The 56585-nt window shown below is 72.7% G+C and carries 50 protein-coding genes, 2 tRNA genes and 1 other RNA gene (1 of these 53 running past the window's edge); 28 read left to right on the top strand and 25 right to left on the bottom strand.

From position 1 onward, the window contains the following. Nucleotides 1-819 carry the 3' portion of an ATPase BagB gene (gene bagB, locus ACZ4W5_RS06755; RefSeq protein WP_402488264.1) on the top strand. Its footprint begins 309 nt before the window's first position, so 819 of the gene's 1128 nt are visible here — the last part of the coding sequence; its start codon lies off the left edge, out of view; the stop codon is at nt 817-819. 170 nt (nt 820-989) lie between these two features. On the opposite strand, the gene ACZ4W5_RS06750 is transcribed toward bagB, so the two are convergent. Then, nucleotides 990-1313 (bottom strand): WhiB family transcriptional regulator, encoded by a 324-nt coding sequence (locus ACZ4W5_RS06750; protein WP_033333275.1) that lies wholly within the window; start codon nt 1311-1313, stop codon nt 990-992. Between the two features lie 504 nt (nt 1314-1817). Here ACZ4W5_RS06750 and ACZ4W5_RS06745 point away from each other — a divergent pair. After that, on the top strand, nt 1818-4076 hold the full coding sequence (locus tag ACZ4W5_RS06745) for a transglycosylase domain-containing protein (protein ID WP_360227050.1): 2259 nt from the start codon (nt 1818-1820) through the stop codon (nt 4074-4076). A 150-nt stretch (nt 4077-4226) separates the two neighbouring features. On the opposite strand, the gene ACZ4W5_RS06740 is transcribed toward ACZ4W5_RS06745, so the two are convergent. Beyond that, nucleotides 4227-4679, bottom strand: coding sequence for a GatB/YqeY domain-containing protein (locus ACZ4W5_RS06740; RefSeq protein WP_360227053.1), 453 nt, complete (start codon nt 4677-4679; stop codon nt 4227-4229). 141 nt (nt 4680-4820) lie between these two features. On the opposite strand from ACZ4W5_RS06740, the gene ACZ4W5_RS06735 reads away from it, so the two are divergent. The 4 genes from ACZ4W5_RS06735 to ACZ4W5_RS06720 all read left to right on the top strand — a co-directional run bounded on the left by ACZ4W5_RS06735 (nt 4821) and on the right by ACZ4W5_RS06720 (nt 8513). Then, nucleotides 4821-5564, top strand: a complete 744-nt coding sequence (locus ACZ4W5_RS06735) for a CGNR zinc finger domain-containing protein (protein WP_465653375.1) — start codon at nt 4821-4823, stop codon at nt 5562-5564. Nucleotides 5565-5588: 24 nt separating this feature from the next. Beyond that, the gene (locus ACZ4W5_RS06730; protein WP_465653373.1) at nt 5589-6533 is read left to right on the top strand and encodes a metallophosphoesterase; all 945 of its coding nucleotides are present in this window, start codon (nt 5589-5591) and stop codon (nt 6531-6533) included. A gap of 99 nt (nt 6534-6632) precedes the next feature. Continuing rightward, a tRNA-Pro gene (locus tag ACZ4W5_RS06725) sits at nt 6633-6706 on the top strand. A gap of 400 nt (nt 6707-7106) precedes the next feature. Continuing rightward, a complete protein-coding gene (locus tag ACZ4W5_RS06720) occupies nt 7107-8513 on the top strand; it encodes a YDG/SRA domain-containing protein (protein WP_465653371.1) in 1407 nt (468 codons plus the stop codon). Between the two features lie 55 nt (nt 8514-8568). Here ACZ4W5_RS06720 and ACZ4W5_RS06715 read toward each other — a convergent pair whose 3' ends face one another. Next, a complete protein-coding gene (locus ACZ4W5_RS06715) occupies nt 8569-11457 on the bottom strand; it encodes a helix-turn-helix transcriptional regulator (protein WP_465653369.1) in 2889 nt (962 codons plus the stop codon). Nucleotides 11458-11634: 177 nt separating this feature from the next. Between ACZ4W5_RS06715 and ACZ4W5_RS06710 the strand changes: the two genes are divergently transcribed. From ACZ4W5_RS06710 to ACZ4W5_RS06695, 4 genes are all read left to right on the top strand, one after another. Beyond that, nucleotides 11635-12024, top strand: a complete 390-nt coding sequence (locus ACZ4W5_RS06710) for a nuclear transport factor 2 family protein (RefSeq protein ID WP_465653367.1) — start codon at nt 11635-11637, stop codon at nt 12022-12024. A gap of 267 nt (nt 12025-12291) precedes the next feature. Then, complete coding sequence (locus ACZ4W5_RS06705; protein ID WP_465653365.1) at nt 12292-13746, top strand: MFS transporter; 1455 nt, start codon at nt 12292-12294, stop codon at nt 13744-13746. Nucleotides 13747-13841: 95 nt separating this feature from the next. After that, nucleotides 13842-15692: a S9 family peptidase gene (locus tag ACZ4W5_RS06700; protein WP_465653364.1), complete on the top strand. Its 1851-nt coding sequence runs from the start codon at nt 13842-13844 to the stop codon at nt 15690-15692. Beyond that, nucleotides 15689-16435 (top strand): hypothetical protein, encoded by a 747-nt coding sequence (locus tag ACZ4W5_RS06695; protein ID WP_465653362.1) that lies wholly within the window; start codon nt 15689-15691, stop codon nt 16433-16435. Before ACZ4W5_RS06700 ends, ACZ4W5_RS06695 begins: the two co-directional genes overlap by 4 nt. Before the next feature lie 9 nt (nt 16436-16444). Here ACZ4W5_RS06695 and ACZ4W5_RS06690 read toward each other — a convergent pair whose 3' ends face one another. The 10 genes from ACZ4W5_RS06690 to ffs form a co-directional block, all read right to left on the bottom strand. Further along, a complete protein-coding gene (locus ACZ4W5_RS06690) occupies nt 16445-17248 on the bottom strand; it encodes an SURF1 family protein (RefSeq protein WP_465653360.1) in 804 nt (267 codons plus the stop codon). 176 nt (nt 17249-17424) lie between these two features. Continuing rightward, complete coding sequence (locus tag ACZ4W5_RS06685; protein WP_465653358.1) at nt 17425-18594, bottom strand: hypothetical protein; 1170 nt, start codon at nt 18592-18594, stop codon at nt 17425-17427. Continuing rightward, complete coding sequence (locus tag ACZ4W5_RS06680) at nt 18587-19132, bottom strand: SigE family RNA polymerase sigma factor (RefSeq protein WP_254802531.1); 546 nt, start codon at nt 19130-19132, stop codon at nt 18587-18589. Before ACZ4W5_RS06680 ends, ACZ4W5_RS06685 begins: the two co-directional genes overlap by 8 nt. Before the next feature lie 388 nt (nt 19133-19520). Further along, nucleotides 19521-20582, bottom strand: a complete 1062-nt coding sequence (locus ACZ4W5_RS06675; RefSeq protein ID WP_465653356.1) for an aspartate-semialdehyde dehydrogenase — start codon at nt 20580-20582, stop codon at nt 19521-19523. 28 nt (nt 20583-20610) lie between these two features. Continuing rightward, nucleotides 20611-21891, bottom strand: coding sequence for an aspartate kinase (locus ACZ4W5_RS06670; protein WP_030288196.1), 1281 nt, complete (start codon nt 21889-21891; stop codon nt 20611-20613). Nucleotides 21892-22284: 393 nt separating this feature from the next. Then, entirely contained in the window at nt 22285-22989 is a 705-nt protein-coding gene (locus ACZ4W5_RS06665) for a DUF5063 domain-containing protein (protein ID WP_360227087.1), read from the bottom strand. Further along, a complete protein-coding gene (gene recR / locus ACZ4W5_RS06660) occupies nt 22982-23581 on the bottom strand; it encodes a recombination mediator RecR (RefSeq protein ID WP_344345751.1) in 600 nt (199 codons plus the stop codon). Before recR ends, ACZ4W5_RS06665 begins: the two co-directional genes overlap by 8 nt. Nucleotides 23582-23763: 182 nt before the next feature. Beyond that, nucleotides 23764-24105, bottom strand: a complete 342-nt coding sequence (locus tag ACZ4W5_RS06655; RefSeq protein ID WP_360227091.1) for a YbaB/EbfC family nucleoid-associated protein — start codon at nt 24103-24105, stop codon at nt 23764-23766. Nucleotides 24106-24197: 92 nt separating this feature from the next. Beyond that, nucleotides 24198-26351, bottom strand: a complete 2154-nt coding sequence (locus tag ACZ4W5_RS06650; protein WP_465653353.1) for a DNA polymerase III subunit gamma and tau — start codon at nt 26349-26351, stop codon at nt 24198-24200. An 87-nt stretch (nt 26352-26438) separates the two neighbouring features. Further along, an RNA gene (ffs, locus tag ACZ4W5_RS06645) (signal recognition particle sRNA small type) lies at nt 26439-26535 on the bottom strand. A 108-nt stretch (nt 26536-26643) separates the two neighbouring features. On the opposite strand from ffs, the gene ACZ4W5_RS06640 reads away from it, so the two are divergent. Then, a tRNA-Ser gene (locus ACZ4W5_RS06640) sits at nt 26644-26728 on the top strand. Between the two features lie 177 nt (nt 26729-26905). Here ACZ4W5_RS06640 and ACZ4W5_RS06635 read toward each other — a convergent pair. Further along, entirely contained in the window at nt 26906-27895 is a 990-nt protein-coding gene (locus ACZ4W5_RS06635; protein ID WP_360227115.1) for a helix-turn-helix transcriptional regulator, read from the bottom strand. A 289-nt stretch (nt 27896-28184) separates the two neighbouring features. Here ACZ4W5_RS06635 and ACZ4W5_RS06630 point away from each other — a divergent pair, with 289 nt between their 5' ends. From ACZ4W5_RS06630 to ACZ4W5_RS06580, 11 genes are all read left to right on the top strand, one after another. Further along, entirely contained in the window at nt 28185-28433 is a 249-nt protein-coding gene (locus ACZ4W5_RS06630) for a hypothetical protein (RefSeq protein WP_360227118.1), read from the top strand. 6 nt (nt 28434-28439) lie between these two features. After that, complete coding sequence (locus tag ACZ4W5_RS06625) at nt 28440-28715, top strand: hypothetical protein (protein WP_465653350.1); 276 nt, start codon at nt 28440-28442, stop codon at nt 28713-28715. Nucleotides 28716-28859: 144 nt separating this feature from the next. Then, nucleotides 28860-30194, top strand: a complete 1335-nt coding sequence (locus ACZ4W5_RS06620; RefSeq protein ID WP_465653348.1) for an FG-GAP-like repeat-containing protein — start codon at nt 28860-28862, stop codon at nt 30192-30194. A 100-nt stretch (nt 30195-30294) separates the two neighbouring features. Continuing rightward, nucleotides 30295-31407 (top strand): transglycosylase family protein, encoded by a 1113-nt coding sequence (locus ACZ4W5_RS06615; RefSeq protein ID WP_465653346.1) that lies wholly within the window; start codon nt 30295-30297, stop codon nt 31405-31407. Between the two features lie 193 nt (nt 31408-31600). Continuing rightward, the gene (locus tag ACZ4W5_RS06610) at nt 31601-33610 is read left to right on the top strand and encodes an FG-GAP-like repeat-containing protein (RefSeq protein ID WP_465653344.1); all 2010 of its coding nucleotides are present in this window, start codon (nt 31601-31603) and stop codon (nt 33608-33610) included. A 425-nt stretch (nt 33611-34035) separates the two neighbouring features. Then, nucleotides 34036-34410, top strand: coding sequence for an ArsR/SmtB family transcription factor (locus tag ACZ4W5_RS06605; RefSeq protein ID WP_465653342.1), 375 nt, complete (start codon nt 34036-34038; stop codon nt 34408-34410). Between the two features lie 97 nt (nt 34411-34507). Next, nucleotides 34508-34945, top strand: a complete 438-nt coding sequence (locus ACZ4W5_RS06600) for an arsenate reductase ArsC (protein ID WP_465653340.1) — start codon at nt 34508-34510, stop codon at nt 34943-34945. Further along, complete coding sequence (locus tag ACZ4W5_RS06595; protein ID WP_360227147.1) at nt 34942-35442, top strand: GNAT family N-acetyltransferase; 501 nt, start codon at nt 34942-34944, stop codon at nt 35440-35442. The genes ACZ4W5_RS06600 and ACZ4W5_RS06595 overlap by 4 nt, the downstream gene beginning before the upstream one ends. Before the next feature lie 236 nt (nt 35443-35678). Beyond that, nucleotides 35679-36443, top strand: a complete 765-nt coding sequence (locus ACZ4W5_RS06590; protein ID WP_465653338.1) for a maleylpyruvate isomerase family mycothiol-dependent enzyme — start codon at nt 35679-35681, stop codon at nt 36441-36443. 390 nt (nt 36444-36833) lie between these two features. Then, nucleotides 36834-37547 carry a hypothetical protein gene (locus ACZ4W5_RS06585; protein WP_465653336.1) on the top strand — a complete coding sequence of 238 codons (714 nt, stop codon included), beginning with the start codon at nt 36834-36836 and terminating at the stop codon, nt 37545-37547. Between the two features lie 20 nt (nt 37548-37567). Then, nucleotides 37568-37954, top strand: a complete 387-nt coding sequence (locus ACZ4W5_RS06580) for a hypothetical protein (protein ID WP_465653334.1) — start codon at nt 37568-37570, stop codon at nt 37952-37954. Nucleotides 37955-38053: 99 nt separating this feature from the next. Here ACZ4W5_RS06580 and ACZ4W5_RS06575 read toward each other — a convergent pair whose 3' ends face one another. Then, nucleotides 38054-39685, bottom strand: a complete 1632-nt coding sequence (locus ACZ4W5_RS06575) for an Eco57I restriction-modification methylase domain-containing protein (protein WP_465653332.1) — start codon at nt 39683-39685, stop codon at nt 38054-38056. 102 nt (nt 39686-39787) lie between these two features. Here ACZ4W5_RS06575 and ACZ4W5_RS06570 point away from each other — a divergent pair, with 102 nt between their 5' ends. Both ACZ4W5_RS06570 and ACZ4W5_RS06565 read left to right on the top strand, forming a co-directional pair. Further along, complete coding sequence (locus tag ACZ4W5_RS06570; RefSeq protein ID WP_465653330.1) at nt 39788-41044, top strand: phospholipase D-like domain-containing protein; 1257 nt, start codon at nt 39788-39790, stop codon at nt 41042-41044. A gap of 261 nt (nt 41045-41305) precedes the next feature. Next, a complete protein-coding gene (locus ACZ4W5_RS06565; protein ID WP_465653397.1) occupies nt 41306-42517 on the top strand; it encodes a metallophosphoesterase in 1212 nt (403 codons plus the stop codon). 155 nt (nt 42518-42672) lie between these two features. Here ACZ4W5_RS06565 and ACZ4W5_RS06560 read toward each other — a convergent pair whose 3' ends face one another. After that, on the bottom strand, nt 42673-43614 hold the full coding sequence (locus tag ACZ4W5_RS06560) for a molybdopterin-dependent oxidoreductase (RefSeq protein ID WP_465653328.1): 942 nt from the start codon (nt 43612-43614) through the stop codon (nt 42673-42675). A gap of 174 nt (nt 43615-43788) precedes the next feature. Here ACZ4W5_RS06560 and ACZ4W5_RS06555 point away from each other — a divergent pair, with 174 nt between their 5' ends. Then, a complete protein-coding gene (locus ACZ4W5_RS06555; protein ID WP_465653326.1) occupies nt 43789-44196 on the top strand; it encodes a VOC family protein in 408 nt (135 codons plus the stop codon). 86 nt (nt 44197-44282) lie between these two features. Here ACZ4W5_RS06555 and ACZ4W5_RS06550 read toward each other — a convergent pair whose 3' ends face one another. Both ACZ4W5_RS06550 and ACZ4W5_RS06545 read right to left on the bottom strand, forming a co-directional pair. Next, nucleotides 44283-44951 (bottom strand): helix-turn-helix transcriptional regulator, encoded by a 669-nt coding sequence (locus tag ACZ4W5_RS06550; RefSeq protein ID WP_465653324.1) that lies wholly within the window; start codon nt 44949-44951, stop codon nt 44283-44285. A 126-nt stretch (nt 44952-45077) separates the two neighbouring features. Beyond that, nucleotides 45078-46613, bottom strand: coding sequence for an MFS transporter (locus ACZ4W5_RS06545; RefSeq protein WP_465653322.1), 1536 nt, complete (start codon nt 46611-46613; stop codon nt 45078-45080). A 284-nt stretch (nt 46614-46897) separates the two neighbouring features. On the opposite strand from ACZ4W5_RS06545, the gene ACZ4W5_RS06540 reads away from it, so the two are divergent. Continuing rightward, the gene (locus ACZ4W5_RS06540; RefSeq protein ID WP_465653320.1) at nt 46898-47674 is read left to right on the top strand and encodes a TetR/AcrR family transcriptional regulator; all 777 of its coding nucleotides are present in this window, start codon (nt 46898-46900) and stop codon (nt 47672-47674) included. A 48-nt stretch (nt 47675-47722) separates the two neighbouring features. Here ACZ4W5_RS06540 and ACZ4W5_RS06535 read toward each other — a convergent pair whose 3' ends face one another. Both ACZ4W5_RS06535 and ACZ4W5_RS06530 read right to left on the bottom strand, forming a co-directional pair. Further along, entirely contained in the window at nt 47723-48514 is a 792-nt protein-coding gene (locus tag ACZ4W5_RS06535) for an isocitrate lyase/PEP mutase family protein (RefSeq protein WP_465653318.1), read from the bottom strand. After that, complete coding sequence (locus tag ACZ4W5_RS06530) at nt 48511-49866, bottom strand: hypothetical protein (protein ID WP_465653316.1); 1356 nt, start codon at nt 49864-49866, stop codon at nt 48511-48513. The genes ACZ4W5_RS06535 and ACZ4W5_RS06530 overlap by 4 nt, the downstream gene beginning before the upstream one ends. Before the next feature lie 64 nt (nt 49867-49930). On the opposite strand from ACZ4W5_RS06530, the gene ACZ4W5_RS06525 reads away from it, so the two are divergent. Then, entirely contained in the window at nt 49931-50728 is a 798-nt protein-coding gene (locus ACZ4W5_RS06525) for an ArsR/SmtB family transcription factor (protein WP_465653314.1), read from the top strand. Nucleotides 50729-50821: 93 nt separating this feature from the next. On the opposite strand, the gene ACZ4W5_RS06520 is transcribed toward ACZ4W5_RS06525, so the two are convergent. The 4 genes from ACZ4W5_RS06520 to ACZ4W5_RS06505 form a co-directional block, all read right to left on the bottom strand. Next, the gene (locus ACZ4W5_RS06520) at nt 50822-51370 is read right to left on the bottom strand and encodes a DinB family protein (RefSeq protein WP_465653312.1); all 549 of its coding nucleotides are present in this window, start codon (nt 51368-51370) and stop codon (nt 50822-50824) included. Continuing rightward, the gene (locus ACZ4W5_RS06515) at nt 51370-52167 is read right to left on the bottom strand and encodes a VOC family protein (protein ID WP_360227184.1); all 798 of its coding nucleotides are present in this window, start codon (nt 52165-52167) and stop codon (nt 51370-51372) included. The genes ACZ4W5_RS06520 and ACZ4W5_RS06515 overlap by 1 nt, the downstream gene beginning before the upstream one ends. A 151-nt stretch (nt 52168-52318) precedes the next feature. Further along, nucleotides 52319-54757 carry a terpene synthase family protein gene (locus tag ACZ4W5_RS06510; RefSeq protein ID WP_465653310.1) on the bottom strand — a complete coding sequence of 813 codons (2439 nt, stop codon included), beginning with the start codon at nt 54755-54757 and terminating at the stop codon, nt 52319-52321. A gap of 174 nt (nt 54758-54931) precedes the next feature. Continuing rightward, nucleotides 54932-55279, bottom strand: coding sequence for a DoxX family protein (locus tag ACZ4W5_RS06505; RefSeq protein ID WP_465653308.1), 348 nt, complete (start codon nt 55277-55279; stop codon nt 54932-54934). A gap of 283 nt (nt 55280-55562) precedes the next feature. On the opposite strand from ACZ4W5_RS06505, the gene ACZ4W5_RS06500 reads away from it, so the two are divergent. Then, on the top strand, nt 55563-56216 hold the full coding sequence (locus ACZ4W5_RS06500) for an HhH-GPD-type base excision DNA repair protein (RefSeq protein WP_465653306.1): 654 nt from the start codon (nt 55563-55565) through the stop codon (nt 56214-56216). A gap of 24 nt (nt 56217-56240) precedes the next feature. Here the strand turns inward: ACZ4W5_RS06500 and ACZ4W5_RS06495 are convergent, their stop codons facing one another. After that, the gene (locus tag ACZ4W5_RS06495) at nt 56241-56462 is read right to left on the bottom strand and encodes a KTSC domain-containing protein (protein ID WP_360227196.1); all 222 of its coding nucleotides are present in this window, start codon (nt 56460-56462) and stop codon (nt 56241-56243) included. Between the last annotated feature and the right edge of the window lie 123 nt (nt 56463-56585).

Raw genomic sequence — 56585 nt, 5'->3', positions numbered from 1 at the left:
ATCATGGAGAACCCGTTCTACCAGTCCCTGTCGGCCGGCTTCGCCGGCACGCAGGAGTACATGGCGATGGAGAAGCTCGGGCAGTTGCGCGCCGCCGAGGAGTGGGACCTCATCGTCGTGGACACCCCGCCGTCCCGCTCGGCGCTGGACTTCCTGGACGCCCCCAACCGGCTCGGGTCCTTCCTGGACGGCCGGGTGATCCGGATCCTGACCGCGCCCGCCAAGGTCGGCGGCCGCAGCGCGATGCGCTTCCTCAACGCCGGGATGGGCCTGCTCACCGGCACCCTGGGCAAGATCTTCGGCGCCCAGCTGCTCACCGACGTGCAGACCTTCGTCAGCGCGATGGACTCGATGTTCGGCGGCTTCCGCGAGCGCGCCGACCGCACCTACCAGCTGTTGAAGGCGCCGGGTACGGCGTTCCTGGTGGTGGCGGCGCCGGAGCGGGACGCACTGCGCGAGGCGGCGTACTTCGTGGACCGGCTCGCCGCGGACCGGATGCCGCTGGCCGGACTGGTGCTCAACCGGGTGCACAGCACGGGCGCGCCGCAGCTCACCGCGGAGCGGGCGCTGGCGGCGGCCGAGGCCCTGGAGGAGAACGGCTCGGAGCACTCCTCGCCGGAGGCGGAGCTGCTGGCGGCCGGACTGCTGCGGCTGCACGCCGAGCGGATGCAGATCATGGGGCGCGAACGGCGCACCCGGGACCGGTTCGTCTCGGTGTACCCGGACGTGCCGATCGTGGAGGTGGCCGCGCTGCCGGGGGACGTCCACGACCTGGACGGGCTGCGGGCCATCGGGGGGCGGCTCAGCGGCGCGGCGTAGTCCGGGCCGCGTGGCGTATTCCGGGCCGCGTGGGGCCAGTGTTCCGAGCCGGGTGGGGGCCGACAGGCGCCAGTGGTCCGGGCCGGGCCGGGGCCGAGTGGTCCGGGCACTCCGGCCGGGTGGTCCGGGCCGGAACGGGGGGAGCCCCGGACCGCGAGGTGCGGCCGGGGTCAGCCCGCCTGGGCGTAGTCCGTCAGTATCACGCCGGTCGCGAGGGACTCCTCGTACTCGGTGCGGGCGGTCTCCAGCAGCCTCCGCCACGACATGACCGTCGGGCGGCGGCGCAGCAGCGCCCGGCGCTCGCGTTCCGTCATCCCGCCCCACACCCCGAACTCCACCCGGTTGTCCAGCGCGTCCGCCAGGCACTCCGTCCGGACGGGGCACCCGCTGCACACCGCCTTCGCCCGGTTCTGTGCCGCCCCCTGGACGAACAGTTCGTCCGGATCACTCGTGCGGCAGGCGGCCTGCGCACTCCAGTCGTCAACCCAGCCCATGCCGGCGCCGTCCTCTCCCGATGATTCGAGGCTCCCCCACGGCGGCAACGGCATATTCACCGTTGCCAGTTGAGGACGTTACGGAAGAAGGACTGCTTGCAACAGCCCCTTCGGGCTCAATCTCGAATGACCCGATCGGACTATGGGTATCGGTCATCTCACTCGTTGGAGTGATCGCAGGTCGCGGCACTTGCGAGCCGCGAGGCCCCCACTCTCGCCGCAGGCGTCGTCACCCAGCGCAACCGTCTACTCGAACACAACAGGCCACAGCCGCCTCAAAACCCGGACAAGGGTGAGCAATTCGGGCAAGTCTCCGCACTCACAAGAGTGAGTGATGTTGACGCACCGAAGCTGTCGCAAGCTTGTGACAAGCCTAGGCGAACACCTGCCCCGGTGTACGGGAATCGGGGACGTAGGGTTCTCCCCATGGCACCGAAGCGCCCACTGGCACCCCAGCCCCCAGGCAACCCCGGAGCTCCGCGACGCAAGAGCGGCGGATCACCGATGGACCACGTCGGCAACGGCGTGAAGTTCCTGGGCGTCAGCGTGCTCTCCGGAGTCCTGCTGGCAGGGCTCGCCCTGCCCGCCGTCGGCGCCATGGGCCTGACCGCCAAGGACACGGCGGAGAGCTTCCAGAACATCCCCGACGACTTCAAGACCCCGCCGCTCACCCAGGCGACCCAGATCTTCGACGCCAAGGGCGGTCTGATCGCCAAGGTCTACGAGCGCGACCGCACCGTCCTCACCGCCGACCAGATGTCGCCCTTCATGCGGCACGCCCAGGTGGACATCGAGGACGCCCGCTTCTACGAGCACGGCGCCGTCGACCTCAAGGGCATCCTGCGCGCCGTCGGCAAGAACGCGGAGAGCGGCACCGCCTCCCAGGGCGCCTCCACGCTGACCCAGCAGTACGTCAAGAACGTCAACGTGGAGAAGGCCGGCGACGACCAGGCGGCCGTCCTGGAGGCCCAGCGCAAGACCCTGGGCCGCAAGATCCAGGAGCTCAAGGTCGCGATCAAGCTGGAGGAGGACCTGACCAAGGATCAGATCCTCACCAACTACCTCAACATCACCTTCTACGGCCACCAGGCCTACGGGGTCGAGGCCGCGTCCCAGCGCTACTTCAGCAAGAGCAACAAGGACCTGACCGTCGCCGAGGCCGCCACCCTCGCCGGCGTGGTCCAGAACCCGTCGCAGTACGACCCGGTGCGCTACCCCGACAACACGGTGAAGCGCCGCAACGTCGTCATCGACAAGATGCTGGAGAACAAGCACATCACCCCCCAGCAGGCGGCCGAGGCCAAGGCCGCCCCGCTGGGCCTCAAGTACAAGGACCCGCAGAACGGCTGCATCACCGCCCAGGCGGGCATGGGCTTCTTCTGCGACTACGTCCGCCACGTGGTCAAGCAGGACCCGGCCTTCGGCAAGAACGCCGACGACCGCAAGAAGCTGTGGGACACCGGCGGTCTGAACATCTACACCACGCTGGACCCGGACAAGCAGGCCGCCGCCCAGAACGCCGTCACCAAGAAGGTCAACGTGACCGACCAGGTGTCGGCCGCGGCGACCATGATGGAGCCCGGCACCGGCAAGATCCTGGCGATGGCCCAGACCCGCCCGTACGGCCTGGACCCGAACAAGAACCAGACCGTCGTCAACCTCAACGTCGACGCCTCGATGGGCGGCGGCAACGGGTTCCAGACCGGTTCGACCTTCAAGCCGATCCTCGCCGCGGCGGCGCTGGAGGCGGGCATGTCGAACACCCAGTCGTTCCCGTCCGAGAACAAGATCGACTACCCCCAGATGTCGACCTGCAACGGCACCTGGAAGAACACCGACAAGCCCAAGGCCACGGTGAAGAACGAGTCGACCGGCGAGGTCGGCCCGTACGAGCTCAAGCAGGCCATGGCGCTGTCGGTCAACACCTACTTCGTGCAGATGGAGCAGCAGGTCGGCCTCTGCGCGATGAAGCAGATGGCCAACAAGCTGGGCATCACCCAGTCGGCGAAGGGCGACCAGTTCCAGGAGGTGCCCTCGATGGTCCTCGGCACCCTGGAGCTCTCCCCGCTGACCATGGCGAACGTCTACGCGACCTTCGCCGCCCGCGGCAAGTACTGCACCCCGATCGCGATCAACAAGATCACCACGGTGGACGGCAAGGACCTCAAGGTCCCGCAGTCCCAGTGCAGCCAGGCCTTCTCCGAGTCGACCGCGGACTCACTCAACACCGTCCTGCTCAACGTGACCGAGAAGGGCACCGCGGCCGCCCTCGGCCTCGACGACGGCCGCAAGATCGCGGGCAAGACCGGTACCACCGACGAGAAGAAGGCCGCCTGGTTCGACGGCTACACCCCGTCGCTGGCCACCGCGGTCTGGCTCGGCGGCCCCGCCGGCGGCGTCAAGATGAAGAACATCAACATCGGCGGCAAGCACTTCGACGAGGTGTTCGGCGCCGACGGCCCCGGCCCGATCTGGCAGATGGCCATGAACCAGGCGCTCAAGGGCTCGCCGCTGGAGCCCATCCAGACCACCAACATCCCGGACCCCCAGCCGGCCACCCCGCCGGCGGGCACCGGCCCGACGCCGGACCCGAACGCCCAGCAGCCGGGCGCCCAGAACCCGCCGCCGCCCGCACCGGGCGGCGGGAACCCCGGTAACCCCGGTGGGGTGATAGGAGGAGGGTTCACCCTTCCGCCGGGCATGATCGGCGGGGGCGGTAACGGCAATGGCAACGGGAACGGCAACGGCGGCAGGCACGGCTGACCGACCCGACCCCGGTACGACGGCGAAGGGGCGCCCTCCGGATCTTCCGGAGGGCGCCCCTTCGCCGTGCCGGCGGTGCCGGCGGCACGGCCGTCACGGCAGCGGCGGGCAGCTCAGCGCAGCGCGGCCGTCACGGCGTCGACGTGCAGCTCAGCGCAGCGCGGCCTTCACCGCGGCGGCCACCCGGCCGCCCTCGGCCAGTCCGTCCACCTTCGGCTTCACCAGCTTCATCACGGCGCCCATCGCCTGCGGACCGCTCGCCCCGCTCTCGGCCACGGCGGCGGCCACGATCGCGGCCAGCTCCTCGTCCGAGAGCTGCTTCGGCAGGTAGCCCGCCAGCACCTCGCCCTCGGCGCGCTCGCGCGCGGCCTGCTCGACCCGGTCGGCCTTGTCGAAGGCCTCGGCCGCCTCCCGGCGCTTCTTCGCCTCGCGGGCGATCACCCGCTGCACCTCGTCGTCGGACAGCTCGCGCTTCTCGTTACCCGCCACCTCCTCGCTGGTGACGGCGGACAGCGTGAGCCGGATGGTGGACGAGCGCAGCTCGTCCCGGTCCTTGATGGCAGCCGTGAGGTCCTCCTGCAGCTGCGCCTTGAGCGTCGTCATGGGCCCGAGTCTCCCACCTGGGACGTTCCGTCGCTTGCCATTAACGGTTGCCGTCGGCGGTCGCTGTCAACGGCTGCCGTCAGCAGTTGCCGTCAGCGGTCGGCCGCCACCGCCGGATCCGTAACCGCCTACCCTGGTTACATGACCGACGGAGACGGCGCAGCGGAACACCCGACCGGCCTGGTCCTCACCACCGCCACCGGCACCCGCTTCCACTTCGACCCCGGCGCCCTCTGCCTGGAACTGCTCACCACCGGCGGCCCCGGCCCGTACGCCCGGTACGAGGTGCTGCACCGCCCGTCCGACCTCACCGACTGGCTCCGGCGCTCCCGGCTGCGGCTGCCCGTCGGCACCGTACTGATCACCGACGACCAGCTCGGCGCCGCCCGCACCCTGCGCGACGCCCTCTGGCGCCTGGCCGCCGACCGCGCCCACGGCCGCCCCGGCGACCCCGCGGACCGCGCCGCCCTCAACCGGGCCGCCGCCCACCCCCCGCTCGTCCCCCAGATCGCCCCGGACGGCACCGCGGCCGCCCCGCTGCCCGCCGACGGCACGCAGCTCGTCTCCACCCTCGCCCGGGACGCCATCGCCCTGCTCACCGGCCCACACGCCGACCGGATCCGGGAATGCCGGGCGCACGACTGCCGGCTGCTCTTCGTCGACACCTCTCGGCCCGGACGGCGGCGCTGGTGCTCGATGGAACGCTGCGGCAACCGCAACAAGGTCCGGGCCCTGCGCGCCCGCCGGGACACCGACCCGACCGATCCGGTCGCCCCGACCGCCCCGGGCACCTCTGCCGCCCCGAACACCTCTACCGACCCGGTCGACGCGATGCAGGTCACGGAGGCCGTGTCCGCACCGCGCCACCGGACGTTCACCAGCTGATCCACCGTCTGAGAGCATGGGCTGATGCGACCGCTGTACTCCGTCCCCCTCGGTGTCGCCGCCGCCGGCGCCGCCTGCCTCGCCTACTCCGTCGGGTACGAGGTACGTGCCTTCCGGCTCCGCCGCGTCGAGGTCCCCGTCCTGCCCCACGACGCCAAGCCCATCCGGGTTCTCCAGGTGTCCGACATCCACATGGTGGCCGGGCAGGGCAAGAAGCAGCGCTGGCTGCAGAGCCTCGCCGGCCTGCGCCCCGACCTCGTGGTCAACACCGGCGACAACCTCTCCGACCCGCTCGGCGTCCCCGCCACCCTCGACGCCCTCGGGCCGCTGATGGACTTCCCCGGCGTCTACGTCTTCGGCTCCAACGACTACTACGGGCCGGCCCGCAAGAACCCCGCCCGCTACCTCCAGGCCATGCGCAGCGGCGTCCACGGCATGAACAACCCCGACGGCACCGGCAACCGCGGCATCAGCGGCGCCGTCCACAACCCCTGGGAGAAGCTCCGCGACGGCTTCGACGCCGCCGGCTGGCTCGACCTGACCAACACCCGCGGCCGCCTCACCGTCAACGGCCTCGACCTCGAGTTCACCGGCCTCGACGACCCGCACATCCGCCGCGACCGCTACGCCGCCGTCGCCGGCGGCCCCTCCGCCGACGCCGACCTCTCGCTCGCCGTCGTGCACGCCCCCTACCTGCGCGTCCTCGACGCCTTCACCGCCGACCGCTACCCCCTGATCCTGGCCGGCCACACCCACGGCGGCCAGCTCTGCATCCCCTTCTACGGCGCCCTGGTCACCAACTGCGACCTCGACACCCGCCGGGTCAAGGGCCTCTCCACCCACAAGGCCGGCGGCCACCACTCCTACCTCCACGTCTCCGCCGGCTGCGGCACCAACCGCTACACCCCGGTCCGCTTCGCCTGCCCCCCGGAAGCCACCCTCCTCACCCTCACCCCGGCCCCCCGCTGACCCCGACCGGACGCCCGCCGAAACCGGATTTCGTGTCTCGGCGAGCGTCCGGTAGAGTTCTACTCGTCGCGAAGGAGACGGAGCGACAAACAGAAAGACCGGGGTGTGGCGCAGCTTGGTAGCGCGCTTCGTTCGGGACGAAGAGGCCGTGGGTTCAAATCCCGCCACCCCGACCCAGTACAGAGGGCCCACCGGAGAGATCCGGTGGGCCCTCTGACGTTATGCAGGGCCAATTGGGCAGCTGCGAAGGTCCGATGGACTTGCGGATCTTGGTGTCCGGCGCAGCCGACGCATCGTCGGAGAAGGACGGCACCCCGTTCCACGACAGCGCGGCACACGGGCCTGCGCCGAGGCGCGCCGTCAACACCCAGCGGGTCGTCCGCAGCAGGGCGACAGCCCAGCGGGTGAAGCGGCTCCACAAGGGCCAGTGCCAAACGTGGCCTGTTCCTCGCCGTTCCCGGGAAGCGCTGGGTCGCCGTGGGCTCCGCGGCCGGTCCCCAGTTGGTGGAACTGCGGCAAGCTCGCCCGCGTTTCGGGCTACAGAGATGACCCAGCGGCACTCCGGGGGGCCCGATGCAAGAGGCAAGCCACGTCAATGATCTTTGCGCTGCGATCGCCGCACTGCGCGTTGACCGGTCTTCCGGTCAGCCTGCCAGGCACCAGCCGATCACCCTGCTGTGGGCGATCGGGCGAGCGGCGGCGCAGCAGCCGAGGGCGGTCTCGTGGTCCGTCGCACAGGACGAGCTGCGAGCGGTGCTCGAGAAGCACGGACGCCCTGGTTCGGACCCCGCTCCGGAGTACCCCTTCGTAGCCCTGAGCCGGTCGGCACTGTGGGAGCTGGACGGCCACGAGGGGCCCGTTCCACCGGCCAGGGGCTCAGCGGTCCGGCGGTGGCTCGATGATCAGAACCCGACGGGTGGGCTGGAGCACAGCTTCTACGAACTCATGGCCAGTTCGCCCACCGCTCGGGACCGGGTGGTCAGCGCGCTGGTGAGCCGCTTCTTCGACGCGGAGAGGCCCTCGGACTTGCTGGCGGACACCCATCTCGCTGCCGTTACCTATTTCGACGGCTTCGGCCACGTGCCGGGAACAACGGTCGGACAGGTCTTCGCCAGTCGGCGGGCTGCATTCGATGCGGGCGTCCACCGACAGCTCCAGGCCGGGATCTGCGGGACGCAGGAGAAGGGCGCCGAATCCATCGTCGTATCCGGCGGGTACGAGGATGACGAGGACCATGGTGACGTCATCGTCTACACCGGCCAGGGCGGCCGTTTGAAGGACGCACGGATCCAGACCTTCGACCAGCCGCTCACCCTCGGCAACGCCGCTCTGGTCACCAGCAGGACCACGAACGTTCCAGTCCGGGTCATCCGGGGAGAGCCGGACGGTTCCGGGCGCTCGGGCAGCATGATCTACCGCTACGACGGGCTGTTCCGGGTCGTGGACTACTGGCACGCCACTGGCAAGTCCGGCTTCTTGGTCTGGCGCTACCGGCTGGAGCAACTCGCGGCCGACGAGTCGCCGAGCCGTGAAGCCCGTGAAGCCCGGGAAGCCCAGTTCAAGGAACCGGTCGGGCAGGACGCTCCGACCCGCTTGGAGACCACCGTCCAGCGGATCGTCCGAAGCACCAAGGTCGCGAACCACGTCAAGCAGACCCACGAGTTCACGTGCCAGGTGTGCGGGATCCGGCTCGCCACCCGTACCGGTGCCTACGCAGAAGCTGCCCACGTCCGCGCGCTCGGCCGGCCGCACAACGGCCCGGATGTCGCTGCGAACGTCCTGTGCCTATGCCCCAACCACCATGCTCTCTTTGACTTCGGCATGCTGACCATCGCGGATGATCTGACGATCACTGACCACGCCACGGGTGCGGAGATCGGGAAGCTGCGCGAGGCTCCGAGCCATCGGATAGACCGAGCTCATCTGGCCTATCACCGGGATCACCACTCGGAGGGCTGGAAGCACGACGCAGCGAACTGAACACCCAGGGGCCCTGCCGACAAATCGGCAGGGCCCCGGCCGTGTCTCGGGTGGGTCAGAGTGTGGTGGGGAGGGCGGTGCGGGAGGTGATGCCGAGTTTGGGGTAGGCCTTGTAGAGGTGGTGGGCGACGGTGCGGGGGCTGAGGAAGAGTTGGGCGGCGATGTCGCGGTTGGTGAGGCCCTGGGCGGCCAGGCGGGCGATCTGGAGTTCCTGAGGGGTCAGGGGGTTCGGGAGGGCCGGGGAGGGCTGGGGTGTGGGGGCCGGGGCGCCGGTGGCGGAGAGTTCGGTGCGGGCGCGGGTGGACCAGGGGTGGGCGGCGAGGCGGTCGAAGACTTCGAGGGCGGCCGTGAGGTGGGGGCGGGCGTCGGTGCGGCGGCGGGTGCGGCGGAGCCATTCGCCGTAGAGCAGGGCGGTGCGGGCCTGTTCGAAGGGGCGGTGGGTGGTGGCGTGCAGGCCGAGGGCGGCGCGGTAGGCGGGTTCGGCGAGTTCGTCGGGGCCGAGCAGGGCCTGGCAGCGCAGGCGTAGTGCCTCGGCCCAGGGGCGGCCGGCGGCGGTGGTCCAGCGGGCGAAGCGTTCGTAGGCCTCGGCGGCGCGGTCCGGGGTGCCGAGGCGGACGGCGGCTTCGACCAGGTCGGGGACGGCGCGGGTGGCGCTGACGTGGTGCCGGTGCGGGCCGGTGGTGAGGGCGTGGAGGCGGTCGGCGGCACCCGCGGCGCGACCCTGGCCGAGGTCGAGCAGGGCGAGGGCCCAGTGCGCCCAGGGGCGGCCGGCGGCGGGGGCGGCGGTCTGCGGGCCGGTGGTGGCGAGCGCGGTGGTGGCCAGTTCGGTGCAGCGTTCGGTGCGGCCGTCGAGGGCGGCCAGGTAGGCGAGCAGGGCGCTGAGTTGGCTGACCCACTGGTGCTGGCCGGTGTCCCTGGCGAGGTCGAGGGCCTCGGTGGCGGTGAGTTCGGCGTCGGCGTGGCGGCCGTGGAAGAGCTCGGCCTCGGCGAGGAAGAACTGCAGGGTGGGCATCACGCCGAGGGTGCCCTTGGCGCGGGCCTCGGCGACGAGTTCGCCGCCGAGGTCGACGGTCTCCTCGTCACGGCCCAGGATGAGGGTGGCGCCGCAGAGTTGGACCAGGTCGGCGGGGCTCTCGGCGCCGGCCCGGCGCGCGGCTTCGACGGCCTCCCGGGCCGGGGACAGTGTGGCGGGGGTCGGTGCGGCGGATGCCGGTGCCGGGGATGGCGGTGCCGGGGATTGCGGTGCGGCAGTGGGTCGGCCGAGGGCCGGGAGGACGGCGGCGGGGAGGTAGCGGGCGAGCGGGGCGACGGGGTCGTCGGCGGCGAGTGGAAGGGCGGCGAGCCGGTCGAGTACCTCGGCCACCGGCTCCTCCCCCACGTACCAGGCGGCGTGGAAGGCCTGGAACAGCATCCGGGCGGCGTGGGCGGGTTCGACGACCTCGGCGCCAGCGACCTCGGCGGCGGTGGCCTCGTCGGTGGCGGCCGTTTCGTCGGCGGCGAGCGCGAGGGCGGCGTCCAGCAGCAGCCGGTACGCGGTCGGGTAGGAGCCGCGCCAGAAGTGCGCGGTGGCCCGGACATGGTCCAGCAGGGCGTGCGCGAGGACGCTGTCGGTGCGGGCGGCGGCCTCGTCGGCGAGGGTCTCGGCACGCGTCAACTCGCCTTCCTCGGTGGCGGCTTCGGCGGCCAGCACGAGCCGGCGGGTGGCCGCGTCGCGGTCCGGGGTGAGCCGGGCGGCGCGTTCGTACGCGGCCGCGCCGCCGTGGCCGCCACGCCGGCCGGTGCGGACGGCGGTGCGTTCCAGCGCGTCGGCAAGGGCGGCGTCGGGGGCGGTGGCGGCGAGGGCGAGGTGCCAGGTGCGGCGGTCGCCGTCCGGGAGCGCCCCGGCGACGGCGCGGTGGACGGTCAGCCGCTGGTGGTGCGGGGCGCGCTGCAGGATCGCGGAGCGCAGCAGCGGATGGCGGAAGGCGATCCGGCGGTCGGGGGTGACGGTGACCAGACCGGATTCCTCGGCGGGGGCGAGGTGTTCGGCGCCGACGCCGAGCGCGGCCGCGGCGGGCAGCAGGACGTTCAGTTCGCCGCTCTCCTCGGCGGCGGCGACCAGCAGCAGGGTCTGGGTGGCCGGCGGCAGGCCGGTGACCTGGCCGTGGAAGGCGATCAGCAGGCGGCTGGTGAGCGGCAGCCCGCCCGTGGTGTCCGCCTGCGGGCCGGTGGTGACGGGGAGTTCGGTGAGGGCGAGCGGGTTCCCGGCAGCTTCGGCGAGCAGACGGTCGCGGACGGCGGCGGGCAGGTCGGGGCCGGCCCGCTCGGTCAGCAGCCGGGTGGCATCGGCCTCGGCGAGGCCGGTCACCCGCACCTCGGGCAGGCCGAGTTGGCGCTCGGCGGAGGCGCCGGGCTCGGTGCGGGCGGCGAGCAGCAGGGCCACCCCTTCGGCCTGGAGGCGACGGGCGGCGAGCAGTAGGGCGTCCAGGGAGGCACGGTCCAGCCACTGGACGTCGTCGAGCACGCACAGCAGCGGCTGGTCGGCGGCGAGTTCGGCGAGCAGTCCGAGGGTGGCGAGGCCCACCAGCAGCCGGTCGGCGGGGGCAGGGGTGGTGGCAGGGGCGGGGGCAGCGGGCGGTGCCGCGGCCGGGTCTACGGGTGCGTCGCCGAGGCCGAACGCCGCCTCCAGGGCGCGCCGTTGCGGCCCGGGCAGGACGTCCAGCCGGTCCAGACCGGGGGCCAGCAGCAGGCTCAGCCCGGCGAAGGGCAGTTCGGCCTCGTACTCGACGCCGGCCGCCCGGATCACCCGGAAGGCCGTCCCGGCCCGGGCCACTGCGTCGTCCAGCAGGGCGGTCTTGCCGATGCCCGCCTCGCCGCGGAGCAGCAGCGCCCCGGCGCCACCGTCCCGCGCCCGCGCCAACAGGCCGTCCACGGCGGCCTGTTCGTGTTCCCTCCCGTAGAGCATGCCCCGACCCTACCCAGCCGGCCGCCGACGCTCCGGCACAACGGCTACGTAGGGGTGTGCGAATACCTACGCACCCCCATGCCTATCCGTGACCGATTCGCCCGCGGCAGCCCGTCCCTACCTTTGTGAGCAGCGGGAACGACCCGCCAACGGCCCACCGGAACACGGGAGATGACCATGACCGAGATCACCACCGCGATCACCACCGCCGCTCTCCAGCAGCTCGCCGAGCGCTACCTGGCGGTCTGGAACGAGACCGACCCGGCCGCCCGCCGCAAGCTGATCGACGAGGTGTGGGCCGAGGACGGCCGCTACACCGACCCGCTGGCCGCCGTGGCCGGCCGGGACGCGATCGACGCGCTGATCGGCGCGGCCCAGGCCCAGTTCCCGGGGCTGGAGTTCACCCTCGGCCCGGTGGACGCCCACCACGACATCGCCCGGTTCACCTGGAACCTCGGCTCGGCCGGCGCCGAGCCGGTGGTGATCGGCTTCGACGTGCTGGCGGCCACCCCGGAGGGCCGGATCGGCACCGTGCACGGGTTCCTGGACCGCGTGCCGGGCGCCTGAGTCCGGGACGGACGTCCGAGCCGGGCGCGGGCGTCCGGGGCAGACGGACGTACGACTCAGACGGACACCGAGCCAGGCGAATGGCCTGGTAAGACGGACGTACGAGCAAGACGTACGTCCGACCCAGACGGCCGTCCAACTCATACGTACGTCCGTGCCAGACGCCCGTCCGAATGTCCGGCGGACCGGCCCAAGGGGCGCCGCACCCCCACGGCGGCGCCCCGCCCCGCCCCCTGAACGCGGGGCGCCCGAGAGAGGAGACCCGAGTTGAGCACCGCGCTGAAAGCCCCCGCCGAAGCCCCCATCCCCACTGCCTCGGCTGCCCCCGCTGCCCCGGCCACCCCGTCAGCCCCGGTGGCACCCGCTCCCCGGGGTCTGCTGCCGGTGATCCTGACCGCCACCTTCATGACCGCCCTCGACACCTTCGTCGTCAACGTCGCGGTCCCCTCCGTCCAGGCCGATCTGGGTGCCGGCCCGGCGGCCGTCCAGTGGGTGGTGGCCGGGTTCGGCCTGGCCCTCGCCGTCGGGCTGGTCACCGCCGGCCGGCTCGGCGACCGGTACGGCCGACGCCGGGTGTTCGCGCTCGGCCTGGCCCTGTTCACCCTCGCCTCGGCGGGCTGCGGCCTCGCCCCCACGGCGGCCGCGCTGGTCGGCGCCCGGGTGGCGCAGGGCCTGGCGGCCGCGCTGATGGGCCCGCAGGTGCTGGCGATCCTGCGGACGGCGTTCAGCGGCGCCGCGCAGGCCCGGGCCTTCGCCCGGTACGGACTGACGATGGGCGTCGGCGCGGTGTTCGGCCAGCTGATCGGCGGGCTGCTGATCCGCGCGGACCTGCTCGGCCTGGGCTGGCGCAGCTGCTTCCTGATCAACCTGCCGATCGGCCTGGCTTCGCTGGCCGCCGTCCGGCGCTGCCTGCCGGAGTCGCGGGCGCCGCAGCGGCCGGGCCTGGACCCGGTCGGGGTGGTGCTGGTGACGGTCGGGCTGACCGCCCTGGTGCTGCCGCTGATCCAGGGGCCCGGCCTCGGCTGGCCGCTGTGGACGGTGCTCTGCCTCGGCGCGGCGGTCGCCGTGCTGGTGGCGTTCGCCGTCCACCAGCACCGCAGTACCGGCCGGGGCACCCCGCTGGTGGACACCCGGCTGTTCCGCGGCCGCGCCTTCGGCACCGGACTGCTCGCCCAGCTGGTCTTCTGGCTCGGCCAGGCCTCGTTCTTCCTGGTGCTCGCCCTGCACCTGCAGCTGGCCCGCGGGCTGGACGCGCTCGGCGCCGGCCTGGTGTTCACCGCGATCGGCCTCGGCTACCTGCTGACCTCGCACTCCACCCACCGGGTCACCTCGCGCCTCGGCGAGCCGCGCACGATCACCGTCGGCGGGCTGTTGATGGCCGTCGGGCTGGTCCTGCTCGCGCTCGCCGCCGACGCCGGCGCGGACGGCAGCGTCTGGTGGCTGGCGCCCGGGCTGTTCGTGGACGGCCTCGGCATGGGCCTGGTGATCGCGCCGGTCACCACCGTCGCCCTGGCGGTCGTGGAGCCGGGGCTGGCCGGTGCGGCGGCCGGGGCGGTGGCCACCGTGCAGCAGGTCGGCGGCGCCGTCGGGGTCGCGCTGATCGGCCTGGTCTACTACGGCGCCGGCGACCCGACCGCGGCCTTCGTCCGCAGCACCGTGGTGCTGGCGGTGCTGGAGCTGGTGCTGGTGGGCCTGGTCCGGCTGGCGCCGCGCCGTCCGTGAACGCCGTACGAGCACGCCGCTGAGGAAGCCGGGCGGGCGGGGCGATCCCCGCCCGCCCGTTCCGTTCCGTCCCCCCGATCGGGTTGGATGGTCGGATGAGCGAGGAGAAGAGCGCGGTACCGGCGTGGGAGCAGCGGTTCAGGGCGGCCCGGGTGTCGCTGCCCGACTGGGCCGAGGAGGCCCCCGACCGGGCGCTGTACGTGTCCAACGCGACCGGCACCTACGAGGTCTACGCCTGGGACCGTGCCACCGGCACCCACCGCCAGGTCACCGACCGGCCGAACGACACCACCGACGCCGAACTGTCCCCGGACGGCGCCTGGATCTGGTGGTTCGACGACCACGACGGTGACGAGTTCGGCGTCTGGCGCCGCCAGCCCTTCGCGGGCGGCCCGGACGAGGAGGCCGTGCCCGGCCTCGCCGCCTCCTACTCGGCCGGCCTGGCGCTGGGCCGGGACGGCACGGTGGTCGTCGGCCGTTCCACCGACGAGGACGGCACCACCCTGCACCTGCGCCGCCCGGGCGCGGCCGAGCCGGTCGAGATCTACCGGCACGAGGAGTACGGCGGCGTCGGCGACCTCAGCCACGACGCCACCCTGCTGGCCATCGACCACACCGAGCACGGCGACGCGATGCACTCCGCCATCCGGGTGGTCCGGCTCACCGGGGACGGCATCGAGACCGTCGCCGAACTGGACGAGGTCACCGGCCGGGACGAGCCGCGCGGCGTCGCCTGCCTGGGCTTCGCCCCGGTCGAGGGCGACACCCGGCTGCTGGTCGCCCACCAGCGCACCGGGCGCTGGGAGCCGATGATCTGGGACGTCGCCACCGGCGCCGAGACCGCCCTCCCGCTCCGCGACGAGCAGGGCCGCGAGCTGCCCGGCGACGTCTCCGCGCAGTGGCGCCCCGGCGCCGGGGCGCTGCTGGTCGAGCACGAGTACGAGGCGCGCAGCGAGCTGTTCACGTACGACCTCGCGGACGGCCGGCTGACCCGCCTGGAGACCCCGCGCGGCACGGTCGGCGGCGCCACCGCCCGCCCGGACGGCACCGTCGAGTACCTGTGGTCCTCGGCCGCCGAGCCCTCCGCCGTCCGCTCCACCGCGGGCACGGTCGTGCTGCGGGCGCCCGGCCCGGTGCCGCCCGGCTCCGTCCCGGTCGAGGACGTCTGGGTGGACGGGCCCGGCGGGCGGGTGCACGCCCTGGTGCAGCGCCCGCGGACGGGGGGCCCGGGGCCGTACCCGACGGTCTTCGAGGTCCACGGCGGCCCGACCCACCACGACAGCGACTCCTTCGCGGCCGGGCCGGCCGCCTGGCTGGACCACGGCTTCGCGGTGGTCCGGGTCAACTACCGCGGCTCGACCGGCTACGGCCAGGCCTGGACGGACGCGCTGCACGAGCGGGTCGGCCTGATCGAGCTGGAGGACATCGCGGCGGTCCGGGAGTGGGCCGTCTCCAGCGGCCTCGCCGACCCGCAGCGACTGGTGCTCACCGGCGGCAGCTGGGGCGGCTACCTCACCCTGCTCGGCCTGGGCGTGCAGCCCGACAGCTGGTCGCTGGGCGTCGCCGCGGTACCGGTCGCGGACTACCACACCGCGTACGCCGACGAGATGGAGGCGCTCAAGTCGCTCGACCGCACCCTCTTCGGCGGCACTCCGGAGGAGGTGCCCGAGCGCTTCACCGCCTCCTCGCCGCTGACCTACGTCGAGCAGGTGCGGGTGCCGGTGTACATCAGCGCCGGGGTCAACGACCCGCGCTGCCCGATCCGGCAGATCGAGAACTACGTCGAGCGGCTGGAGCAGCTCGACAAGCCGCACGAGGTGTACCGCTACGACGCCGGGCACGGCTCGCTGGTGGTGGAGGAGCGGATCCGGCAGCTGCGGCTGGAGATCGACTTCGTCCGGCGGCACCTCGGGATCCCCGACGGCGGGGCCGGAGCGGCTGGGTGAGACGTCTGCTGACGGTCGCGGGGGCGGCGGTGGCCGGGGTGCTGCTGCTGAGCGGCTGCTCGGGCTCGCACGGGGACGAGGCGGCCTGCCCGCCCCTTGCCCCGGCTCCGGCTCCGGCCACAGCCACGGCCACGGCCACGCCGGGGGCGGGCGGGGCGTCGACCGCTCCGGCCACGCCCCCGCCACCCGCCGCCGCGCCCTCGGTGCCCGCGCCCAGCGGCTCGGCGACCCGGGCGAGCGCGCCGGTGGCCGGGTCGACGGTCTTCCGGGCGTCCGACGAACCGGGCGCGGAGGAGGACGTGGCCGAGCGCGGCGGGTCGAGCGGGTCCACTGGTTCGCACGGCTCCAGCGGGTCCAGCGGGTCCAGCGGTTCGGGCGGCTCCGGCGGATCGAGCGGGTCCAACGGGTCGCACGGCTCCAGCGGGTCGCACGGCTCCGGCGGATCGAGCGGCTCCCAGGGCTCGTCCGGTTCGAACGGCACCAGCGGTTCAAAGGGCAACGGGCGCACCACGCACCACCAGATCGACCACTACGGCTCGAACAACGGGTCGGCCGGCCGCGGCCACTGCCACGGCGGGAGCGCGCCGGTGGACGAGGACACCGCGACGCCGTTCGGCAGCGGAGCCGGTGAAGGCAGCGGGGGCAGCTCGTCGACCCCGTCGGGGACCCCGACCGCACCACTCAAGCCGACCCCGGCGACCACGCCGGCAACCACCCCGGCCCCCGGCAAGCCGACCCGCTGACCGGGCGGCTCAGTCCAGGACCGGGTCCAGCCCGAGGGCCCGGTCCTGCTCCGCCTCCGCCTCCCGGCGCATCAGGCGGAACCACATGAAGACCACGAACCCGCCGAAGACGAACCACTCCAGCGTGTAGCCCAGGTTCTGGAAGGCCCGCAGCGTGAGCCCGTCCCCGCCCTGCGGCTGCACGGTCGGTACGACGGTCAGCCCGGCGGGCACCTGGTCGGCGGAGACCCAGCCGTCGTACCAGCCGTCGTACGCCAGCACGTTCAGCAGCGAGGCCCGGTTGATCATGCCGAGCTGCCCGGCGGGCAGGCCGCCCGCGACCGCGCCGTTGCTGCCGACCGACTCGTTGGCCTGGAGCCGCCCGGTCACCGTCACCGGTCCGGTGGGGGCCGGCTCGGCCGCGTGGGCGGCGCCGGCCGGGTCGGCGGGCGGGTTGCCGGGCGCCCAGCCCCGCACCACGGCGACGGCGTGTCCGTCGGCGGTGCGCAGCGGGGTGAGCACGTAGTAGCCCTGCTTGCCGTCCAACACCCGGTTGGGGACGAGGAGTTGGTGCTCGGAGTCGTACTCCCCGGCAACCGTGACGGGCTTGCCGACGGTCTTCGTGGTCACCTGCGGAGTGGCCGGGCCGAGCAGCGCGTCGATCGGGCGGGCTTCACCCGAAGCGGTGAGCGACTGCTTGGTCTCCTGATGGGTCGAGACGCGGTCCTCGAACCGGCCGAGCTGCCAGGAACCCAGCCAGACGCAGACCGCCACGGCCGCCACGGCCAGGGCTGTGCCGCCCAGCCAGCGCGGAGTCAGGAGGAACCGGTACACACCCCCCACGGTAACCACTCCTCACACCGCGCCGGACCACAGGGTCCGCCTCCGCCCGCCGGATCAGCCCGGGAACACCACGCCGACGACGCCCGCGCCGATCCCGAGCCCCACGCCGACGACGCCCGCGCCGATCCCGAGCCCCACCCCGACGACGCCCACACCCCGGCCCCCGGTCAGCCCGCCGCGGGCGTCCCCGAGGGCCGGGCCGCCGACCCGCCGCCGGACGGCTGGACCCCGCCCCGGTAGAGCGTCCCCCCGCACCCGACCGGCAGCGAGGCCGTGGCGACCGCCGGGCTGCCGGGGGCCGGGGTGTGGGCGATGGTCGCGGTGGGCGGGGCGCCGGTCGGGTTGCCGCTCGGGGTGGCGGTCGGGCTCGGCGCCGCGGTGGGCCCGGAGGTGGGCGAGGGGCTGGCCTGCGGGTTGGAGCTCGGCGCCACCGAGGCGCCGGTGCCGGAGTTCGGGGCCGCGCCGGAGGAGCCGGCGGGGCCCTGGGTGGTCAGGGCCGCCTGGTTGGTGCCGGAGGTCGGCGCGGTGGTGGCGCCGCCGGAGGAGCCGCAGCCCTGGTCCGGGATCCAGGCGAACGGCACCTTGTACCCGGCCTGCGGGGCGAGCAGCGGCGGTTCGGCGTCCATCGCGGGCAGGTTGCCGGCCGGGTCACCGGGGGTGTGGTCGGCGGAGCGGACCCGGGTGCGGTCGGTGCCGTTGACGTCGGTGACGGCCACCGCGCCCGGCCCGCCGAGGCGGCAGCTGCGGCCGGAGACGTTGTACACGGTGAAGGAGCCGTAGATCCGGCCCTGGGTGTCCGCCGGGCCGACCTGGGCGGTGCCCTGGCCGAGGTCGGAGCGGGTGCACAGCGGGACGATCCCGCCGTCCCCGGTGCCGGGGGCCCCGGTGGGGGTGGCGGGACCGGTGCGGGTGGCGTCCGCGCCGGGGCTCGGCGAGGCGCTGCCGGAGCCCGTCGGGGAGCTGCTGCCCACCCCGCCGGGGCCGGAGCGCGTGCCCCCGCCGGTGGTGCTGCCGCCGACCGCGCTGCCGGTGGGGGCGGCGAGGGTCGCGCCACCGGTGTTCGCCGAGCCGGGCCCGCCGGACAGGCCGAGGTGGTCGCCCTCGTGCAGGACGGGCAGCGCGATCGCGACCGCCAGGGCCAGCGCCGCCGCGCCCGTCCAGGCCCCGCGCCGGGCGGCCCGCCGCCGGGGTACGGCCTGACGGATCCGCGGCAGGGCGCCGACTCCGGGCTGGATCCGGTCCACCGCGTGGTGCATGAGCTCGCGCAGCGCCCGTTCCTCGACGGAGAGGTCCGGGAGGTGGTCGTCCCCGGGCCGCTGCCGGGCGCCGTCAGCCATGGCCGGCCTCCATCTGGGTCCGGAGGGCGGCGAGTCCGCGGGAGCCGTACGCCTTCACCGAACCGAGCGAGATGCCCAGGGTCTCGGCCACCTGCGCCTCCGTCATGTCCACGAAGTAACGCAGCACCAGAACCTCCCGCTGACGGCGTTGCAGACCCTTCAGCGCGGCCTTCAGCTGGTCGCGCTCCAAGGCATCGTAGGCACCTTCTTCTGCACTGGCCATGTCAGGCATCGGCTTGGGCAGCAGTCGCAGGCCGAGGATCCGCCGTCGCAGCGTGGAGCGCGACAGGTTGACCACCGTCTGCCGCAGGTAGGCCAGGGTCTTCTCGGGCTCGCGCACCCTGCGCCGGGCGGCGTGCACCCGGATGAAGGCCTCCTGCACGACGTCCTCACAGGTGGAGAGGTCGTCCAGGAGCAGCGCGGCGAGGCGCAGCAGCGAGCGGTAGTGCGCCTGGTAGGTCTCGGTGAGCAGGTCCTCGCTGGTACCCGCGTCGGTACCCGCGCCGGAGTCCGCCGCACCGGGTGCGGCCGCCGTCATCTGGTCGTCTTCCGGCCTACTCGAAGGCCGCGGGGAACGCGCCGGGAAGGCCACCACGGCTCTCGCCCCGATGCCCGCCCTTGCCCCCACCATCGCGTTCGCCACGCCCGTTGGACACTCGATCCCCTGTCATGGTTGCCCAGCCCGGGGGCCATTCTTCCGCATCGGCGGAAGCGGCCTCCAGGGGATTCCCACGGGATTCCGGACAGATTGTGTCGAGGAGCGGACACAGGTCCGGACGTCCTCGGGCACAAGGGGCCCGCAGAACCGGGCTGATGACGGATCCTGAGCCTCCCCCACCGTCAGTCCGGCCCACCGTCAGTTGGGTCCGCCCTCAGCTCGGGCCGCCGTCAGTTCGGCCCGCCCCCCTGCCCAGCCCGGCCCGCCGTCAGTCCGGCGCGACGGTGAGCTCGGCGGCCACCAGCTCGGCGATCTGCACCAGGTTGAGCGCGGCCCCCTTGCGCAGGTTGTCGCCGCACAGGAAGAGGTCGAGCGCGTCCGGCTCGTCCAGCGCCCGGCGCACCCGCCCGACCCAGACCGGGTCGGTGCCGACCGCGTCGTTCGGGGTGGGGAACTCCCCGGCCGCCGGGTCGTCGTAGAGGACCACGCCGGGCGTCTCGCGCAGGATGTCCTGGGCGTGCTCCTGGCTGACCTCCCGTTCGAAGCGGGCGTGCACGGCCAGCGCGTGGGTGCGCACCACCGGGATGCGCACGCAGGTCGCGGAGACCTTGAGCGCGGGCAGGCCGAGGACCTTGCGGGCCTCGTCGCGCAGGCCGAGCTCCTGGGCGGACCAGCCGCCGTCCTGGAGGCCGCCGGTCCAGGGCACCGCGTTCAGGGCGAGCGGGGCGGCGAACGGCCCCTCGTCGGCGATCACCGCGCGCAGGTCGCCGGTCTGCCGGCCGACCTCGGTGCCGGCCACCAGGGCGGTCTGCTCGCGCAGCGCCGCGGTGCCGGCCCGGCCCTCGCCGCTGGCGGCCTGGTAGGTGGCCACCACCAGTTGCTCCAGCCCGTACTCGGCGTGCAGCGCGCCGACCGCGGTGACCAGCGCCAGCGTGGGACCGGCCGGACTGGCCACGATCCCGCGCGGACGGATCCGCAGAGCGGCCGCGTTCACCTCGGGGACGACCAGCGGCACGTCCCCGACGGTACGGAAGGCGGCCGAGTCGTCGACCACCACGACGCCCTTGGCCGCCGCGATCGGCGCCCACTGGGCGGAGACCTCGTCGGGGACGGCGAACACGGCGACGTCGATCCCGGAGAAGGCCTCCTCGGTCAGCGGGACCACCTCGACCGGCACCCCGCGTACGACCGGCGCACGGCCGGCCGAGCGCGGGGAGGCGACGAGTCGGACCTCGCCCCAGACGTCCTGACGGAGCGAGAGCAGGCCGAGCAGCACCTCGCCGACCGCGCCGGTGGCGCCGACGACGGCGAGGTTGGGCCGCCGGGTCACCGCCCGGTGCCCCCGCCCGGCTCCCGGGTCATCGACCGGTGCCGCCGTAGACGACGGCCTCGTCGCTCTCGCTGTCCAGCCCGAAGGCGCTGTGCACGGCGCGGACCGCCTCCGGCACGTCGTCGGCGCGGGTGACCACCGAGATGCGGATCTCCGAGGTGGAGATCAGCTCGATGTTCACGCCCGCGGCGGAGAGCGCCTCGAAGAAGGTCGCGGTGACGCCAGGGTTGGAGCGCATGCCGGCGCCGACCAGCGAGATCTTGCCGATCGCGTCGTCGTAGCGCAGCGACTCGTAGCCGATGCCCTCCTTGACCCGGCCGAGCGCGTCGATGGCCTTCTGGCCCTCGGTCTTCGGCAGGGTGAAGGAGATGTCGGTCAGGCCGGTCGACGCGGCGGAGACGTTCTGCACCACCATGTCGATGTTGACCTCGGCGTCGGCGATGGCGCGGAAGATGCGCGCCGCCTCGCCCGGCTTGTCGGGCACGCCGACGACCGTGACCTTGGCTTCGGAGGTGTCGTGGGCGACTCCGGAGATGATGGCCTGCTCCATCTCGCCCCCTTCGGGCTTGTTCGGGTTGTCGTTGCTGACGATCGTCCCGGGAAGACCCGAGAAGGACGAGCGTACGTGAATCGGGATGTTGTAGCGCCGCGCGTACTCGACACAGCGGTCGAGCAGCACCTTGGAGCCGGACGAGGCCAGCTCCAGCATGTCCTCGTACGCGATCCAGTCGATCTTGCGCGCCTTCTTCACCACGCGCGGGTCGGCGGTGAACACGCCGTCCACGTCGGTGTAGATCTCGCAGACCTCGGCCTTGAGCGCGGCGGCCAGCGCGACGGCGGTGGTGTCCGAGCCGCCACGGCCCAGCGTGGTGATGTCCTTGCTGCTCTGGGACACGCCCTGGAAGCCGGCCACGATCGCGATGTTGCCCTCGTCCAGGGCGGTGCGGATGCGACCCGGCGTCACGTCGATGATGCGCGCCTTGTTGTGGACGGAGTCCGTGATGACACCGGCCTGGCTCCCCGTGAAGGACTGGGCCTCGTGCCCCAGGGATTTGATCGCCATGGCCAGCAGCGCCATGGAGATGCGCTCTCCAGCGGTCAGCAGCATGTCGAACTCACGGCCGGCAGGAAGCGGTGACACCTGCTCCGCGAGTTCGATGAGCTCGTCCGTCGTGTCGCCCATCGCGGACACCACGACGACGACCTCATGGCCGGCCTTCTTGGCGTCAACGATTCGGCGGGCAACGCGCTTGATGCCTTCGGCATCCGCAACGGATGAGCCGCCGTACTTCTGCACGACAAGGCCCACGTGCGCTCCTCGACTAGTGTCGTTTTCCGGGGGCGCCAGGCCCCCGTACCCCCCGGGGGAAAGGGGGGTGCGGTCCGCGCCAGTCTAGCGAGCAGGGGTGCCCTGACCGGCGCTTTCCATATGATGAGACGGCTGTTTCAGCACGTGGGCGGCGGTACGGGCGGTGCCACCGGCAGGTCTGCGGGGCACCGGGCGCCGTTCCGAAGAATCCTCGGACGAATACCGGGTGCCCCGGCCGGATTTCTTTTCCGGGGGGATTGCTGAGGCATTCGTCACAATCACGGATGGCCCGCCGCGACCCCCGGTTACGGCCCGGGTGGGCGGCTCGGGTGGGCGACTCTGGTGCGCGGCTCTGGTGAGCCGCCCGGCCGGTGGCCGACCGGCCGGGACCGCCTACCGGCCGAGGCCGAGCTCGGCCGCCATCAGGTCGCCCGCCTGCTGCTCCAGCTGCTCGTCGGTCAGCCCGTCGTCGTCGGTGTCCGCGCCGTCCGGCGCCGCACCGATCGGGCTGTCCAGCCGGACGTGGGCGATCAGCGACTGCAGCGCCCGCAGGACCGCCGTGCAGGTCGTGCCCCAGTTGGAGAGGTACGAGAACTGCCACCACCACAGCGCCTCGCTGACCCGGCCCTCGCGGTAGTGGGTCAGCCCGTGCTGGAGCTCGCTGACCACGCCGGCCAGATCGTCCGAGATCCGGAAGGCGTTCGGCTTCTCCGGCGGACCGTACGGGTCGAAGACCTCGTGGTAGACGTCGATCGGCGCGAGCAGCGCGGCGAGGCGCTCGCGCAGCTGCTCGCCGTCCGGCTCCGGCCCGGCGTCGGGCTCGAAGCGGTCCTCGGGGACGACGTCCTCGATCGCGCCCAGCCGGCCGCCGGCCAGCAGCAGCTGTGAAACCTCCAGGAGCAGCAGCGAGACCGCGCTGCCCGGTTCGTCGCCCTTGGCGACCTCGGTGACGGCGAGCACGAAGCTCTCCACCGAGTCGGCGATCTGCACGGCGAAGTCGTCCGGCTCGGAGCCGTGGCCGTGGATGTGCGGGGCGGGCGCCCCGGCCTCCGGCTGCGGGGAGCCGTGGGGCTGCTGGTTGATCGTCCGGTCAGACATCGAGCAGTCGTCTCCCTTCGAAGGCGCGACCGAGGGTGACCTCGTCCGCGTACTCCAGGTCCCCGCCGACGGGCAGTCCGCTCGCCAGCCGGGTCACCTTCAAGCCCATCGGCTTGCAGAGCCGGGCCAGATAGGTGGCGGTCGCCTCCCCCTCCAGGTTGGGGTCGGTGGCCAGGATCAGCTCGGTGACCGTGCCGTCCGCGAGGCGCGCGAGCAGCTCGCGGATGCGCAGGTCGTCCGGGCCGACGCCCTCGATGGGGCTGATCGCGCCGCCCAGCACGTGGTAGCGGCCGCGGAACTCACGGGTGCGCTCGATGGCGACGACGTCCTTGGGCTCCTCGACCACGCAGATGACGCCGAGGTCGCGCCGCGGGTCCAGGCAGACCCGGCACTGCTCGGCCTCCGCGACGTTGCCGCAGACCGCGCAGAAGCGGACCTTGTCCTTGACCTCCAGCAGCGCGTGCGCGAGGCGGCGCACGTCGACCGGGTCGGCCTGCAGCACGTGGAAGGCGATCCGCTGGGCGCTCTTGGGCCCGACGCCGGGCAGCCTGCCCAGTTCGTCGATCAGGTCCTGAACCACGCCCTCGTACAACGTCGCGCCTTCCCTCGGATGGTCCGGTGGTGCTCCTGGTCGGAGGTGCCCCGGTGCCATCATCCAACGAATCGGGCGCCGGACACACCGCCCGACGCCCGACTCCCACAGAAATCACATGGGTCCACCGTCTGAACTCCAGACCGTCGACCCCCGTGGTGGGGTCCCTGCCTGGGGTTTCCCTAGAACGGCAGACCGGGGATGCCGCCGCCGCCCAGGCCCTGGGTCAGCGGGCCCATCCGCTCGGCCTGCATCTTCTGGGCCGCCTGGTTGGCGTCCCGCACGGCCGCCAGGACCAGGTCGGCCAGGGTCTCGGTGTCCTCCGGGTCCACGGCGGCCGGGGCGATGGTCAGCGCCACCAGCTCGCCCGAACCCGTCACCGTGGCCTCGACCAGGCCGCCGCCCGCCGTACCGTTCACCTTCGCCTCGGCCAGCTCCTGCTGGGCCTTCGCGAGCTCCTCCTGCATCTTCTGCGCCTGCTTGAGCAGCTGCTGCATGTTGGGCTGACCACCACCGGGGAACACGGCTCACTCCTTGCTGTCACACGGTTCGTCGTTCGTCACGGTCGAGCCTACGGGCCCGGGGCGGCCGCTGTGGCCCCGCTCCCGGGGAGTGCTCAGTTGCCGCGGTGGTGGATCTCCTCCAGCACCGTGGCCCCCAGCTCGCGGATGATCAGCTCCTGGCCGGAGAACGTCTCCTCGTTGAGGTCCGGGTCGTCCTCCTCCGGGATGTCGTCCTCCGGCCGCACCGACTGCACCGGGCGGGCCGGGGACGCCACCGGCGGCGGGGCCTGCACCGGCGCGGGCGCCTGCACCTGCGGCCGGGGCGGTGCCTGCACCGGGGCCGGGGCCTGCGCCTGCGGCGGGGCCTGCACGGGGGCGGGAGCGGCCACCGGCGGGGCGGCCACCGGACGAGCCGGGGCCCCCCAGCCGCCGCCGGCCGGGGCCGGGGCCGCCGGCGGCGCGCCCGCGCCACCGGACGGGTCGACGATGCACTCGATCCGCCAGTCCACGCCCAGCGCGTCCGACAGCGCCTGGCGCAGCACGTCGTCACTGTTGCTGCCGACGAAGCTGTCCCGGGCACCGGCGTTGATGAACGAGACCTGGAGCACACTGCCGTCGAACCCGGCCACCTGGCCGTTCTGGCTGAGCAGGATCCAGGTGAAGCGGCGGCGGTTCTTCACCGCCTCCAGGATCTGCGGCCACAGCTGGCGGACCTGCGCGGCACCCTGCTGCGCGGCCGCGGACGGCTGACCGCCGGGCGCGGGGGCGGGGGCCGGCTGGGCCGGGGGCGGGGTCGGCGCGGGCTGCGGGACGGCCTGCGGCTGCGGCGCGGGGGTGGCAGGGGTGGCGGGAGCAGCGGCGGGGGCCGGTGCGCCGCCGGCGGGCGGGAAGCTGCGCGCGATCGGCCAGGCGCCCGGGGCGGGCCCGGCCGGGGCCGGGGGCTGCACGGGGGCGGGGGCGGGGGCCGGTGCCGCCTCGACCGGCGGGGCCGCCTGCGGGGCCACCGGGGCGGCCACGGGCGCCGGTGCCGGCGCCATCCCGGCCATCGGTGCCGCCGGTGCCATCCCGGCCATCGGTGCCATCCCGGCCTGCGGCGCGAATCCGCCCGCCGCGGCCCGGCGCTCCAGCTTGTCCAGCCGCGCCTGCAACGACAGCTCGTCGCTGTACGCGCCCGGCAGCATCACCCGGGCGCAGATCAGCTCCAGCTGGAGCCGGGGCGCCGCATTGCCGCGCATCTCGGTCAGCCCGGTGTTGACGATGTCCGCGGCCCGGCTCAGCTCGGCCGCGCCGAAGGCGTCCGCCTGCGCCTGCATCACCGCGACCCGGTCCGCCGGGGCGTCGATCAGCCCCTTCTCCCCGGCCTCCGGCACGGTGGCGAGGATCACCAGGTCGCGCAGCCGCTCCAGCAGGTCGGTGACGAAGCGGCGCGGGTCGTGCCCGCCCTCGACCACCCGGTCGATCACCTGGAACACCGTCGCGCCGTCCTGCGCCGCGAAGGCGTCCACCACCTCGTCCAGCAGCGCCGAGTCGGTGTACCCGAGCAGCGCCGTCGCCATCTGGTAGGTCACGCCGCCCTCGGCGGCACCGGCCAGCAGCTGGTCCATCACCGACATCGAGTCCCGGACCGAGCCCGCGCCGGACCGTACGACCAGCGGGAACACCGAGTCCTCGACCTGGATGCCCTCGCGGCCGCAGACGTCCGCCAGGTAGTCGCGCAGGGTGCCGGGCGGGACCAGCCGGAACGGGTAGTGGTGGGTGCGGGACCGGATCGTCCCGATCACCTTCTCCGGCTCGGTGGTCGCGAAGATGAACTTGAGGTGCTCCGGCGGCTCCTCGACCACCTTGAGCAGCGCGTTGAACCCGGCCGAGGTCACCATGTGCGCCTCGTCCAGGATGAAGATCTTGTACCGGCTGTGCACCGGCGCGAAGAAGGCCCGCTCGCGCAGCTCACGCGCGTCGTCCACACCACCGTGCGAGGCGGCGTCGATCTCGATCACGTCGATGGAGCCGGGCCCGCCGGTCGCGAGGTCCCGACAGGACTGGCACTCCCCGCAGGGCGTCGGCGTCGGCCCCTGTTCGCAGTTCAGGCAACGGGCCAGGATGCGCGCGCTCGTCGTCTTGCCACAGCCGCGCGGCCCGCTGAACAGGTACGCGTGGTTGACCCTGTTGTTACGCAGGGCCTGCTGGAGCGGAGCGGTCACGTGCTCCTGCCCGATGACCTCCGCGAAGGTCTCGGGGCGGTAGCGGCGGTACAGGGCTAGGGACACACCACCGACGATATCGGGACGGACGGACAAACGCGTCGCCCCTTCACCCCGGCCCCACTCTCCCCACGGCCCGCACGCCCCCGGGAACGCAAAGACCCCTCGTGCACCCGCCAGAGCCCTCCTACCCTTGCTGCCTTCCGGCCCTGGGGGGGTTCAGAGAGATGACGCCACACGAGGGGCTGACCCCCACACTACCGGATCCCAGGCCCGACGATCCACAGGCCACCCCCACCCCTCGGCCTGCGGGATAGCTGGTCGCGAGCACCCCGAAACATGTACTAAGCTCTCCCACGGAGGATTCGCCTAGAGGCCTAGGGCGCACGCTTGGAAAGCGTGTTGGGGGCAACCCCTCACGAGTTCGAATCTCGTATCCTCCGCCTCTGCCCACCTGGGCAAACGAAGGCCCGGACCGCTCAGCGGTCCGGGCCTTCGTCGTTCCGTGGTTGCAGGTGTTCCTGCTCCGATGGGATTCGGACCTCGCCGATGGCATCGAACACCACAGTCTTGATCAGTGGGAACATCGGGCGCTCCCCCGGGAGAGCGCCCGGCCTGGCTCAGAGCCAGCCGCGCTGGGCCGCCTTGAGGCCCGCCTCGAACCGGCTGGTGGCGTCCAGGCGCTCCATGAGGGCGGCCATCTGGCGGCGCACGGTCCGCAAGGAGACCCCGAGACGCTTGCCGGCGGCCTCGTCGGTCAGGCCGGTGGCGAGGAGCTTCAGCAGCTCCTTCTCGGTGGGATTCAGGCCGGTGTCCGTCTCGCGCTGGCGGTCCGCCCCGAGCGGGACGGCGGTGTCCCAGGCCTGTTGGAACAGGGCGAGCAGCGCGGCCACGATCCCCTCCTCCCGCGTGCAGAGCGCCCCACGGCGGGTGTCCGTGGGGTCGATCGGCAGCACGGCGACCTGCCGGTCGAACACCAGCATGCGAGGCGGCAGGACCGGGGCGGTACGCACCTGTCCGCCGGCATCGGTCATCCACTGCGCGTACGCGAGGGTGGCCGGGTCGTTGCGCACGCTGTCCTGGTAGAGCGTCATCAGGGCGACACCGCGTCCCAGCGCCTCCGCGTCGAGCGGCCTGGACGCGTCGAGGCTCTCCTGGGACCGGCCGCCTCCGGGCATCACCGCCAGGCATTCACCCTGCAGCTCCTTGGCCAGCACCCTCAGCTTCGCCTGGATCGCCTCCATCCCGACCAGGCGCTCCGAGCCACCGACGACGGCGACTCCCGGTCGCAGTTGGGCGCACTCGGCCACCGCACGGACCATCGCCGTCTTCTGCGTTGCCAGTTCGTGGTGGCGGCGGGCGAGCTCCTCCTCCTGCCGAAGGAGCATCAGTTCCAGTGCGACCGGGGGCTCGACCACGCGCAGCCCGGTCGGATGGAAGGGGGAGTCCCGCGCGATCGTGAGATCAGCGAGTTCGTCGAGCGCCTCGCGCACCGTGCTCTCCGGCAGGGCCAGCTGCGCGCACAGCTCCGCGACCCCGACTTCGGGGTCGGTGAGCATCCCCCGGTAGACAGCCTCGACGGTCCGGTCCAGCCCCAGCATTTCCAGCATGAAAGCGCCCCCCAGCTAGCCACTGAAAGATCGTTCCCCAGCTTCGCGGGCGACCTTTCCAGCAAGGTACAGCAGCGGCAACCAAGTCCGGCCACGCGGACCCCGGAGGCCGGAGGCACCAAGGTGACAGGCCCATTGGCTCCTTGGCGCCAGGCCGAACCCATTCCACTGGGCCTCTCCGGGCAGCAAGATATTGATCACCGGCACAGCGGCGAGAACGAAACCCGCTCGCCAGGACCGCTCCGAGGCCTCCCGCCTCCCCACACACTTCACCGACAGGGGTACCGCCATGCCTAACGCCGCCCGCCTGCTCAAGGTCTCCGCCATCACCGCCGCGCTGTTCCTCGGCACCGCACCGGCCGCACTGACGACGGCGGCCGGGGCGCAGACCACGGTGGCAAGCGTCACGGTGGCGAGCGTCACGGCGGCAAGCACCACGGCGGCGAGCGTCACGGCGAGTTCCATCGGCTGGGACGTCACCCCGGCCGGCTCGGCCCTCAGCGGCGGCCCGCAGGCCGACAGCATCGGTTGGGACTGACCTGCCGTGCACATCGTCCACCTGACCCTGCACCAGGTGGTGAGCACGGGCTCCGAGGAAGCCGACGCGCACACCGTGCACGACGCCCTGTGGGCGCACGCCCAGTCGCGCCACGGCCTGGAACACGTCCGCGCCCGTGCCGGTCCGCACGGTATCGACCTCATCCTGTTCCTCCGGGCCGGCAGCCCGAGTGAGGCAGCGGCACATGCGTGCGAGCTGCTCGGCTTCGCCACCAGGTCAAAGATCTTTTCCCGGTACGTCATACCGCTGCTCGGGCAGTAAGGCTCCGCCTTCCCGCAGAGGCCTCCCGCAGAGCCCTCCCGCAGAGCTCTCCCGCAGAGCCCTCCCGCAGAGTCCTCTCCCCGCAGACTCACCGCACCCTGGCACGGCCTCCGCCGCGCCACACCTCATCGAAGGACTTATGTCATGACCATGACCATGCCCACCACCCGTCGCCTCAAGCAGACCGGTCTGGCCGCGCTCATCGCCGCCGCCGCAGTGAGCGGCCTGACGGTTGCCCCGGCCCACGCGAGCACGACGTCCTCGATCGCCGCCACCGCGACCGCAGAGGTCGGCAACGGGCCCTGCGCCCACGGCGGTTACTCGTCCGGGCTGAACAGCCAGAGCACCAGCTGCGACGGCTCCGGCGGCCAGTCCCAGGCCTGGTGCGCGGACTTCGTCGGCTGGGTGTGGTCCCAGTACGACGTCGCCCACCTCTCCGCGATCGACAACACCGCGGCCAGCGTCTACGACTACGGCAAGACCTACGGCACCCTGCACAGCACCCCGCAGGTGGGCGACGCCGTCGTCTACAACTACAACGCCTCCAGCGACTACGCCGACCACGTGGCGCTGGTCACCGCGGTGAGCGGCGACTCCATCACCGTGGTCGGTGGCAACGAGGGCCACTCGAGCGGTCACTCCCAGGGCATCGTGCAGCAGGAGAGCACCTCCCACTACGCGGTGGGCGACGCGCCCTGGAACCAGACCATCAGCGGGTACATCAGCCCGGTCGTGAAGCCCTCGGTCACCTTGAACTACTCGCAGACGATCGCCGGGGACTACAACGGCGACAAGGTCTCCGACCTGTTCGCCAAGGACTCCGCAGGCAACCTGTCCGTCTGGACGGGCAACAAGGGCGCGGGCTTCAGCACCAAGAAGCAGCTCACCAGCGGCTGGAACTTCACCCAGACCGCCACCGCGGACTTCACCGGCGACGGCATGGCCGACCTGGTCGCCCGGGACTCCTCCGGCAACCTCTACCTCTGGAGCGGCAACGCCGGCGGCACGTTCAGCACCAAGAAGCTGCTGACCAGCGGCTGGAACTACACCCAGACCGTGGCCGGCGACTTCCGGGGCACCGGACACGCCGACCTCATCGCCCAGGACGCCTCCGGCAACCTCTACCTGTGGCCCGGCAACGGCGACGGCACCTTCGGCGCCAAGAAGCTGCTGACCGGCGGCTGGAACTACACCCAGACCACCGCCGCCGACTTCACCGGCGACGGCATAGCCGACCTGGTCGCCCGGGACTCCTCCGGCAACCTCTACCTCTGGAGCGGCAACGCCGGCGGCACGTTCAGCACCAAGAAGCTGCTGACCAGCGGCTGGGACTTCACCCAGACCACCGCGGGTGACTTCACCGGCAGCGGCCACGCCGACCTGATCGCCCGCGACGACACCACCGGCACCCTCTACCGCTGGGCCGGCAACGGCAGCGGCGGCTTCGCGGCCAAGGTCCAGGTCACCACCGGCTGGTAGCACCTGCCCCGCCGCTCACTCCGGTGTCCCGCACTGACGCCCCGTGCGGGACACCGGCTGCCCGACTCCCCCTCACGCCCTCACCACGATCGGAAGTCCCATGCGCCTCACCAACCGTAAGAACCGTCACGCCCTGGCCCTGGCCGCCGCCGCCTGCACCGCCCTGGTCGCCTCGCTGGCCGGCGCCGGCAGCGCCGCCGCCGCCTCCGTCAGCACCTGGGAGAAGGTCGCCCAGTGCGAAAGCAGCGGTGACTGGAGCATCAACACCGGCAACGGCTACTACGGCGGCCTGCAGTTCGACCTCAGCACCTGGAACGCCTACGGGGGCCAGCAGTACGCCGCCTATCCCCACCAGGCCACCGAGAACCAGCAGATCATGATCGCCGAAAAGGTCCTGGCCGCACAGGGCCCCGCCGCATGGCCGCAGTGCGGCGCCTCGAACGGCCTCGGCACGGACAAGCAGAGCCCGTTCCCGTCGACGACGCTGAACTACTCCTCGACAACAGCCGGGGACTACAACGGCGACAAGGTCTCCGACCTGTTCGCCAAGGACTCCGCAGGCAACCTCTTCGTCTGGACGGGCAACAAGGGCGCGGGCTTCAGCACCAAGAAGCAGCTCACCAGCGGCTGGAACTACACCCAGACCGCCACCGCCGACTTCACCGGCGACGGACTCACCGACCTCATCGCCGGCGACGCCTCCGGCAACCTCTACCTCTGGACCGGCAACGCCGGCGGCACGTTCAGCGCCAAGAAGCTGCTGACCGGCGGCTGGAACTACACCCAGATGGTGGCCGGCAACTTCCGGGGCACCGGACACGCCGACATCATCGCCCGGGACTCCACCGGCAACCTCTACCAGTGGCCCGGCAACGGCGACGGCACCTTCGGCGCCAAGAAGCTGCTGACCAGCGGCTGGAACTACACCCAGACCACCGCCGCGGACTTCACCGGCGACGGCATAGCCGACCTGGTCGCCAAGGACTCCGCCGGCAACCTCTACCTCTGGACCGGCAACGCCGGCGGCACGTTCAGCGTTCCCGTCAAGCTCACCGACGGCTGGAGCTACAGCCAGACCACCGCAGGTGACTTCACCGGCAGCGGCCACGCCGACCTCGTCGCCCGCGACGACACCACCGGCACCCTCTACCGCTGGGCCGGCAACGGCACCGGCCACTTCGCCGCCCCCGTCGCCCTCACCACCGGCTGGTAGTCGCCCTCACCACCGGCCGGCAGGCGCGGCACGACCCGGACCAGCAGGCCCGGCACCAGGACCAACACCAGGCCAGCAACAGGCCCAACACCAGGCCCAACACCAGGCCCAGCACGAAGGAGTCAGGCCGATGAAACGCGGCAGCAGAGCCACGCAGAAACGTCCGCGCACCGCGGTAGGTCGAGCAGCAGCAGTGGCCACGGCCCTGTGCTGTGGACTCGTCACGGCCCCTTTCGCGGCCGCTGCCCCGGCACTCGCCGACACCACCGGCTGCGCGGCCTACCCGACGCCGCTGGCGGCCACCAGCCGCCCCAGCCCGGCGACTTCGCCGTGGACGGGCAGCTGGGGCACCGCCCTGAGCAACGCCGGACCGGCCGCGCAGTCCGGCGTGTCAGGCCAGCAGACCCTGCGGATGGTCGTGCACAGCAGCATCGCGGGCAACAGCGCCCGGATCCACCTGGCGAACACCTTCAGCTCGGCTCCGGTCACCATCGGCCACGCGACGATCGCCGTCCAGGGCTCGGGCGCGACCCCGGCGGCCACGCCCGTCACGCTGACCTTCGGCGGCAGCCAACAGACCGTCATCCCGGCGGGTGGTGACGTCTACAGCGACCAGGCCGCTTTCCCGGTCACCGCCGACGAGAACCTCCTGGTCAGTATCTACCTGCCGGATCCGGTCAGTTCTGCGCCCTACCACCCGGACGCCCTCACCACCTCGTACACCAGCGCACCCGGCGACAGCACCGACCACGCCGCGGGGGCCGGCAGCACCGGCTTCACCACCTCCTACTACCACTGGGCCTACCTGAGCGGACTCGACGTCACGGCAGGCGGCGCCGGAACGGTCGTGGCCATCGGGGACTCGCAGACCGACGAAGGCCACACCACGGCCGACACCAACCGCCGCTGGGTCGACGACTACGGCAGGGCACTCCAGGCCCAGCCGAACCCGATGGGCGTGGTCAACGAGGGGCTCTCGGGCAACCGCCTGCTCACCGATGCGCCCGGGCAGAAGCCCGGCTACGGGGCCAGCGCCCTCACCCGGTTCGACCGCGACGTACTGGCCCAGCCCAACGCCCGCTCCGTGATCCTCTACGAGGGCATCAACGACATATCGCTCGACGGCGCGACGGACGCCGCCCTGGAAGCCGGGATCCAGCAACTGTCCGCCCGGGCACACGCCAAGGGACTCAGCTTCAGCGTCGCCACCATCCCGCCCTTCGAGGGCAACAGCATGTACTCGGCGGCCAAGGACAACGTCCGGCAGTGCGTCAACGCCTACATCCGCAGCACCTCCGACATCGACCACTACCTCGACTTCGACCAGGCCACCCGCGATCCGCTGGCACCCGGCCACCTCTTCGCCGGGTACTACAACCGGGGTGACGACCAGCTGCATCTCAACGACAACGGCAACCAGGTCCTGGCGAACACCATCGCCGCCCCGCCGACGGCGTCCTCCGTCCCCCTGAACTTCTCGCAGCAGGTGGCCGGCGACTTCCGGGGCACCGGACACACCGACCTCATCGCCCGGGACACCTCCGGCAACCTCTACCGCTGGCCCGGCAACGGCGACGGCACCTTCGGCAGCCGCATCCTGCTCACCAGCGGCTGGAACTTCACCCAGACCACCGCCGCCGACCTCACCGGCGACGGCATCGCCGACCTGGTCGCCAAGGACTCCGCCGGCAACCTCTACCTCTGGACCGGCAACGCGGGCGGTACCTTCAGCACCAAGAAGCTGCTGACCAGCGGCTGGAACTACACCCAGACCACCGCCGCCGACCTCACCGGTACAGGCCGCGCCGACCTGATCGCGGCCGACTCCAACGGCAACCTCTACCGCTGGCCCGGCAACGGCGACGGCACCTTCGGCAGCCGCATCCTGCTCACCGGCGGCTGGAACTTCACCCAGACCACCGCCGCCGACTTCCGCGGCACGGGCCACGCCGACCTCATCGCCCGCGACGACTCCACCGGCACGCTCTACCGCTGGCCCGGCAACGGCGACGGCACCTTCGGCGCGAGGACGGCGGTCACCACCGGCTGGGCCCCGTTCTCCCAGACCACCGCCGGCAGGTTCCGTGGCACCGGCGCCGCCGACCTCATCGCCCGCAACGACAGCACAGGCGATCTCGACGAGTGGGACAACGTCGGCAACGCCTCCTTCACCCGCCCACTACGGCTCACCGGCGGCTGGTAGGCAGCCTCCCTCCCGGTGAGGCCTCGGGGCCCTGCAAGAGCGCGGCGTTCAAGGCCCTGACCGGGAAGGAGCCGACGCCACCCCGCGGTTGCAGCTCTGGTTGCATTCGCCCCCGCCCGTCGCCGTTCAGCGCAGGCACAGTCGGCCACCTCACCGCAGGTCAGGACGCCCGTGACCGCGCCCGAACCGTCGGACGAACATCTGGAAGGCGCTTTGGGGGCAACCCCTCAAGAGTCCGAATCTTGCATCCTCCGCCTTTGCCCAGCAAGGCAGTTGAAGGCCCCGACCGGTTTCCCGGTCGGGGCCTTCTTTGTGCCCTGGTCTCCAGCTCCCGCAGGAGCACCCTGCAGCGGCCTTCGCCTCGGCCGGGCTCTGGGTCGTGTCCAGAGCTTGCCGCCGGGTTAGATGGGCGTCAACATAGACGTATGTCGAATCTGGAGCCGAAGGTGCTCGACCAGGACGAGGCGGCGGTCGCGTGCTGCTCGCCGATGGTCCGCGAGCCGCTGGGTGAGGCGGCCGCCGTCGACCTGGCGAAGATGTTCAAGGCGCTGTCGGACCCGGTGCGGCTGCGGCTGCTGTCGTTGATCGCCTCGCACGAGGGCGGCGAGGCCTGTGTCTGCGACCTGACCGGGCCGTTCGACGTGTCCCAGCCGACGATCTCGCACCACCTCAAGGTGCTGCGCGAGGCCGGGCTGGTCGGTTCCGAGCGCCGGGGGACGTGGGTCTACTACTGGGTGCTGCCCGCCGCGCTGGCCAAGCTGTCCGCGCTGCTCCAGGCCCCCACCGGGGAGTCCGAATGACCGGGGTGTCGTCGGCCCCGGGCGACGGTGACCGCCGTCCGGCCCCGGCCGCCCGCTGACCCCACCGCCCTTGCCCCGTACGCCCGAAGGGCCCCTCGTGAGCACTCCCGCCGTTCCCGCCGTCCCGTCCGTCCCGTCCGTGCTGTTCGTCTGCGTGCACAACGCCGGCCGTTCCCAGATGGCCGCCGCCTTCCTCGCCCGCCTCGGCGGCGACCGGGTCGAGGTCCGCTCGGCCGGCTCCGCCCCGGCCGACACCGTGAACCCGGCCGTGGTCGAGGCCCTGGCCGAGGTCGGGATCGACATCTCCGCCGAGACCCCGAAGGTGCTCACCACCGAGGCCGTCCAGGCGTCCGACGTGGTGATCACCATGGGCTGCGGCGACGCCTGCCCGTACTTCCCGGGCAAGCAGTACCTGGACTGGAAGCTCGACGACCCGGCCGGCCAGGGCGTCGACGCCGTCCGCCCGATCCGCGACGAGATCGAGCGGCGCATCTGCGGCCTGCTCACCGACCTCGGCGTCGAGACCGCCGGATGAGCGGGGCCGTACGCGTCGCCGGCATGGCGCCCGAGCACGCCGACCAGGTCCTGGCCATCTACCGACATGGCATCGACGAGGGCAACGCCACCTTCGAGACCGCCGCCCCGACCTGGGCCTCCTTCGACAACGCCAAGCTTCCTGACCACCGCCTGGTCGCCCTCGACACCGACAACCGGGTCCTCGGCTGGGCCGCCGTCGCCGCCGTCTCCGACCGGTGCGCGTACGCGGGCGTCGTCGAGCACTCCGTCTACGTCCACCCCGGCGCGCGCGGGCGAGGAGTCGGCGCCGCGCTCCTCGACGCACTGATCGCCTCGACCGAGGCCGCCGGGATCTGGACCATCCAGTCCGGCATCTTCCCCGAGAACACCGCCAGCCTGGCCCTCCACGCCCGCGCCGGCTTCCGCGTCATCGGCACTCGCGAACGCATCGGCCGCCACCGCGGCATCTGGCGGGACGTCACCCTCGTTGAACGTCGCAGCCCCAGCGTCGACTGACCAGGACGCCGTCCGGGACCGGGACATGGGCCGCCTGCGGACCCTGCCCACCCAGGCAGGCCGCCTCCGCCACCGCGACAGTCGCGGGGCTGGGACAGCTGCGCGTACCGCCTGGGTGATGGCGCGGCCGGCACGACACCCGGAGGCGTACGACTACGCGATGGCGCACTTGGACGGCGAGGAACGGGCCGACAAATCGAGTGCGAGCGTTCCGGTTCGGGTGATACAAGGTCCGTGTGACTGAGCAACTCCACTTCCCCACGCTGCTGCGGATGATCGACGAGCGGTCCGCCGCGTTCCGCGCGGCCGTCGCCGCCGCCCCCAGCCTCGACGCCGACGTCCCGTCCTGCCCGGGCTGGACGCTGTACGACCTGGCGAACCATCTCAGCGAAGGGGACCGCTTCTGGGCCCACATCGTGCTGAACACCGCGCCGGGCGACGAGCGGCCGAGCAAGGACGGGCTGACGGCGCCCAGGGAGCGCGAGGCCCTCATAGCCTGGCTGGCCGACTCGACGGAGCAGCTGCTCACCGCTCTGCGCGAGGCCGGCCCGGACCGGGGCTGCTGGGCCTGGTGGGAGCCGCTGGCCTCGCCGCACACGGTGGCCGCCGTGGCCCGCCGCCGCGTCCCGGAGTCGATGATCCACACCTACGACGCCCAGCTGGCCTCCGGTACCCCGCAGAAGCTGCCGACGACCGAGGCGGTCGACGCCATCGAGGAGTTCCTCGCCACCGTCTGCACCGTCACGGTCCCGTGGCCGGGCGAGCCCGCCACCATGGACTACCACGCGGCCGAGGCCGGCTCCTGGCGCCAGACGGTGGACGCCGCCGGTTCCCGCTTCACCCGTCTCACCGCGGCGGAGGCCGCCGAGAACAAGCCCACCGCCGCCATCTACGGCACGGCGAGCGAGATGGCCCTGCTCATGTACATGCGCATCCCGAACGACTCGCTGCGGATGGAGGGCGACGCCGACCTGCTCCAGCGGCTGCAGAACGGGGGCTGAGGCTGCAGAGCATTCCCGGAGAAGGTCCTTAGACCGGGCCTACTTGGGGGGCAACCCCGCACGAGTTCCAAGCTCGTATCCTCCGCCTCCGCCCGCCAGGGCGAAACGAAGGCCAGGACCGTCTCGACGGTCCTGGCCTTCGTCGTCCCGTGGTGGCTCCTCGCCCGCGACCGATCCGGCTGCGTCTGCCCCATGTCCGTTGTGCGCAAGGGGAATCCGCCTCATGCAAACCTCATGGTTCTTCACGCAGACTGACCTGGCATCAGCGCGTCGAAGGGGGGGTGGTGTCCAGCCTCGTCCGGCCGCGCAGTACCTCCATGGCACTGGCCACAGCGCCGCCACCCTGACCGGCCCCGTTCTGCGGCGGCCCGCAGCAGCAGAGGAAGTTCCGTGTCATCTCGTACCGGGTACAGGATCGCCGCCCTGCTGGTCAGCGCGGCGACTGCAGGCCTTCTCGTCGTCACCGGCGCAGTACCGGCCGGAGCGGCGGACACGTCCGATGACGCCAACGGCGGTGGGTTCCTCACTGCCGTGACGGTGCCGGACCCGGCCGACGGAAGTGGACCGGGCGCGGAGGTGGCGCCCGACGATCCGGTGATGTTCGACGAGCTCACGCCCGACGTACTCGACGGTTCCGATGACTCCGTGCCCGCCGCACCGGGCGTGTCCGACCCGGACGCGGAGGTCGCGGCGACCCGGGCGGCTGTGGTGCACGCGCGGACTCCGGCCAACACGATGTGCAGCGGCACGTGGACGCATCCCGTCTCAACGGTGCAGTTCCAGCGCGCCTCGGGCGGAACGCTCGCGTGGAGTTTCAAGCTCTCCAACGCGGCCAAGTCCGCACTCGGCCCGGTGGTGACCGTGACGATGCCGTTCTCGTACGTCAACGGCAAGGCCGTCAACCCGCCGTACCACCCGCACACCGAGCCCAACTGGTACAACTACCACGGCAGTCTCAACCGCTTCCAGTTCATCGGTGGTGGCGGCGGCAGCATCCAGACCGGCGACAAGGTCACGTTCTACTGGTTCCTCAAGGGGTCGAAGCCCGGCACGGCGGCCGACCGCTACATCACCTGCCGGGTCCCGAGGCCCGGCAGCGCCTGACACCCCGGGAGGCAGCGGCCATGAGCGACAACAGCGGTGCGGTCCGGCGGATTTCCATCATGTCCGGCCGCCACGAACTGACGGTCCATTCGCTGTCGAGGTCCGAGGAGTCCTTCACCCTGGACTACTCGATCACGCCGCCGCTGCCCGACGACCTCGAAACCGCCTCCCCGTCCGGTACCCCGGTGTTCATGTGGCTGGAAGCCGTCGACGACCTCGGAAACCGCTACGACGACGTCGGCGGCGCCCACGGCCTCAGCCCGGACGGCAGCCGCACCTCGGGGACCATCTCAGGACGGCCCGGCCTGCCACCGGAGGCGGGATCACTGACCGTGCGACTCATGTTCATGGCGGGCAACGACGAGTTCGGCTATGACCTGATGTTCGCGCCCCTGGCAAGCGACTGACGGAGCGTCACTCGCCAGGATTCAGCGCTCGGCGTGCACGGCGCTGATCCCGAGCGAGGACGGACGGGCTCCGGGCTCCGGCCCCCGCAGGCCGAGGGCTCAGCCGTAGAACTTCGACTGAGTGCGCTGCAGCCGGCGATCCATCAACGTGTGCCGTGCATCGCTCAAGGCGCTCATCGTCGGCGCGTCGAGCTCCGGGATGAGCCGGATGAGCGCCTCGTCGGTGGCTTCGATCAGGGCCTCCGGGTCATCGGAGGCCCGGGAGATCTCGTCGAGCTTCGCCAACTCGGAAGCAGCTCCGGGGACGATGGGAACCTGCAACGCGCTGACCTCGCTGGGCACGAGTTCGAGAACGCCGCCGCCGAAACTCCGCCCCTCGACTTCCGCAGACAGCATCGTGAGCGAGTTGTGGAACGCCGCGGTGAAGTCGTCTGCCGTGATCGGCGCCCCCGCGAGGATCTGCCCCTTGTAGATGGTGTCGGTCGTGACGACCTTCGCGTGGTTGGAGATCACGCGCGGGTAGCGGTTGGACCGCTTGGACAGCAACAGGTCACCGGCCGGCACGACCGGCACCCGGTACCAGGGCGTGCGTACGCGGCACTTGAAGCGCTGGTCGATCTCCTGGCTGACGCCCTCGTCGAGGTACTGCCGCGCCGACTTGTGAGCCTCCGGCGAGGACTTGGTCGCTGCGAAGCTCAGGAGCCAGGCAGGCTGGCCGGCGTCGGCCAGAGCCTGCTGCTCTTCGCTGGTGAAGACCAGCCCCTCGGCGTGGCGCGACCGCGGGAGCAGCGGGATCGCCCACTCCTCGAGGGCGTACGCCTTGATCTGCTCGGAATCGACGCAGAAGTAGCCGTTCGCGCCCGTCACGGTCGAGACACTGAACCGTGCGACGTTGCTGAGCGACTTCACCGTGGAGATCGACCGGACGGCGGTCAGGGCGTCGTTCTGCTCGGGCGACAACAGGTAGTTGGTCCACGTGCCTGCACCCGGTGCAACCGTGTGCGACCAGGATCGGATGCCGCCGCTGTGGTCGTGGAACTGGATGGTCGAAGGGGTGGTGGCCCCCTTCGACGTGCGGCCGCTGAGGATCAGGACCTCCTGCAGGACCGAGGGGAACGAGCCCGGCTGGAAGAGGTCGATGACGAGGTCGGTCGTGTTGGCCAGGAGCCAGTTGCGGACAGCGTTCGCCGAGATGCCGGTCAGGAACTCGGTCGGGAGGATGACGGAGAAGACGCCGCCGTCCTGCAACTTCGAGAGGGACAGCAGGAAGACGGGAATCCAGAGGTTCGACACAGAGGTCCCCGCCGTGCCCAGCCCGGAACTGATCTCCTTGGCTCGCTGCTTGTCTCCGTCCGAGATGAACTGGAACCGCACGTAGGGTGGATTGGCCAGCACCCAGTCGAAGTCGGAGTCGCGCCCCTGCGACCACTGGAGCACGTTCTGGTTGACCACGCGGCCCGGCAAGCCTGTCGAATCCAACGCCTCGGCCGCCTTGGCGGCCTCCTCGGCGAAGATCTCGACGGCCTCGACCGTCCGGACGCGGCGGGCGATGTCGCTGCGCCCGATCCCCCGGAGGAAGGCGCCGTCCCCGGCGGACGGCTCGAGCACTCGGAGCTCCGACCGACCGTCAAGCAGTTCGGCGGACCGGCGGATGCAGAGCTCGACGAGGACATCGGGCGAGTAGAACCCTCCACGCAGCTTGTCGGCGCTTACTTCGTCCCGTGTCCGCATCGAAATCCACTTCTACTTCAGTTACTGAAGCAGTGACTCTACCCCACGCCTACGCCCCACCGTCTCCGGGCGCGCAATACCCCCTGTGGGAACCTGAGGGGCATGAAAACTCGCTTCGTCGGGCAGCCCTTCGCCGACCACCCGAACCTGGTGGACTTCATCGAGCACGCGAGGGACGACGGGTTCGACGAACTCAGGATCGCAGTCGCCTGGGCCAAGCGGTCCGGCCTCGGGCGGGTCTGGGACGTACTCGAGGAGTTCCGCAAGCAGGGCGGCAAGGTGCTGCTGATCCTGGGAGTCAGCGAGGGCGGTGCCACCAGGGAGGGACTGGAGCTCGCCCTCCAGGTCGCCGACGAGGGCTACGTCTTCCACGACCCGCGACGCACCTTCCACCCCAAGGTCTACTTCGCCTCCTCGCCCGGCCAACGCTCGCTGCTCGTCGGTTCGAGCAACCTCACGGCCGGCGGGCTCGGCTGGAACTACGAGGCTTCGATGTGGGTGGACTGGGACGCCGGCGAAGGCAACGACGTCACGGACCAGGTGTCGGCGTGGTTCGACGGCCTGATAGCCGAGACGACGTCGTGCAGTCCCCTGACCGCGGATCTGATCACGGCCCTGGAGAACAGCGGGGACATCGTCATCGGTTCCGAGTCCCGAGCGCGGCGCGTGCAGAAGAAGAAGTCGGACACGCCGGAGGACAGCGACAGCACGACCGTGACGACGATCAACGGCCTGTTCAAGCCGGTGCCGGCCGGCCTGAGGAAGCTGCCGGGCCTGAGCTCCAAGATCGCCCCGCTCGCGCCCGCTCCCGGCGCGACGGCGACGAAGAAGGCCACGACCAAGGCGACGGGCGCATCCGGGGCGCCCACGACGGTGAAGGCGCCGGCGCTGGCGGGACCCGCCCCCTTCCCGACCGCGGACGTTCAGCGGCGTTGGATCAAGGAGCTCGACAACACCGCGGCGCAGCAGGTGAAGTCCGCGGCGAGCAATCCGACCGGCAACCTGCGCCTGAGCCAGGAGAGCGCCCCGATAGACCACAAGCACTACTTCCGCGACGACTTCTTCGGCGGCCTGCCGTGGACGCCGACCGAGGGCAAGGACACGGAGCAGGAGGTCTTCGTCGGGTTCCACACCTGGATCGACGGCACGGACCACGGAATCCAGGAGCTCAGGCTCAGCCACGACCCCAAGAGGATCTCCGGGCAGGGAAACGTGCCCACGGTGCTCCACTGGGGCGTCCTGGCACCGGAGCTGCGGGGGACCAGCTACGTCGGGCTGCACATAAGCCTGGAACGCACGACCGGCGGCGAGTACAACCTGGTGATCTCGCAGGCGCCTCGCGGGAACTACCTGGTCTGACCAACGCTCCGGCTTCGCGAAGGCCCGGACCGCTTCGACGGTCCGGGCCTTCGCTGTTCCGGCGGGTCGGAGGCATCGCCCGGAGGGTGCGGGGCCGCGGGGGCTGGACCGTCCGGGGTTTCCGGGGTGGTGGGTGGCGGATGATGGGGAGGAGCAGGGGGTCCAGACGTGAGGGGCGACGCAGTGGCTGACAGCGGATCCGGCGGGTCGGGAACGGAGCCCGGGGTGGACGGCGGGGAGCCCGGGGCGGTCGCGGCGGCGGTGGTGCCGGCACGGCCGCAGTCGGGGCGGCAGCAGTCGGAACCGCGGTCGGGCCGGCGGTCGGTGGTCCGGCGGGTGGCCGTCCTGGTGTTCGTCCTGCTGGTGCTGTGCCTGCCGCCCTGGTGGACGCTCCTCGGGTCCGGGGCCGGCTGGCCGCTGCCGGTGGTCCTGGCGGGCACGGCGGTGTTCGCCGCCTGGCTGGTGTCCTTCCCGTTCCTGATGGTCGCGGGCCACGGCTCGCGGCGGAACGACCGGGCGGCGCGCCTCGGGGACACCAGCCTCGGGGTGATGTGGGTCCTGTTCACCTGGTCGGTGCTGGGCGGCCTGGTGAACCTCGTGCTGGGCGGGCTCGACCTCGGCGGCGCCGACCGGGCCAGGACGGTGGCCGCGGCGGTGGCCGCGGTCTCGGCCGGGCTGCTGGCCTGGGGACACCACGAGGCGATGCGGGTGCCCCGGGTGAAGCGGCTGGACGTCCACCTGCCGCGGCTCGGCGGCGGACTGGACGGGACCAGGGTCGTGGTGCTGGCCGACACCCACTACGGGCCGATCGACCGGGCGGACTGGTCGGCGCGGGTCACCGAGGCGGTCAACGCCCTCGACCCGGACGTGGTGGTCCACGCCGGGGACATCGCCGACGGCACCCCCGCCCAGCGCCGCGAGCAGTCCGCACCGCTCGGCGCCGTCCGGGCCCGGCTGGCCAAGGTCTACGTCACGGGCAACCACGAGTACGGCGGGGAGGCCCAGGGCTGGCTGGACCGCATGGCGGACCTCGGCTGGGAACCCCTGCACAACCGCCACGTCGTGGTGGAGCGCGGTGGGGACGCCCTGGTGCTGGCCGGCGTGGACGACGTCACCGCGGAGTCCTCCGGCCTGGCCGGGCACCGCACCGACCTGGCCGGCGCCCTCGCGGGGGCGGACCCGGAGCTGCCCGTGCTGCTGGTCGCCCACCAGCCCAAGTACGTCCCGCGGGCCGCGGCCGCCGACATCGACCTGCAGATCTCCGGACACACCCACGGCGGCCAGATCTGGCCGTTCAACTTCCTCGTCCGGATCGACCAGCCCGTGGTGCACGGCCTGAGCCTGCACGGGCTGCGGACCCGGCTCTACACCAGCCGCGGCACCGGCTTCTGGGGCCCGCCCTTCCGGATCTTCGCCCCGAGCGAGATCACCGTCCTCACCCTCCGCACGGGCGAGGCCCCCACCGACCGGTAGCGGCCACGACGACAACGCGCCGGGCGGTTCACCGAGCTGATGCTCACCGAAGGTCCGCCCGGCGATCACCGCCGGCCCCGTCACCCGCTGAACCCGGCGGACGGGTGTCAGGGCGGGCAGGTGTCACGCCGGGCAGGTGTCGGGGCGGGCAGGTGTCACACCGCCACGACGGCTATCTCGTGGACGGCGTTCCGGTCACCGGTGAGCGGCTGGACCCGCCCCGCGGAGTCGGTGGCCCGGCAGCGGATCCGGTGCGCCCCCAGGGTGAGGTCGTGCCGGAGCCGGAACCGCTGCCAACTCGGGTCCGGGCCGCGCCCGTCCAGTTCGGCGGGCTGCCAGTCGGCGTCGTCCACCGCGACCTCGACGGCCGTCACCTCGGTGGAACTCCAGGCGTAGCCCGCCAGTTCACTGACCCCGGCGGGCACGGTGGAGCCGTCCCTGAGGCTGAGCAGCTTGCTGCTGACGTCCTTCTCGCGGACCGGCCGGGCCTCGCTCTCCCCCGGCAGGACCCGGGTGTACAGGCGGGTGGTGAAGAGGTGCTCGGGCCGTTCGGCGGCCAGCACGATCCTGGTCAGCCACTTGACCGAGTTGGTGCCGAACATCCGCGGCGCCACCGCGCGCACCGGGTACCCGTGGTCGGGGCGCAGTGGTTCGCCGTTCATCCGGTGCGCGAGGACCACCTCGGTGCGGGCCTGCTCCAGCGGGAGGTCCTTGAGGAAGCTCACGTCGCTCTCCCCCGCGAAGTCGCCCCGGTCGGCGCCCTCCAGCCAGACGTGCCGGGCCTCCAGGCGCGGGCCGGCCAGCGCCAGCACCTCGGCGAGCGGGACGCCCTCCCACTCCAGGTTGGTCACGGCCCTGGTCGGCACCGTCGGCTGCAGCGGATTGCCGAAGCACTCGTGGACGGCGGTGAACCTGGTCTGCGGCAGCCCCCGGAGGGCCTGGAAGTCCAGCCGCAGGGGCCGTTCCACCAGGCCTTCGACGGTGAGCGACCAGCTGTCGGCGTCGAGCTCCGGTCGCCGGCCGAGGTGGTTGCGGATGAAGACCTCCTCGACCGGGGTACGGAAGGCGTCGGGCGTCTCCGGATCCGTCCTGAACATGCGTCATACCCCCGTACTGATGTCACTGTTCCGGGATCGACGGTACAAGGAGCGACTGACAACGAGTCGCGCGGGCCCCCAGGCCAGGAGGGGTGCCGTTCGGCAGGGCCCGAGGGGACGGGGACGTCCGATTCCTTCAAGACCCCGCCCCCGCGAGCCGCCTACCGTGAGGCCATGGACAGCACATCCGCACCACAGTTCGCGTTCATCGGCCTCGCCGTCTCCGACATGGCCGCCTCGGTCGCCTTCTACCGGCGGCTGGGACTGGTCTTCCCCGAGGGCGCCGAGCAGGAGCCGCACGTCGAGGCCGAGCTGCCCGGAGGGCTCCTCCTGGTCCTGGACGCCGAATCGACCATCCGCTCCTTCCACCCGGACTGGCAGCCGCCGACCGGCGGCGCCCGGGCCGCCCTGGCCTTCCGCTGCCAGAGCCCGGCGCACGTGGACGCGGTGTACCAGGAGCTGACCGGCGCCGGGTACCAGAGCGAACTCAAGCCCTGGGACGCCTTCTGGGGCCAGCGCTACGCCTCGCTGCGCGACCCGGACGGCAACGGGGTCGACCTGCTCGCACCACTCCAGGGCTGACCGCGGGGCCCGCTCCAAGGCCTGAACCAGGGCCCGAACCAGGGCCCGAACCAGGGCCCGAACCAGGGCTCGAACCAGGACCCGAACTACGGCCGCTCCGACAGCAGGTCCGTCACCCGCACGCCCGCCAACTCCCGTACGTCGCGCGACAGGTGCGCCTGGTCGGCGTAGCCCGTCCGGGCCGCCGTGTCGGCGAGCGGGACGCCGGCCCGGGCCAGCCGCAGGGCGCGCTGCAGCCGCAGGATCCGGGCCAGCGTCTTGGGACCGTAGCCGAAGGCGGCCAGTGAGCGGCGGTGCAGTTGCCGGGCGCCGAGCCCGACGGCCTCGGCGGTCTCCCCGACGCTGCGCCCGGCCGCGAGCGCGCCGGCCACCGCCCGTACCAGCGGGTCCTCGGGCCGGGCCGCGGCGGCCAGCTGCAGTGCCAGTTCCTCCAGGGCGACGGCCGGGTCGGGGGCGGCGTCGATCCGCTCGGTCAGCCGGCGCACCTCGGGGCCGGGCAGCAGGTCCGCCAACTCGACCCGGCGGTCCCGTAGTTCGGAGGCCCGTACGCCGAGCAGCAGCGGCCCGGTGCCGGGCCGGAACGCCCGGGTGTCCGGTCCGGCGACCAGCAGCCGGCCCTCGGTCCAGAGCAGGTCCATGCAGCCGTCCGGCAGCACCAGGCCACCACCACCGGCGCCCGCGCCCACGTCGGCGCTCTTCGTCCACAGCACCGCCCCGGGCAGCCTGGACGCGCGTTCCGCGTAGTCGGTGGGCATGTTCGAAGGCTACGCGCGCCGCACGGGCGGCGCGTTCCGGACGCCCGAAGGCCCCGACCGGCGAACCGGTCGGGGCCTTCGGGGAGCCTGCGGGGCCTGCTGGGGACCGTTCGCAGGGCCGTACGGTCAGGCCGCCACCTCGGCGCCGGCCTCCGGAGCCCCGGCGCCCTCCGGAGCCGGCTCCGCCGTACCCGCCGCACCGCCCGCCGGACCGCCCCGCATCAGCACCAGGGTGAGTGCCGCCGCGACCAGGGCCGCGATCCCGCCGACCGTGAAGGTGGTGGAGGTGGCGGTGTTGAAGGCCTCCCGGGCGACCCGGGCCAGGGTGCCGTCGCCGCTGCCGGCGGAGAGGGCGAGGGCGTCGGTGATGGCGTGCCGGGCCGGAGCGGGGGCGTCGGCGGGCATGGCGCCGGTGTAGGTGCTGGAGAGCACGGTGCCGAGGATGGCCACGCCCAGGGCGGCGCCGGACTGCTGGATGGTGTCGTTGAGCGCGGAGCCGACACCGGCGTGCTCAGCGGGGATGGCCCCCATCAGCGCGTTGGCGGCGGCCGGCATGCCCAGGCCGGCGCCGATGCCGAGGACCAGCATGGCGAGGGCGACCTTGGGGAAGCCGTCGCCGACCGAGAGGGTGGCCAGCAGCCCGAAGCCGCCCGCGATGACCACCATGCCGATCGAGGTCACGACCCGGGCGGCGAGCTTCTTGCCGAGCGCGGCGCCGATCACGTTGAAGGCGAGCGAGGCGACGGCCAGCGGGAGGAAGGCCAGACCGGTGTCGGTGGGCGAGAACTCCAGCACGAACTGCAGGTACTGGGTGAGCACCAGCATCAGGCCGCCGGTGGCGAAGGTGAGCAGGACGAGGGAGAAGCTGGCGCCGGTGAAGACCCGGTTGCGGAACAGCTTGAGCGGGACCATCGGCGAATCGGTGCGGACCTGGCGGATGCCGAACCCGACCAGTGCGGTGATCGCGACGGCCAGCGAGCCGAGGGTGTTGGCGTGGGCGAAACCGTCCCGGGGGAGGACGATGATCGACCAGACCAGCGCGGTCATGCCGACCATCGAGAGCGCCATGCCGGGCAGGTCGGTCTTGCGCCAGGGGCCCTTGGACTCGGGCATCAGGACGATCGCCGCGACGATGGCCACCGCCGCCACCGGCACGTTGAGCAGGAACACCGCGCCCCACCAGAAGTGGGCGATCAGCGCGCCGCCCAGCACCGGGCCGCCGACCAGGCCGATCATGGCCACCGCGCTCCAGGCGGCGATCGCCTTGGGCCGCTCCTCGTCGTCGAAGACGGTGATCAGGATGGAGAGCGTGCTCGGCATCACGAGGGCCCCGCCGACGCCCATCAGCACCCGGCCGGCGATCAGTTCACCGGGGCTGGAGGCGACGGAGGCGACCAGTGAGGCGGCGCCGAACAGCGCCAGCCCGATGATCATCACTTTTCGTCGCCCGAACCGGTCGGACAGGCTGCCCGAGGTCAGCAGCAGGCCGGCGAAGACCAGGATGTACGAATCGATGATCCACTGGATGTCCTGCGCCCCGGCCCCGAGGTCCTCCGCGATCGGCGGGATGGACACCGTGAGCACCATGTTGTCGACCACCAGCACCAGGCTGCTGAGGCAGAGCACGACCAGGATGAGCCAGCGACGCGGGTGACGATCCACCGCGTTCCCCCTTCGGTTCGGCGCCTCGGCCGCAGCCCTGCGCACGTCCTCGCGTCGGCGGCAGCCGCGCGGTAGTCCTCGTGGCGCACCCCGTCCGCCGTCTCCGGCCGAACGGTGTGCGCTACGCCGAACACTGTACGGAGGCCGAACACTGTGCGCAAGACCGTACGGCGTGCGCCCTCCGAACAGTGTTCGCAGGACCGTACGGTGTTCGGCGTAGGGGCCTATGCTGGACGAACTGCCCCCGACCAGGGGGCCAGTGGAATCGTGGAATGGAGAGCCTGATGACGGCCAAGTCGGAGGACATCGCACCGGAGCACCGGACCGCAGCGCAGCCCGGCATCGCCTCGCCGTGGAACCGCCCGCAGAAGCGGCGCACCCAGCCGGCCCTCAGCCGCGAGCAGATCGTCGCCGAGGCCTTCGCGCTGCTGGACTCCGACGGCATCGAGGCGCTGAGCATGCGCAAGCTCGGCGCCCGGCTCAACGCCGGCGCGACCTCCCTCTACACCCACGTGGCCAACAAGGAGGAGCTGCTCGCCCTGGTCGTCGACCACGTCTTCGGCGAACTCCCGCTCGCCCGCTCCGAGAACGCCGAGGACCCGGCGGTCTGGCGCGCCGCCATCGTCGAGTGCACCGAGGCCGTGCGCGCGGCCGTGGTGCGCCACCCGTGGATGGTCGGGGTGCTCGGTGACGTCGGGATGATCTACCTCGGCCCCAACTGGATGCGGCTCTCCGAGGCCCTGCTGGCCCTGATGGACGCGGCCGGCTTCGAACTCGGCGAGGCCAACGACGTGATGGGCGTCGTCATGGGCTACACCATCGGCACCGCCACCGTGGAGGCCGCCTGGCTGAGCGCGCTCGCGAAGAGCGGGGAGGGCGAACAGGAGTTCATGGACCGACTGCTGCCCGCCGTCGTCGAAGCCACCCGGCCGTACCCGCACCTGCACCGGCTGTACACCGTCCAGGTGCCGGAAGAGGTCGAGGCGGGCCGGGACAGCAGCTTCCTGCGCGGCCTCAACGTGATCCTGGACGGGATCGAGGCGCGGCGGGCCAAGTCCTGAGCCCCGGGGGGTCGGAGGGCCAGGGCTCGGCTCAGCCGCGACGGTCCCTCAACTCCCGCTGAGCGCCTGGACCTCGGCATAGTCGGGCACCGGACCGACCGGCCCGCCCGAGGCCACCGCGGCGGCCGTCGCCACCGCCGCCGCCAGCGCCGCGCGGTACAGCAGTCCGCCCGTACTGACCCGGGCCACCCCGAGCCCGGCCAGCTCGACGAGGCTCGGACCGGTCGGCGTCCAGAGGACGTTGAGCGGGACGGACAGCCGCCCGACCAGCTGGGCGATCGCCGCCGACTCGCTCAGCCCGGGCACGAACACGCCGTCCGCGCCCGCCCGTCGGTACGCGTCCAGCCGTCGTACGGTCTCCGGCTCCGGGGCGTCGTGCCCGCACCAGTAGGTGTCGGTGCGGGCGTTCACGAACAGCTCCGGCACGGCGGCCTTCACCGCGGCGACCTTGGCCGCGTGGAGTTCGGCCGGTGCCAGGGTGCCGTCCGGCCGGCCGTCCTCCAGATTGATGCCGACCGCCCCGGACCCGGCCAACTCCACGGCCAGCGCGGCGACTTCGGCCGGATCGTCACTGAACCCGGACTCCACGTCGACGCTCAGCAGGTAGTCGTCGCGGCCCAGCCGGCGGGCCAGCCGGACGGTCTCCGCGCGGGTGGCGGCGGCGCCGTCGGGCAGTCCGGCGGCGGCCGCCACGCCCAGGCTGGTGGTGCCGATCGCGGGGTGGCCGGCGGCGGCCAGGGCGGCGGCCGAGGCGTGGTCCCAGGCGTTCGGGAGCAGCAGCGGGCGGCCGGGGCGGTGGTGCAGGGCGGCGAAGGCGGTCAGCGGGGCGGGGGCGGTCATCGGGTCTGCTCCTCGGTCATCGGGCTCTGCTCCTCGGTCGTGGTGACGGGTCCGGCCGGAGCGGCTCCGACCGGGCCGATGGGTCCCAGCGAGTCGGCGTAGTAGACGGTGCCCTCGGCGAGGTGACGGACGATCTGCCGGATGCTCCAGCCCGTCCCCGGCGAGTCGTCGAGCTGCCGCTCCGGCAGCGCGGCGACCCGGTGGGCCCAGATCGCGCCGAGCCGGGTGAGCCGGCTGCGGGCCTCGTCCAGGTCGGCGACGGTGAACGGCGCCAGGTCGGCCGGGGTGGTGACCAGCGAGGCGTGCCAGTGGTCGGGGGCGGTCGGTGCGCCGACCAGCCGGGCCTCCACCTCCGCCAGGTGGTCGACCAGGTGGTCGGCGACCCGGCGCACCACCTTGTGCGGGGTGTACGTCCGGCCGTCGGCGTTGACCACCGGTCGGCCGTCCCAGGCGGTCCAGCTGTCCGCCAGGGCGAGCATGTGCCGGACCGCCGCCGGGATCAGGGCGGCCGGTTCGGCCCGGTCGAGCTGGTCCTGTTCGGCCCGGTCGAGCTGCTCCCCGGCGGGCGGCAGCGAGCCGTCCGCCGGGTCGGAGGCGCCGAACAGGATGCCCTCGGCGATCACCAGGGCATGTGCGCGGCCCGGGCAGAGCCGGGGCTCGGCGCCGAAGGCGAGCGGCTCCCGGCCGGGCTCCCGGGCGGCGTCCAGGTCGAGCAGCACCTGCGCCCCGGACGACACGGCGACCCCGCCGATCACGGTCGCCCGGGTCGCGAACCGGCGCATCGCCCGGACCGGCGGGTCCTCCCGCAGCACTGCGGCCAGGTCCCGCACCCCGCCAGGCCCGGCCTGGCCGACGCCACCGCGCCGGGCATGCTCGACCAGGGCCGCGGTGGCCTCACAGGCCTGCACCAGCAGGCCGATCCGGTTCGCCGCCGTCTCCGCGTCCGCGTCGCCCATCGCGGGCAGCAGCCGGGCCACCGCCGCATCCGCCTCCGGGTCGTCCGGCGCCGGGTCGAAGTACGCCCGGGCGACCGCCTTCACGTCCCACGCGACGGCCTCCGGCCCGGCCAGGCCCAGCGCCGTCGCCAGCACCCGCACCACCCGCAGCCGTACGTCCGGTTCGTAGCCGCCCGCGGCCAGGGTCCGCAGCAGGCCCTGGTCCAGCCGTGCCAGGTCGGCGAGGACGAGTGCCCGGCGGCGGGCGTGCGGCTCGCCCGCGCTGAACCGGGCGACGGCGGACCGCAGCCAGGCCACCGTGCCGTACCGGCCGGGCGTCGCGGGCGGCGGGACCAGCGCCGGGTCGGCCAGGGCCGCGGTCACGTCCTCGTAGCGGGCGAAGATCACTTCGTTCATGCCGTCATCGTGGCCCCGAGTCGTTTCGGCCCCGGCCGAACCGTGCCGGGACGACCATGGAGGCATGCCCGACCACGAACGCACACCGGTGGACCACCGGGGCTCCCCGCTCGCCGCCCTCGCCGCGCTGCTCGCCGACCCCACCCGCGCCGCCTTCTGCTCCGCCCTGCTGGACGGCCGCGCCTGGACGGCGGGCGAGCTGGCCCGGGCGGCCGGGGTCGCGCCGTCCACGGCCAGCGAGCACCTGTCCCGGCTGATCGCGGGCGGCCTGCTGAGCGAGGAACGCCAGGGGCGGCACCGGTACGTCCGGCTGGCCTCGCCCGCCGTCGCGACCCTGATCGAGGACCTCACCGTCTTCGCCGAGACCGGCATGGAGGCCCCTGGGAGCACCGCCGCCGGGAGCACGGCCGGAGGGAGTCCCGGCGAGCCCGCCCGCCGGACCGGACCGGCGCCCCGCACCCTCCGCGAGGCCACCCGGCAGAGCGCCGAGGCCCGCGCCCGCACCTGCTACGACCACCTGGCCGGCCGCCTCGGTGTGGCCGTCGCCGAGGCCCTGATCGACCGCGGCCTGGTCAGCGACCTCGCCGGGCTCGCCGTCACCGAGCGCGGCCACGCCTGGCTGGCCGACCAGCGGATCGAGCTGCCGCCACGGACCGGCCGCCCGGGCGGGCGCCCGGTGGTGCGCAGCTGCCTGGACTGGACGGAGCGCCGCACCCACCTGGGCGGCGCGCTGGGCGCGGCGCTCTGCCGCACCGCGCTGGACCGCGCCTGGGTCGAGCGGATCGGCTCCGGCCGGGCCCTGCGGGTCACCCCGGACGGCGGCCGGGCGCTGCGCGAGCTGCTCGGCGTCGAGGTGTCCTGAGCAGCGCCACCCCTTCCGCCCTCACCTACTGCCCTCGCCTGCTGCCCGTACCGACTGCCCTCGCCACGCCCGTCCGGGCGAGGAGCCGCCCGCTCAGCCCATCGACTTCGCCCCGTCCAGCGCCTCCCGGATGATGTCCGCGTGCCCGGCGTGCTGCGCGGTCTCCGCGATCAGGTGCAGCAGCACCCGCCGGGCCGACCAGCTCGCCCCCGGCTCGAACCAGGGCGCCGGGGGCAGCGGGTGGCCGTGGTCGAGGTCGGGCAGGCTCCGGACCAGCTCGTCCGTACCGCGCGCCACCGCCTCGTACCCGGCGAGCAGCCCGGCCAGGGTCTCGCCGTCCGCCATCCGGAACTGCGCCGCCCACCCGTCGCCGCCGGAACCACCGCCGGAGCCACCGCCCCCACCGGAGCCGCCGTCCCCGCCAGAGCCGCCGTCCCCGCCGCGCATCGCCTCCGCTCCGCCGGTGATGAACCGCGCCCAGCGCGCCTCCACCGCCGCCACGTGCTTGATCAGACCGCCCAGGCACAGCTCGCTGGCCGTGGTGCGCCGCGCCGCCTGCTCGTCGGTGAGGTCCCGGACGGTGCGTCGCAGCAGGCCGCGGTGCTTGTCCAGGGTCTCGACGAGGTCCTCGCGCTCACCCATCAGACGTCCACCGTCGGCGGCTGGTCGCCCACCGTGCGGCCCAGGTCGATCAGCCCGAAGGCCGCGCCCTGCTGGTCGCCGACCGCCGCGAACCGTCCGAACGGGCTGTCCATCGGCCCGAAGTACACCTTGCCGCCGCGCGCCGTCAGCCGCCCGATCGCGGCGTCGGTGTCGTCCACGGCGAAGTAGACGCTCACGTACGAGGGCGCCTCGGGCGGCAGGAAGTCGCCCTCCGCGCCCATCCGTCCCAGCACCGGCCGGCCGCCGACCAGGAACATCCGGTAGTCGAACTGCTCGGAGTCCATCTTCCGCACGCCGTACGGGAAGACGGCCGGGAAGAAGGCGTCGGCCTTCCCGGGCTCGCGGGTGACGAGCTCGGCCCAGGCGTACGCGCCGGGCGCACCCTGCTTCTCGAAGCCCTCGTGGGTGCCGCCCTGCCAGACCCCGAACACCACCCCGCCCGGGTCCTTGGCGATCACCATGGTGCCGAAGTCGCCGACCTGCATCGGCCCCATCACCACCTCGCCGCCGTTGGTCCGGATCCGCTCGGCGGTGGCGGCGGCGTCCGGCGAGGCGAGGTACAGGCACCAGGCGGATTGCGCCTGCGCGCCGGGCATCGGGGGCACGATCGCGGCCACCGCCTTGCCGTCCGAGTAGGCCTGGGTGTAGTTGCCGTACTCCGACGAACTCTCGCCGAAGGTCCAGCCGAGGACGTCCCCGTAGAAGGCCTTGGCGCCCTCCAGGTCGGTGAACATCGCGTCGGCCCAGCAGGGTGTGCCCTCAGGTAGCGCTGCCATCTCTCAGCCCTCGTGTACGACGGTGCGGGCGCGCGCCGGAAGGCGCGCACGGCCCCCGACTCGCCAGCCTAGCCACGAGGCGGCGCACCCGCGCGGGCTGGCCGCGCGGGTGCGTCTCCGTCCGGGAGGGTCCGGCTCCGGCAGGGGCCGGTCAGCTCGTCGGGGCCGTCACGCCGAACGGGGGGCGCAGCGAGGCGGTGCCAAGACCGGTCGGACCGAACGGCGCCGCACCGGTGCCGGGGCCGGTCCGCACAACCGGGGCAACCGGGGCAGCCGGGGCAGCCCCCGCCCGGGCCCGGACCGCGCCCACCAGGTCCCGCTCGGCGCCGAAGTGCCGCTCCAGGTCCTCGGTCCGGTACCGGCGGCACTCCCGGTGCCAGTTCAGCACGCCGGCCAGCCAGTTCTCCAGCTCCCGCACGTACCCGTCGAGCAGCCCCCGGGCCGGTGCCGACAGCCCGAAGTCCTCGTACATCACCGGGAGTTCCTTCTGTGCGACGTGCTGGAACTGCTCCAGCCGCGAGTGCATCAGGTCGTCGACGATCCGGACCGCCGACGGATAGTCGCAGTCGAAGAAGTTCTGCACCACCAGCACGATGTTGTGCAGCTCGCCCTCGTACTCGATCTCCTTCTGGTACGAGAACAGGTCGTTGACCATGGCGCCGTAGTCCATCGCGGAGTTCTCCAGCGCCCGCATCGAGCCGTGCCCGTAGACCTCCTCCGGCACGGTCCGTCCGTGGCCGAGCCGGGCGAGCAGGGTGGTGAGTTCGGAGCCGAAGGTGGTGCGGCGCATCTCCAGGTAGTCCACCGGGTCCGGGATCCGGTTCTGGATCTGGTTGGCGAGCTCCCAGATCCAGCTCGCCGTCATCACCTCGACCGACTCCCGCAGCCGGCCCCGGGCCTCGACGGTCATCGGGGCGGCGGTGCGCTCCCAGATGTCGGCGAGGGAGCGCTCCAGCGCGTTGGCGGGCTCGGGCGCGGGGGTGCCGTCCACCGGCATGAACAGCGGCAGCCGGGCGGTGGCGGCCTTCGCCCCAGCCAGGTCGCGGGTGCGGCCGAAGACCACCGGATAGTAGTCGTCGGCCCAGGTGCCCCAGGCCAACCAGGCCGAGGCGACGTCGAGTTCGTCGACGGTGGCGTCCGGCTGGAGGCCGGCCGCGCAGAGCGCGAGGTCGTAGTCGCGCATCGACTCGGCGTCCCAGATGCCGGAGCCGGGGACGCCGGGCTCGGCGGGGGCCAGCAGCCCGACCCGCTCGGCCCACTCGACCACCCGCTCCCGCGCACCGTCCAGGTGCGGGCTCAGCGTGAGGGCGAACGGCAGCTCGAACTCCGGCAGCTGGGAGGGCCCGACGGGCCGGTACGGCCGGTTCCCGTACGACCGCGCCCGCCGCACGGCCGGCGCCGCCGTCGGCCCGGTGCCGGCCGGCGCGCCGCCACCGGCCGCCCCCTTCCGCAGGATGTCCAGGGCCGAGGTGCCGATCCCGCCGATCGCGTACTGGTCCCACCAGTTGCCGGCCCCGGGCATCCCCGGCAGCCCGCCCCCGCTGCCCGGCGGCACCCCACCGGCCGAACCCGCCCCACCGGCCGAACTCGCCGCAGCACCACCGCCGTTCATGTACCGGCTCGACCGCATGTGCCACTCGTGCCCGCCGGACTGCCAGTCCTGCAGCCCCTTGACGTACGCCAGCACCCGGGCCCGGCCCACCGGGTCCAGCCCGGACTCCTCGAACAGCACCGGCAGTTCGGTGAACACGGTGTTCTCGAACTGCTGCAGCCGTGAGGTGAGCAGGTTGTTCACCGTCTCGGCGGCCTCCTGGGTCGAGCACTCCAGGAAGTGCTCCAACACCAGGATGCCGTTGCTCAGTTCACCCTCGTCCTCGACCTCGCGCTGGTACGAGAAGATGTCGTTGCGCAGGTGCACGCCGTCGGAGAAGGCGTCCATCAGCACCCGTAGCGCCCGCGAGCCCGACACCTCCGCCGGCACCTCGGCCCCGGCCGCGTACTCCACCAGCTGCGCGGACCACGGCGCGCCGCCGACCTTGCGGCGCATCTCGATGTACTCGACCGGATTGGCGATCCGGCCCGCGTCGATGTTGGCGAGCTCCCACAGCGACTCGTTCAGCAGGTTGCGGGTGCTCTCCGCGAACCGGACCCGCCAGTCCGCCCCCATCGCCGGCACGGTGCGCCGCCACAGGTCGGCCAGCCCGGCCTCGACCGGGTTCTCCGGCTCGGGCACCGGCGCGGCCGGGTCGGCGGGCATGAACAGCGGCAGCCGGTCGAGGTGCGCCTTGCCGGCCCGGCGGTCGTTGGTGCGCTTGTACATGTCGAGGAAGTGGTCGTCGAAGAAGAACACCCAGACGTACCAGTCGGTCACCAGCGACAGCGCCTCGGCGGAGGCGTCGGGGTGGGTGTAGGCGCAGAGCAGCCCGTAGTCGTGGGCGTCCAGGTCGGCCTGGTCCCAGATCCCCGATCCCTCCAGCATCCCCATCTCCCGGGCCCAGAGCGAGGAATGGGCCCGCGCCTCCTCCAGATGGGGATTGAGGCGCGCCGGGTGCGGCACGTAGAAGGACGGCAGTTCGAACGGCTGGCTCACGGCGGCGGGCCTTTCTCGACACGTCGTTGGGGATCAAGGATGACCCCTCGTCACACCCCGGCGCCGCCACAACCGAAACAGTCATACGAGATGCCCCACCCCTGGAACAATGCCGCCCCGCACCCCTGGGGGCGGGCCACCGGTCGGTGGTCCGCCCCCAGGGGTGCGGGGTGGTCAGGCCGCCAGGCCGAGGACGAGGGAGGCGGCGACCGGGGCCAGGTAGATCAGCGGGAAGGGGATGTGGGCGTAGGCGCGGGCGCGGACGACGGTGATCACAGCGCCGAGGAAGTAGAGGACGATGCCGACGGCGGCCGCATAGCCGACGGCCGGGATGACGAGGCCGACCAGCAGGCCGAGGGCGCCGGCGGCCTTGGCCAGGCCGAGCCAGGTCCACCAGGCACGCGGGACGCCGTACTCGGCGAGGGGCCCCACGACGTACTCGGCCTTGGCGAAGACGGAGTAGGCCGAGAACCCGACCAGGAGGGCGCCGAGGATGGTGACGAGGGTGTGGGCGACGGACATTGGAGGGCTCCCGGTTCGGTCGGTGGTCGATCCGATGTGCTCGGATCCGGTCGGACACAGCACTGACCCGGCCCGCGCGACGGATGTGACGGCCGCGGACAAATATGTTTCCGCCGCACCCGCCAGCAGCCCCCGACAACCGCTCCGCCGACGAACAAAGCAGGCCTGACAAGGGGTTGAACACCAAGACTTCCCCAGCTACGGGCGTGTTGACGGTGTCCACCCACGCCACGTCATCCAGACTGGGCGCCGACCGACGTCAACTCCGAGGAGGCCCCACCTCATGAACGTCACCGTCCGGCTCGCCCAGCAGCCCGAGGCCGACGAACTGCTCGGACGGAGCGCGCTCGCCGCGCTCGTCGGCATGCTGCTGGACCAACAGGTCCCGATGGAATGGGCGTTCACCGGCCCGCTGACCATCGCCCAACGGCTCGGCCGGGACGATCTCGACGCCCACGAGATCGCCACCTACGGCCCCGAGGAGTTCGTCGCCCTGCTGTCGGCCAAACCGGCCGTCCACCGCTACCCGGCCGCGATGGCCAAACGGATCCAGCAGCTGTGCCAGTTCCTGGTCGCGCAGTACGACGGCGACGCCGCCGCACTGTGGAAGGGCGCCCGCACCGGAAAGGAGCTGCTCAGCCGGCTCAACGCGCTGCCCGGTTTCGGCAAGCAGAAGTCGCAGATCTTCCTGGCCCTGCTCGGCAAGCAGTACGGGGTACGGCCGGAGGGCTGGCGCGAGGCGGCCGGCGCGTACGGCGAGGAGGGCGGGCACCGCTCGGTCGCCGACATCACCGGGCCCGAATCCCTCACCCTGGTACGGGAGTTCAAGCAGGAGATGAAGCGCGCCGCGAAGGAGGCCAAGGCCGCCGCGAAGCCCCGCACCACCACCCGGTCCGTCACCGCGGCTGTCACCGGGGCCGCCACCGGGGCCCGTTGAGCCCACCCGCCGGGTCGGCGGCGGCTACCGCCCGGCCGGCACCGCCACGTAGGCGTACCGCCCGCGCACCGACCGTACGAAGTACCGCCCGTGGCTCTCCGCCGCGAGCAGTTCCCGGTGCACCCGGGGCGGCACGTCCGCGTACCGGTAGACCCGCCCGCCGGTGAACTCCAGCTCCAGCACCCGCGCCCGCGGGTCGTACCCGACCGAGCGCAGCACCGAGGAGTCCACCGCCGTACGGTCCATGACCCTCCCAGTGTGCGGCGAGGGGGGGGGGGGGGGGGGGGGGGGGGGGGGGTGCGGAGGGGGGGGGGGGGGGGGGAGCAGCGAGCTTGCCAGCGCCGACAGCCTCGTCCTCGCCGTAGCGCG

It is taken from the genome of Kitasatospora sp. NPDC029367, assembly GCF_055569135.1.
The sequence above is the reverse complement of the archived record's forward strand: the minus strand, read 5'-3'. Positions and strand labels throughout refer to the sequence as shown.

What these genes read in the sequence shown, in the direction of transcription:
- ACZ4W5_RS06700 (WP_465653364.1), top strand. Translation starts at nt 13,842, where the DNA reads ATGAGCGAGGAGAAGAGCGCGGTACCGGCGTGGGAGCAGCGGTTCAGG.
- ACZ4W5_RS06500 (WP_465653306.1), top strand. Translation starts at nt 55,563, where the DNA reads ATGAACGTCACCGTCCGGCTCGCCCAGCAGCCCGAGGCCGACGAACTG.
- ACZ4W5_RS06735 (WP_465653375.1), top strand. Translation starts at nt 4,821, where the DNA reads ATGACCGACGGAGACGGCGCAGCGGAACACCCGACCGGCCTGGTCCTC.
- ACZ4W5_RS06685 (WP_465653358.1), bottom strand. Translation starts at nt 18,594, where the DNA reads ATGGCTGACGGCGCCCGGCAGCGGCCCGGGGACGACCACCTCCCGGAC.
- ACZ4W5_RS06570 (WP_465653330.1), top strand. Translation starts at nt 39,788, where the DNA reads ATGAAAACTCGCTTCGTCGGGCAGCCCTTCGCCGACCACCCGAACCTG.
- ACZ4W5_RS06615 (WP_465653346.1), top strand. Translation starts at nt 30,295, where the DNA reads ATGCGCCTCACCAACCGTAAGAACCGTCACGCCCTGGCCCTGGCCGCC.
- ACZ4W5_RS06555 (WP_465653326.1), top strand. Translation starts at nt 43,789, where the DNA reads ATGGACAGCACATCCGCACCACAGTTCGCGTTCATCGGCCTCGCCGTC.
- ACZ4W5_RS06605 (WP_465653342.1), top strand. Translation starts at nt 34,036, where the DNA reads ATGTCGAATCTGGAGCCGAAGGTGCTCGACCAGGACGAGGCGGCGGTC.
- ACZ4W5_RS06680 (WP_254802531.1), bottom strand. Translation starts at nt 19,132, where the DNA reads ATGACGGCGGCCGCACCCGGTGCGGCGGACTCCGGCGCGGGTACCGAC.
- ACZ4W5_RS06710 (WP_465653367.1), top strand. Translation starts at nt 11,635, where the DNA reads ATGACCGAGATCACCACCGCGATCACCACCGCCGCTCTCCAGCAGCTC.
- ACZ4W5_RS06575 (WP_465653332.1), bottom strand. Translation starts at nt 39,685, where the DNA reads ATGCGGACACGGGACGAAGTAAGCGCCGACAAGCTGCGTGGAGGGTTC.
- ACZ4W5_RS06635 (WP_360227115.1), bottom strand. Translation starts at nt 27,895, where the DNA reads ATGCTGGAAATGCTGGGGCTGGACCGGACCGTCGAGGCTGTCTACCGG.
- ACZ4W5_RS06620 (WP_465653348.1), top strand. Translation starts at nt 28,860, where the DNA reads ATGACCATGACCATGCCCACCACCCGTCGCCTCAAGCAGACCGGTCTG.
- ACZ4W5_RS06560 (WP_465653328.1), bottom strand. Translation starts at nt 43,614, where the DNA reads ATGTTCAGGACGGATCCGGAGACGCCCGACGCCTTCCGTACCCCGGTC.
- ACZ4W5_RS06730 (WP_465653373.1), top strand. Translation starts at nt 5,589, where the DNA reads ATGCGACCGCTGTACTCCGTCCCCCTCGGTGTCGCCGCCGCCGGCGCC.
- ACZ4W5_RS06580 (WP_465653334.1), top strand. Translation starts at nt 37,568, where the DNA reads ATGAGCGACAACAGCGGTGCGGTCCGGCGGATTTCCATCATGTCCGGC.
- ACZ4W5_RS06750 (WP_033333275.1), bottom strand. Translation starts at nt 1,313, where the DNA reads ATGGGCTGGGTTGACGACTGGAGTGCGCAGGCCGCCTGCCGCACGAGT.
- ACZ4W5_RS06535 (WP_465653318.1), bottom strand. Translation starts at nt 48,514, where the DNA reads ATGACCGCCCCCGCCCCGCTGACCGCCTTCGCCGCCCTGCACCACCGC.
- ACZ4W5_RS06525 (WP_465653314.1), top strand. Translation starts at nt 49,931, where the DNA reads ATGCCCGACCACGAACGCACACCGGTGGACCACCGGGGCTCCCCGCTC.
- ACZ4W5_RS06520 (WP_465653312.1), bottom strand. Translation starts at nt 51,370, where the DNA reads ATGGGTGAGCGCGAGGACCTCGTCGAGACCCTGGACAAGCACCGCGGC.
- ACZ4W5_RS06540 (WP_465653320.1), top strand. Translation starts at nt 46,898, where the DNA reads ATGACGGCCAAGTCGGAGGACATCGCACCGGAGCACCGGACCGCAGCG.
- ACZ4W5_RS06740 (WP_360227053.1), bottom strand. Translation starts at nt 4,679, where the DNA reads ATGACGACGCTCAAGGCGCAGCTGCAGGAGGACCTCACGGCTGCCATC.
- ACZ4W5_RS06515 (WP_360227184.1), bottom strand. Translation starts at nt 52,167, where the DNA reads ATGGCAGCGCTACCTGAGGGCACACCCTGCTGGGCCGACGCGATGTTC.
- ACZ4W5_RS06665 (WP_360227087.1), bottom strand. Translation starts at nt 22,989, where the DNA reads ATGTCTGACCGGACGATCAACCAGCAGCCCCACGGCTCCCCGCAGCCG.
- ACZ4W5_RS06745 (WP_360227050.1), top strand. Translation starts at nt 1,818, where the DNA reads ATGGACCACGTCGGCAACGGCGTGAAGTTCCTGGGCGTCAGCGTGCTC.
- ACZ4W5_RS06550 (WP_465653324.1), bottom strand. Translation starts at nt 44,951, where the DNA reads ATGCCCACCGACTACGCGGAACGCGCGTCCAGGCTGCCCGGGGCGGTG.
- ACZ4W5_RS06505 (WP_465653308.1), bottom strand. Translation starts at nt 55,279, where the DNA reads ATGTCCGTCGCCCACACCCTCGTCACCATCCTCGGCGCCCTCCTGGTC.
- ACZ4W5_RS06595 (WP_360227147.1), top strand. Translation starts at nt 34,942, where the DNA reads ATGAGCGGGGCCGTACGCGTCGCCGGCATGGCGCCCGAGCACGCCGAC.
- ACZ4W5_RS06715 (WP_465653369.1), bottom strand. Translation starts at nt 11,457, where the DNA reads ATGCTCTACGGGAGGGAACACGAACAGGCCGCCGTGGACGGCCTGTTG.
- ACZ4W5_RS06530 (WP_465653316.1), bottom strand. Translation starts at nt 49,866, where the DNA reads ATGAACGAAGTGATCTTCGCCCGCTACGAGGACGTGACCGCGGCCCTG.
- ACZ4W5_RS06630 (WP_360227118.1), top strand. Translation starts at nt 28,185, where the DNA reads ATGCCTAACGCCGCCCGCCTGCTCAAGGTCTCCGCCATCACCGCCGCG.
- ACZ4W5_RS06495 (WP_360227196.1), bottom strand. Translation starts at nt 56,462, where the DNA reads ATGGACCGTACGGCGGTGGACTCCTCGGTGCTGCGCTCGGTCGGGTAC.
- ACZ4W5_RS06720 (WP_465653371.1), top strand. Translation starts at nt 7,107, where the DNA reads ATGCAAGAGGCAAGCCACGTCAATGATCTTTGCGCTGCGATCGCCGCA.